This window comes from Sphingobacterium sp. NPDC055346, assembly GCF_053645235.1.
The window spans coordinates 403,700-461,370 of the sequence record NZ_JBSHMI010000003.1; the positions used below are offsets into that span (position 1 = coordinate 403,700).

Below are 57,671 nucleotides of genomic sequence, written 5' to 3' on the forward strand. Positions count from 1 at the left end.
GCCAAACGTATTTTTAAGACAGTAAGATTAAAGGACAAGAAGAAGGATTAATTGATAATTATCGCATTCGGGTCTCTGTGGATCTTTGCTAGGTTTTCCCGCCAACGCTGCAATTCTTCTGGACTGAGCCTGGGCCAATCGGTAACTTCAGCTATGATTTTCAATGCAGCTGTACTACGGTAAGATTGGGTAGGGTTACCGGGGAATTTCTTGTCGGTAACATTTGGGTCATCCTCAAAATCGCCAGTAAGTTCTACCATGTAAACACGAGGTTCCGCATCTCCAGGAGCTAGTTCAGCTGCCAATCCCGCACCATTCACCTGCTGGGTAAAATAGATGTGATTCATGATTACGTCTGGATGGTAGTTTGATTTTCTTCCAGCAGTCAGGAGGTCGCCAACTTTTAAATCGGCTTTTGTGCCATGATAAAACGGGCCGTAATTGCCTTTTTTCAAGTCTTTAGCATACATGAATAGTAAGTTTAATTTTTAGGATTTTATATTCTTTAGAACGCTTTATTTTTCATCATATTATTTCAAAAAATAATTATCTTTATCTTGCTTTAGAGGAAATCCTTTAATCCAATAATTTATTTCAAACCGACCTTTTTCCTTAAAATTGAAGGGTCCTAAACCTATGTCAAATAACATGTCTAAATCAATCCATTCGGTATTTTGCCGGCTTTCTATTCTTACTGTCCTGATTTGTATGTTGCTGCAAAGTGCTTCATCTGCAGTAGCAAAAACCATGTACATCCAACTTAAAGTCTATCATTTTCAGCAGGCCCATCAAGAACAACAATTAGATCAATATCTCAGTAATGCCTATTTGCCAGCTCTGCATAAGTTTGGATTTAAGAAAGTTGCGGTTTTTAAACCGTTGAAGAATAATGAAAATGCTGATAAACTGGTTTATGTCCTAACTTACTCCGATAGATTGGAAAACTTTGCCATGTTGGATGTTAATTTGGAAAAGGATAAACAATATCAGGAAGATGGAAAGTCATATTTAGATTTAGCACATAACAATCCGCCATTTCAAAGAATAGAAACTATTTTGATGCGTGCCTTTGATGGAATGCCATTTGTGGAATTACCTAAACTGAAATCTGATAAGAGTGAAAGGGTATATGAATTAAGAAGCTACGAAGGTCCAACTGAAAAGCTGGCTGCCAATAAGGTTTCCATGTTCAATAATGGAGAGATCGATATTTTTAAGAAATTGAACTTCAATGCTGTGTTCTATGGCCAGGTTATCGCTGGGAGTACAATGCCTAACCTGATGTATTTGACAACATTTGAGAATATGGCTGACCGTGATGAGCATTGGAAAGCTTTTGGACCGCTTTATAAGCCGATGAGTGAAATGCCGCAATATCAGAACAATGTTTCTAAAAACGTGACTATCTTATGTACACCTACTGCTTATTCTGATTATTAAGTTTAGAACATTGATATTTCCAAAAAAACCAGTGCTAATAAATCTATTGGGTTCACTTGTTTAAACAAAAGTCGTTTTATATTTTTATAAAACGACTTTTGTTTTTTACAGAGATTTTGAATCTGTAAAACTATAAATCCGGGTTTGAAAATTGACCTCTAATCCTTTTTCCCGACTTGGTATTTCACCTAATTATTCACTATTTATGAGAACAAAGATTCCTTTTATTCATTATTGGTATTTCACATTTTTCTTTATTACGGTTCTATCTTGCCAGAAAGATAAGATTTCACCTGAATTATCTACAGAAAATGAGTTGGTTAGTTTCGGTTTTGATACTGATAAACAGACAAGCTTATTGTTTGATATTGAAACAGAGATCATAGGCGATACCATTTTTGCCCATGCCCTAGTAGGTACAAATGTTCAGGCATTGGTTCCTGACTTTGAACATATAGGTGCTAAGGTTACGGTTGATAATGTTGAGCAGACCAGCGGAAAGAGTAAACAGGACTTTTCTAAATTGGTAAAATATACATTCGCCGCTGAAAATGGTGAAACAAAAAGCTATATAGTCAAATTTGTTGATACAGGGATTCCTGCTATTTATCTCTCTACCAATGGAAAGCCGATTGAAAGCAAAGATGATTATGTCAGCGGTAGCCTAAAAATAACAACTGGCTTTGAAGGAAAGGTCGTTTATGAAGGTGTTACGGAAGTTAAAGGCCGAGGTAATTCTACTTGGGGAATGCCTAAAAAGCCATATAGAATTAAGTTAGATAAAAAGGCTGCCCTATTGGGTATGCCAGCTGATAAAAGTTGGGCATTATTGGCCAATTATGGCGATCAATCGCTATTACGTAATGAAATAGCCTTTGAGGTCAGCAAGAGATTAGATATGGGCTATTCACCTCGACAACAATATGTAGAACTGTTTTTAAATGGGGAGTTTATGGGGAATTATACTTTAACAGAACATATCAAAGAGGGGAGCGATAGGGTAGCCATCGATGAGGACAATGGGGGTTTTATCCTTGAAGGTGATGGATATGCCTATTCTGAACCGGTACATTTTATTACCGATCAGAATATGCCGATAACAGTGAAATTTCCCGATGAAGATGAAATTACTCCTGCCCAATTGGATTATATCACCAAGTATGTGGGAACATTTGAGAACAGTCTGTACAAAATAGGAGATCAAGCAAATTCAAATTATCAAGATTATTTTGATTTAACAAGTTTTGTGAATTACTATCTGGCTAATGAGTTATGTGGTAATTCGGATATGCTTTGGAGTATGAGAATGTACAAGAAGAGCAGTTTGGATCCCAAGATTTATGTAGGTCCAGTGTGGGATTTTGATCTAGCCTTTAATAATGATAAGCGTCTCGGTAATAGCCAAGAGGTAATGATGCTCCAAAGGGCTCATGAGCCAAGAGCATGGATGAACAAGTTAATGATAGATCCTGATTTCAAGAAATTGGTGAGAACACGCTGGAAAGAAGTAAAATCGAAAATGGAGTCCATGCCTGAGTTTATAGATCAGCGGGCTAAAAAGATCAATTATAGTCAGAAATATAATTTTAAACGCTGGGATGTTTTGGGCAAAAACATCAATCAAAGTTGGTATGTAGGGGTAACCCATCAAGACTATGTGAATTTTGTTCGTAATTATGTGTCAAAAAGAATAACATGGCTGGATGGGGTAATCAATGGGCCTCAGTTTGACTAGCCTTAAAATAGGTAATGTATAATCAGTAACCCGATTAATAATAGTAGGATTCGGTTGTTCCGAAAAGGGATTTGATTTGAATGGAATAAAAGGCTTCAACCTCGTTGAAGCCTTTTGAAATTTAAGATTTTTATAATTCAGCTGATTGTTGCCAGATATTTATTCCGCCATCTTTTGCATACTGGTCGATTTGCCTTAATTCAGCATCGGTAAACTCAAGATTTTTTATTGCTCCGACACAATCTATTACCTGTTGGACTTTACTTGCGCCAATCAAGGCAGAAGTTACTTTGCCTTTTTTCAATACCCAGGAGATTGCCATCTGTGCTAGGGTCTGGTTTCTGTTTGCGGCGATTTCATTTAATGCCCAGATGTTTTTTAAGTTTTCTTCTGAAAGGAAATTCTTATTTAAGGATTTATCCTGATTCGCACGACTATCCTGAGGGACCTCATTTAGATATTTATTCGTCAACATTCCTTGAGCAAGAGGAGAGAAGACAATTGAACCCAGTCCTAAATCTTCCAAAGTGTCCAATAATCCGTCCTCCTCAACCCATCTGTTTAACATGGAATAGCTAGGTTGATGAATAATAAATGGAGTACCCAGGGACTTTAGGATATCATAAGCCTCGTTTGTCCTTTGCGCATTATAGGAAGAAATACCAACATATAAAGCTTTTCCAGAGCGCACTATTTGGTCCAGGGCCATCATTGTCTCTTCCAATGGTGTATGAGGGTCGAAACGATGGGAATAGAAAATGTCAACATAATCCAATCCCAATCTTTTCAAGGATTGATCGCAACTAGCTATCAGGTATTTTCTGCTTCCCCATTCACCATATGGACCTGGCCACATTTGATAGCCAGCTTTGGAAGAAATGATCAATTCATCCCGAAGGCCGGCAAACTCTTCTTTTAAAATCTTTCCGAAAGCCATTTCAGCACTTCCAGCTGGAGGGCCATAATTATTCGCAAGATCAAAGTGGTTTATCCCTAGGTCAAATGCTGTGGTACAGATCTCGACCTTTTTGCTGTGTGGCGTGTCATCTCCGAAATTATGCCATAATCCTAAGGAAATCGCCGGTAAATGTAAGCCGCTCTTACCACAGCGATTATAGATCATCTTATCATAACGATCACTTTTTGGTTTCCAGTCCATGGTTTTTATCAGTTTATTACGTTGAGTTTTCGTTCCAAGGGATGATATTTCGAGAAGAATCGCCTTTAGAACAATACTAATTTAGCATTTATTGCTGGTTTTGAGCCTATAAAATGCCATTATCATGTTAAGGTTATTCTATCTTCTCTTTCCCTAAACATACAGACCATGATTTTTAATTTAAAGCAATTTTTCTGACTTTTAGGAATCACTAATGGTTAATAACATGAAGAAAATATTCTCAAAAAGCATGTTTATGCTCCTTTTTCTGGCATTTACTATCCAATCTTGTACTCAAAATAATCAGCAAGGGAAGACTAATGAGGCATTGTCAGACAGTACCGATGCGGTAACAAAAGATACAATTGGAGGAACTACGGATAAAAATCCGGGAAATCTTCAATTGTCAGATAAGAAAGTTAAATTTCTCTGGCGAGAAAAGAAATATAATGAGGAAGTGAAGGCAGATGTTAGCAGTATTGTTCTGAATGAAGATTACATCAAGACCATTTCAGATCCTGAAAAAGCTGTTTTAGGATTGATAGCAACCTTTGTCGGCAATGAATGTGCTTGGGATGGTGAAGCCAAGGAAGATAGGAGCAATCTAAAATGTAAGGTCCTCTGGGCTCTAGATCTTGGGTATCAATGTTCATCCAAGCAAATGGACTTTCTGAGGCAATGGTTTCGGGGAGAACCTAAGATCCTGGGGGAATTAAAAAACTGTCCTACAACACCTGATGGAGCAACTATTCAAGATACGTTTGATGAAATTAATCTAGAGGTAAAGGGCAATCAAATATTGGTTTCTTTTAAAGCTAATGGAATAAATCTGAGGGATGCAACATCATGGAACTGGACTGAGGACCATACCTATGAATTAAGAGGAGATGAGTTGTTTTTAATCAACAAAAATGTGTCTGAGAAAAAACAGAGCAAGATTTCTGTTGGTGAAAACTAAAAGTAATAGAAAAGAGAAGCTCCCCGATGCATGGCGTATGGGGAGCTTAGCAAGTTCTCGGACCTTAAACCCAATGAGATCATAAAATTGGTTGAATTGGGAAAAGCTGCCGAATTAATCTTACTTAAAAAGTTTACGGTTTCCCAAATTGCCAACATGGTCGGCTTTTCTGAACAGTCCAATTTTTCCAGGGACTTTCATAAACATTTTGGTCTTCGTCCAAGTAATTTCACCAATAGAATGGGCAATAACTTTGTATCCTAAAAAAGGAAAAATACTTTGTGTATGTTTGTTATATCAACACAAAGCGTTATGAAAAACTTTCTGAATATTACCCTGTTACTCCTTTTTTCCATTTTAAGCAGTAATGCTTTTTCTCAGCAAATGGAAAAGAAGAGCAAGAAGTGGAAATTAGTCTGGCAAGACGAGTTCGATTATGAAGGGCTGCCGGACTCCACAAAATGGAGTTTTGATACCAAGGGGAATGCATATAACTGGGGTAACAATGAAGCACAGCATTATACTGATAAGGACTCGTCAAATGCGTATGTCAAGAATGGATTCTTGACCATTACAGCGAAGCGTGAGGAAATTGATAATAAGAAATATAGCTCAGCGAGATTGCGCTCCTTACATAAAGGGGATTGGAAGTATGGACGTTTTGTAATTAGAGCAAAGGTTCCTACCGGACGTGGTACTTGGCCTGCTATTTGGATGATGCCCTCAGCAGACACCTATGGAGGCTGGCCAAAGAGTGGTGAAATCGATATAATGGAATATGTAGGCTCACATCCTGATTCAGTCTTGGGTACCGTCCATACAGAAAGCTATAACCATGTCATTGGAACCCACAAAGGAAAATCCACCTTCCTGCCCGATGCTCATAAAAAGTTTCATACCTATGTTTTGGAATGGGATGCCAATGAAATTAAGGTCTTTGCTGATAAGAAACTCTATTTCACTTTTAAGAATGATGGAAAAACAGCAGCTGAATGGCCATTTGACCAAAAATTTCACTTGCTACTCAATTTAGCTATAGGCGGGGGACTTGGTGGGCAGAAAGGAATAGATGATAAGTTATTCCCACATCATTTTGTCATCGATTATGTCAGGGTTTATCAACGTTAGGTGAACCCAATAAAATAGGCCATGATAATTTTATATCATGGCTTTTTATTATATAAATAGTTCTAATTCAGCTTTGTGTACACCGTCAGGTGTAGTGTAGAAAGGTCTTCCTTCGACCACCACATTTTTTTGCGGATCAATTCCAAGAGCATGGTAAATGGATTGATGGATCCTTTCAATACGAATAGGTTTTTCAATCGTTTTGCAAGGCCTTTCATCTGCTGTTTTGCCATAAACAAAACCTTTCTTGACACCTCCGCCGAACATGAGGATGGAACTCCCATCCGTAAAATGCCTGTGCATTCCATAATTCTTAATGTCGTTGATGATATCCGGCTGGTCAACTTGATGCAAAACCTCTGCACCTGGTCTTCCTTCCATCACCATGTCGCGACTGAATTCACTGGCAATTATCACCAAGGTACGGTCTAAATGTCCCGAACGATCCAAATCTTTCAATAATTGAGCGATTGGAGCGTCAATCAGTTTCTTCATGTCCTTGGCTCTGGTATGACCATTTTCATGGGTATCCCAGCCCATAAAAGGTTCATATTCACTGGTCACCGAAATAAAACGGGCACCTTGTTCCACCAATCTGCGAGCCATCAGGCAGCCTAATCCAAATTTACCCGTGTTATAGATATCGTACGTTTCTTTAGGCTCCTCAGATAGGTCGAAGGCCTTTGCCTCCGGAGATTTAAGCAGCCTGTAGGCCTGCTCCATGGACCGCTTGAAGGATTCCTTTTGGTAATCACTGCCAAGGTCTCCGATAGCGTTTTTCCCTAAGAGTTCATTGTACAATTGGTTGCGGCGTTCGAACCTACTGAATGACATGCCCGCGGGTGGTTTTACAGAATCTAGACCAGATGAAGGATCCGGAATCATAAAAGGACCAAATTCACTGCCCAATATTCCGGCCGTATGAAAAGCTTTTAGCTCCTCGGCTTCTCCTACGGTCATACGTTGCCCTATATTGATAAAGGCGGGTATTACGGGGTTTTTCGGCCCCAATTCCTGGGCGATCCAAGAACCTATATGTGGTGCAGCAACCGTTTGGGGTGGTTCATAGCAGGTATGCCAATGATATTGATGCCTAGAATGCAGGATATGACCTAAATCTGCAGCCATGTATGAACGTATCAGGGTTCCTTTATCCATCATGGCAGCAATTGACTCCAAGCCTTCAGAAAATTCAATTCCATCCAATGCAGTGGGGATAGATTTAAACGTGCTCAATACCTTATTGGAGTCAAGGCCCTTTTCATATGGGGTATATCGTTTTGGGTCAAAAGTTTCGGTATGTGCCATTCCCCCTGCCATCCATAAAAGAACTACCGAATCAGCAGTTCCTGTCATATTGCCTGAACAGGAGGATAATAATGCAGAAAGGGGAGAGCCAGCAGCCAAAGCTGCCAAGGTCCCAACACCGGCAGTACGCAAAAAATCCCTTCTGTTATAATTCAGTTTCATGATCTATAGATTTATTATTCAATAAATTGAAATTCCGGAAGTAATACGATCGCCCAAAGTAGCTCCTGAACCGATCCCTCTTCCAGTTTTTCCTCAAATAGGGTATTGGCAATCTTGAGTTCATCGGTACTTGGCTTCCTACCTAAAGTTTGCCCGTAAATAGCTTGGATCAGTTCATTCGGATCTTTATACTGTGCCACCCATTTCTTGGCGCCATGGATCAAGGTTTCGTTTAATTTTGTGCCATTTGTTAGTTCCATGGCTTGTAATAAGGTCACATGGCCTTCACGCAAGCTGATTACGTTTTCCCTGCTTGGTCGTCCTAAAGCCGTTAAGAATGGGTCGTTTTGGACCAAGGCCGCTCTTACAAAGCTGGAGGCATGCATGTAGGCTTTGGGATCAGCAAGCGGATTATATTTCAATGCTTCCACGGTATATACAGGTGAAACCAATGTGCTCAGGGCATCTGAAAATTGTTCAGCGGTGAGTTTCTTTTTTAAAATCCCTTTAAAGACAAAATCTGGAGCATTGATAGTACTCTGGTCTTCCAGCCCTATGGAAGGTAATTGATAGGTTTTTGAAGTTGTGATGAGGTAGAGCAGCTTTTTGATGTCATAGCCTTCCTCGACAAAATTTACCGCCATCCAATCCAATAAATCGGCACTCCAAGGCTTCTTATCCATTTCATCCGTTGGCGAAACGATTCCTCTGCCCATTAATTGCGCCCAGATCCGATTCACTAAGGTCCGGTATAGTCTGCCATTTTCGGGTTGGGTCAAGTATTGGCTCAATTCCTTGGACCTTTCTGCCACACTGCCTGTTTTGTTGATCGTTCCCAATTCCGGCCAGAGCATCCTTGTATCGGCCATTTTTCCGGTGGGAATATCACAGCGATTGATTTCTAACTGTTCTTCCGAAAATATATTTGCAAAGGCGTAGGCATCGTCTAACTTCCAATCACTGACAAAGCTGTCATGGCATGAAGCACATTTCAGGTTTACACCCAATAAGGCTTGCGAAACATTCTGGGCAGCCTGCATAGCGGTAGTTTGACTGCTGTTTACTGCACCTCTCCAAGCAATACCCTTAATAAAGCCCTTGGATTCCTCCGTAGGATCCAATAATTCCATGGCAAATTGCTTATAGGGCTTATTGGATTGCAAGGATTTAAATAACCAATCTGATATATTGAATCTTCCTCCAGTGATATAGCCTGTACCGGAATAGTCATTTCGCAATAGATCATTCCAGAAGGTAGTCCAATGCGTTGCATATTCCCGATCCTTGGAAAGAAGACTAGTGACCAGTTTTTCTCTTTTATCGGTATTGTCATCGGTGATGAAATTCTTGATTTCTTGATCCGTAGGTGGCAAGCCAATCAGATCGAAATAAACCCGACGGATATAGGTTCGATCGTCCACAGGTTTCTGCCATTGAATTCCTTTTTTCTCAAAGTAGGAATTCACCAGACGATCAATAGGGTTTTCCATTCCGGCAACTACTGGAGGCAATGCTGGTTTTCGAGGTTCTAATGGCGCATTCGGGAAGATTCCTTTGATATTATCTGGCCAAGGGGCTCCTTTGTCAATCCATAATTTGATAATGGCGATGTCCTTTTCACCTAAGGGTTTTCCTTTTCCCGGCATAGCTTCTTTATGGCCGGGAGGCAGAGAGACCCTGCGTAGCAACTCGCTATGTTCAGAATCCCCAGGTTGAATGACTATTCCCGATTCACCACCTTTAAAGACCATTTCTTTTTGGTCAAGACGTAGTTCACCTTCGGTTTTATCACTGCCGTGACATTGAAAACAATGGTGGGCAAATATCGTTCGGACAGCCAGGTTAAGATTGACCTGCTGTTCTGTGGTTAAACTATCGGAATCCGTGGAAAAGGAGGCAAAATCAAAATCCGCAGATGATACGCCGCCAGCAATTTTACCCAGGTTTTCATCTTGGGGAGCCCATGGAGTGCTGCTCAATAGATAATCTTGGCCATGGGTCAATGATCCTCCAAAATGTCCCGCCATAAAAATGCTTAAGACCGTTAAAAGGAGTGAGGTGCGATAAATAGGAATCAGGCTATTTTTACCTTGCTTTATGATCTGCAGGAGAACAATGGCCGTAATGGTTCCAAAAACGGCGGTACTGATGCCCGACCATTGATGCCATTCAAAGGTCTCTCCAGAATAACTGCCTGTATTGGCGAGAAATAAACCTAAGCCTGCGGCTACTACTGCAGAAATTGCTCCAATAAATATCAGCCAATTGGTTCCTGTCCGTAGGTTTGAATGAAAGGTGCGGAGTTTGGCCAGCTCCATAAAGCCAGCAACCAATATCAAGGCTACCGGAAAGTGGACCAGCATAGGATGGAGTCTTCCTAAAAATACCCATCCCCACCATGGATCCGCTTCAACCTTGTTTTTTTCGATAGTTTCAACAGCAACTTCTTGGGCCGATAAAACAAAAAACAAGAGCATGAAACCCACAACAAGGAATGCGGATTTATAGGAATAAAAAATCTTTTGACAATTCGGTTTATACATGATTGGTCCTTTATTGATGACCAGTGTTTAACTAAAGTTAATAAATAATTGGCAAGGACCATCCTGCACCATCATGGCATGAAATCTATGGAAATCAGTAATTAGCAGCTTTGTCCAACAGTTTGCTGGTTTATTTGTTATTTCTATAATCTAATTGTTACGAAGGTTCTATCGTGACCTCATTTTTATAAATCATAACACTATTACTATGTCAGAAAAAAAAGCAGAAAAAGATCCACAAATCATAGTTCAAATCCGTGAATTTTTAGATGGCCTCAACAATAGCGGGGGCGAACCATTGGAGACCCTTTCTCCAGAGGATGCCCGTCAAGTTTTGGTAGACGCCCAAAAGTCAGTGAAAGTTGATTATTCAGGTATATCGGAGTCTGAAAGAGAAATTACCCAAGATGGTATCACCGTCAATATACATATCGTAAAACCTGAGCAAAGCAAAGATCAAAAGCTGCCAGTTTTTATTTTTATTCATGGTGGTGGCTGGATATTGGGTGATTACCCAACCCATAAGCGTCTGGTTCGTGATTTGGTGATCAATTCTGGGGCCGCGGCCGTATTTGTGGACTACACACCTTCACCTGAAGCGAAATATCCTGTCGCCATCAATGAAATTTACGCAGCTACAAAATGGGTTTCCGAGAATGGCGATGAAATAGGGGTTGATGGTTCGAATTTAGCTATTGCAGGAAATAGTGTTGGCGGGAATATGACCGCAGTTACCTGTTTGATGGCAAAGGACAAAGGAGGACCAAAGATCAAGTTTCAATTGCTCTTATGGCCAGTGACCGACGCAGACTTCAACCGCGACTCTTGGAAAAAATATGCAGAAGGAAGATTCCTTACTTCCAATATGATGAAATGGATGTGGGATAATTACCTGCCGGATGAAAGCAAAAGGAAGGAATATTACGCCACACCTTTCAATGCCAGCATCGATGAATTAAAAGGATTACCTCCTGCATTGGTTCAATTGGCTGAAAATGACATTCTATATGATGAAGGCTTGGCCTATGCCAGAAAACTGGATGAAGCGGGTGTGCCTACAACCATCCAGACCTACAATGGCTTTATCCATGATTATGGCTTGTTAAATCCTTTGGATCATATTGAAGCCGTTAAATTTTCAACAGAACAGGCTGCCTTAGGTCTTAAGAATGCTTTATTTGGTTAGTGGAATTTTTGGTAAAATTCAATATCTTGAATGAATCATTAACTGATTAATTATATGGATCTGAAAATTAGAAAAGAAGAGGAAAATGATTATTCATTCGTTTTTGATTTAATAGAGAAAGCATTCCATGAAGAAGCCATGAGCGATCATCAAGAACAGTATTTGGTAGATCGATTAAGGCAATCTGATTCGTTTAGGGAAGAACTCTCCATCGTTGCGGAAAAGGAAGGGAAGATTGTAGGTTATGTCCTATTATCAGAAATCAACATCATAAACAGCCAAAACCAAAGTTTTATTTCTTTGGCTTTGGCTCCTATTGCAGTATTGCCCGCTTATCAGGGACAAGGTATTGCTGGAGCATTGATGCATGCTTCCCATGAAAAAGCCAAAGAACTAGGATATGGTTCCATCGTTATTTTAGGGCATGCAGATTATTACCCTAGGTTTGGATATCGGCTGGCAAAAGAATTTGGAATTAGATTGCCTTTTGACGTACCTGATGAGAATTGCTTTGTAATTGAGCTAAGCGAGGGAACATTAAAGCATATAAATGGGACCGTGGTTTATCCTGCAGAATTTGGTTAAAAAAGGAGTTATTATTTTAACCTGGTTCGAGATTCATTCGAGACATATTCGAGAATAATTTTATCCAGTTCGAATTTTCCGAATGTGTCTCGAATGAGGTCAGAACGAAATTCAGATATTTCCATCAATTTTAAAAAATTCATATTATCAGTTTTGGATATACTAAAGCTCAGCCTAAATTATGGATAGAATCCCATAAAAGTTTATTAAATTGAATGGACTAAAAACCATTAGGTTTTATCATTCAACAATTAAAACTTTTAATAAACTAGTTTAAGATGGAGCATTGGGAACTCGTACTGATCTTTCTGATGATTGCTTTTGTGTATTCGTCAGTTGGCTTTGGTGGAGGCTCAAGTTATTTGGCGGTTTTGGCCATGTACAGTTTGCCGTATCAGGAAATCAGGCTTACTGCGCTGATATGCAATGTAATCGTGGTTGTAGGTGGAGTGATCATTTATATCAGAAATAATCAAGTTGATTGGCGAAAAATTTTGCCATTAACATTGATCAGTGTTCCGATGGCCTATTTAGGAGCTATCATGAAATTAAGCCAAGAAACATTTTTTATGATTTTGGGAATTACTTTAGTGATAGCAGCAATTTTATTATGGCTCCAGACAGGGAATAGATTTGAAGCAGAGCGGACAGACCAGGGCAAGACAGGTGTAGTTCAAAACAGTATATTAGGAGGCGGAATAGGGTTTTTGTCTGGTTTGGTCGGAATTGGTGGAGGAATATTTTTATCACCCCTCCTCAATTTGATTAAATGGGATACCGCCAAGAAAATTGCGGCAACCTCAAGTGTTTTTATTTTGATAAATTCCATATCTGGAATTGCCGGTCAGTTCTCAAAACTATCAGTCGAGATGAACTTTTCAAGGATCGGAATTTTATGTCTTTCGGTATTGCTAGGAGGACAGTTAGGATCGAGGATGTCCATCAAATGGAATCCTTTGATTGTAAAAAGAATGACAGCAGTTCTTGTATTAATTGCTGGAATAAATGTTTTGATAAAATATTGGTAGCAGAAATAAAAATGAAGATTACAGTGCTGGGTTTTGGGATAGCAAAAGAAATTTTTGGCTCATCGGAGATTCACTTGGAAGTGAATGATGTGCTATATGTCAGAGGGTTAAGGGTTTTGTTAGAGGAAAAATACCCTCCATTGGCGAAACTTAAATCTTATATGCTTGCTATTAATGAGGAGTATGCAGAGGATACGCAGATAATTAACAGTGGAGATGAAATCGCATTGATTCCACCAGTAAGTGGAGGCTAAGATGGTAGAAATTAAGATATCAGCTGACGTACTTGATATTGTTCATTGTTTGGCAATTTCCAAGGATCTGGAGAGTGGTGGGGCTGCTTCATTTATTGGTTCTGTGCGAAACAATACCAAGGGGAAACCAGTCATTCGACTAGAATTTGAATGTTATGAAGCCATGGCGCTAAAAGAAATGCGAAAGATAGCCGAGGAAGCCATTTCCAGATTTGCAGTAAGGAACGTAGTTATCCAACATCGGGTCGGGATTTTATATCCTGGAGATGTTGCAGTGATCATTGTAGTCAACGATGGGCATCGGGATTCAGTTTTTGATGCTTGCCGATTCATTATAGATACCTTAAAAAAAACGGTGCCCATTTGGAAAAAGGAAGTCTTTGAAAATGGGGAAGAATGGGTATCTGCGCATCCTTAGGTAGCGGATATATTTAGTATATTTAATAGATAAGATTGTATGCTGATGAAGGAAGAAGCCTTGAAAAACAATTCCATAGAGAAACTTGATATCATAAAGGTCAAGGAAAACAGCAGTCATGCCATGACGGATGAAGTTTCGGTGGAGGAACCATTAGAAATCAAGGTTCGGTATGGGAATGATTATGAAAAGAAAATCAAGAATCTTTCTGTTACCATGCGGACTCCAGGAAATGATATGGAACTTGCTGCAGGGTTCTTGTTTACCGAAGGGATTATTTCTGAGCTTGGCCAAATCAAACACATTGAACATGCTAAAACCGATTGTTCCAGAAACAATGAGAACAGTATTGTTGTTGAACTTGTATCAGGGTTTACGCCGGAATTAATGAATGTGGATAGAAACTTTTATACGACCTCAAGTTGCGGGGTATGTGGAAAGGGTTCCATTGAGTCAATCCGGACGGTTAGTTCTTTTCAAGAGATGGAAAAGGAAGAGCTGAAAATCGATCTGGAGGTATTATACCAATTATCTGAAAAGCTTAGGGTCTTTCAGGATAATTTCAGTTCAACGGGAGGTATACATGCTTCTGGTATTTTCGACTTAGAAGCTAATCTATTAGGGCTTAGAGAAGATGTAGGTAGGCATAATGCTTTGGATAAACTGATTGGTTATTTCCTTTTGGAAAATCAATTGCCATTAAGGAATAGGATTTTGGTCTTGAGTGGTCGGGCCAGTTTTGAATTGGTTCAAAAAGCTGCGATGGCGGGTATTTCCTTTATTGCAGCTATTGGTGCACCATCCAGTCTTGCGATCAAGCTCGCTAAAGAGTTTGAAGTTAGTTTGTTGGGTTTCCTAGGTAAAAATAGGTTTAATATCTATCATCAGGGAGCAAATTTGACTATTAATAATTTATCATGAAAATTAGGATAAAAGATAATTCTGTACGGATTCGTTTGACACAATCGGAAGTAAATGCACTATACCAAGATGGGAATATTTCAAGTAGGACGGAATTCTTGGAACAAGCATTTGTTTATGCTGTGGAAAGAGCGGATGTGCCGGAATTATCCGTAGAGTTTGTAGAAAATAAAATCACCTTGAAAATCCCTGCTAATCTGCTTGAACAAATGTATTCGACGGATGTCGTAGGATTTGAGGGCCTTACGGGAAAAGTAAAGTTGTTATTAGAAAAAGATTTTGTGTGTTTGGACAATACTATGGAAGACCAAAGCGATAATTATCCAAACCCTAACATGAAGTGTTAACCCACTTGAAAATCACATGGCTATGGAAGAACGAGATAAAAAATTGATTGAGCAAGAAATTAAATCAGAACCAAGTGCGGAAAATCCCTTTAGGTTATTGGATTTAAAATTGACTCCAGTTGAGAAAAAAGCGGCTGGTATTCCGGCGGTTTTGGCAGTATTCAGTGATTTATTTGAGGAGAAAGCCGTAGTCCGTGCTGGTCGAGCCTTATTCAAGGTAAATCAGATGGAAGGTTTTGACTGTCCGAGCTGTGCCTGGCCTGATCCAGATGATGAACGTTCGGTGCTTGGTGAATACTGTGAGAATGGAGCAAAAGCAGTGGCAGAAGAAGCCACGAGTAAGCGTGTTACGCCACAGTTTTTTAAGGAAAATTCAGTTGCTGATCTAGCCAAATTGGATGATTACCAAATAGGGAAGATGGGCAGGTTAACCGATCCGATGTATTTACCAGAAGGGGCAACTCATTATCAACCCATCAGCTGGAATGATGCTTTTAAAAAGATTGCATCCCATTTAAATGCACTGGAATCACCCGATCAAGCAGCATTTTATACTTCTGGAAGAACGAGTAACGAGGCTTCCTTTGTCTACCAATTATTTGCCAAGGAATTCGGGACCAATAATATGCCTGACTGTTCCAATATGTGCCATGAAACTTCGGGTTCGGCCTTAAGACCTACTATCGGAATTGGAAAAGGGACAGTGACCTTAGAGGATTTTTATGATACAGATGTTATAGTCATCATCGGTCAAAACCCTGGGACGAATGCACCTCGAATGATGAGTGCCCTTGCCAAAGGGAAAAAGAATGGAGCAAAGATCATTGCCATCAATCCTTTACCTGAAGCCGGTCTGATGGGTTTTGTTGATCCGCAAAGTGTGCTTGGCGTTTTGGAAGGTGGAGTTAAGCTTGCTGATCTTTATTTACCTGTTAAGATCAATGGTGATATGGCTCTCCTAAAGGCCATCGAAATGCTCTTGATAGATTTTGAAAAGAAGAATCCAGGTTCGGTGTTTGATGAACAATTTATTGAAAATAAGACGGTTGGATTTAATGAGTTCCTGCAACAGTTCAATGATCTTGATCTGGATGAGCTAGCTAAAGAAGCTGCTGTCGACAAGGACCTGATCTATGAGGCCGCAGCAATGATTGCCTTCAAGAAACGCATTATTATCAGCTGGGGAATGGGGCTGACCCAACAACCTAATGGGGTAGATATGATTCGTGAGATCCTAAATATCCTGTTGTTGAAAGGAAGCATCGGTATTCCAGGAGCTGGTGTTTGTCCCGTACGCGGACACAGTAATGTGCAAGGAAATAGGACCATGTTGATTGATGAAAAACCATCAAATGAACAGTTGGATAGAATTGAGAATTTCTATGGGTTTCAGGTACCTAGAAAACATGGCTATGATGTGGTGCGGGCCATTAAGGCTATGCATGAAGAAAAAATAAAATTTATGTTCTGCATGGGCGGGAATTTTCTATCCGCTACACCTGATACGACATATACGGCCAATGCCCTGCGCAAGCTTAATCTTTTGGTCAGTGTGTCCACCAAGCTCAATAGAGGGCATTTGGTGCATGGAAAAGAAGCCATTATATTGCCAACATATGGTCGAAGCGACAAAGATATAGTGAATGGAGAGCTTCAGATTATTTCTACTGAAAACTCTATGGGTGTCGTTCAACAGTCGAAAGGAATGTTGGATGCGGTCTCGGATAATCTGATCAATGAGACCCAGATCGTATGTAGAATGGCAATGGAGACTTTAGGAGATCGTTCCGTGGTAAATTGGAAAAGATATCATGACAGTTATGATGCGGTCAGGGATGATATAGAACAATGTATTCCGGGTTTTGATAATTACAATGTTCGCGTTCGTGAAAAAGGAGGTTTTTATTTACCTAATGAGGCACGCGATAAACAATACTTCTCTAAGAAATTAGAGGGTAAGGCGCCATTTACTTTAACCGAGGTTCCGGATAATACCTTGGCTGATGATGAGTATATGATGGCAACGACCAGGACCCATGATCAATTCAATACGACAATTTATGGATTAGATGATCGTTATCGTGGCATCAAAAATGAGCGAAGGGTTATTTTTATGAACCAGAAGGATATTGATAAAGCTGGCTTCAAAGCTGGAGATAAAGTGGATCTATATAATTTTGATGATGGAATAGAGCGAGTTGCACCATTATTCATTATTGTTTCCTATCAGATTCCTGAAAAGAATACGGTAACCTATTTTCCGGAGACCAATGTGCTTGTTTCGGTAAATAACGTGGTTAAAGAGAGTAACATGCCAGCATCGAAATATGTGAAAATCAAAATTAAGCCACACGATCCAGCAGTTTACAAAAAAGTTGATCAAATGTTGTATCAAGGTGCTATTCAAAGGCCATAATTGGGGATTATATTAAAAGGAAATTTATTGTATAGTAGCTCAGATTAAGCCTACCTTTGGCAAATGAGATTCCAGCAAAATTCAGGTGCAAGAATGATTCCCTGTATTTGGAACGCTGATTTAATTCTGCTAAGATTTAAAATAATATGATTATTAGAAAGAAGGAGCATTGGTTCAAGATGCTTTTTGTTTGGCATGGTTCGGTATTACCTGCATTGGTGCCCAGACTATTGTTACTTTTGGTCTTTTCTGTTTTGGTTGCCTATTTCCATGGAACCGTTCTGGATTTTAAAGTTCCCTTAAATCCAGCCCCATTGACTTTATTTGGTTTTGTTTTGGCTCTATTTCTGGGTTTCCGAAATAATGCTAGCTATGAACGTTTTTGGGAAGGCCGAAAATTATGGGGAGCCTTGTTAAATACTTCACGTTCTTTGGCTAGGCAGATTTTGACCTTAAATAATGGCGAGAAAAACAAGACTTTCGTGGTTGGATTTATCCGTTTGATCAGTGCTTTTGTTTTTGCTTTGAAGCATCAACTTCGAGGGACCGATCCAAGAGATGATATGGAGAAAAGGTTAGATCCAAAAAGCTTGGAGCTTGTCATGTCCAGTATGTATAAGCCAGTCAGCATAATGCGGATCATGGCTGAGCAACTGCAACAAGCAAAGTTGGAAGGGAGGATGGATTCCATTCAACAGGCAAGAATGGATGAGAACCTCGATAAGCTTTCTGATATTCTAGGGGGCTGTGAGCGGATTATCTCGACACCTTTGCCCTATAGTTACAGCGTCTTACTTCACCGGACGGTTTATATTTATTGCGCCATGTTACCATTTGGCTTAGTGGACTCATTGGGATGGTTTATGCCATTAATCGTGGTATTTATTGCCTATACTTTTGTGGCATTTGAGGCCATAGCCGATGAAATTGAAGAACCATTTGGTGCGGAAGCGAATGATTTGGCACTCAATAACATGAGTGAAATGATCGAAGAGACCATTGAGGAGCTTGTTGGGCTACCGAATACAAGGAAACCAAAACCGTATCAAGAAATTATTGACTAACTACAAGTCTAATAGACCGTTTTTTAGGGAGTAGACTTTTAAGTCTGGAAAAGCTTTCTTGATTATACGGGCAGCTATTTTACTTCTTTTTCCGGACATACAATACAGAATCACCTCAGCATCGATAGCTGCAAATTCCTTTAGGTGTTGATGCAAATCATTCAATGGAAGGTTTATGCCACCAATATTAAATTCTTCGTGCTCATCTGGTTCTCTTACATCGTACAGGACGAATTTATCGGGATGGAGGTTATATTCCTCTAAAGCAATAGTTGGATTGCTTTCCGGTAAACCCTTGATCTGAATATTTGATTTTTTTAGTTTAATGATCCTAGATCTGCCTGTTGAGGTATCCATGATCCATAATTTTCCAGCCAGAATATCTGGCATTCCAGTGAGGTACTTTATAGCTTCATTGGCTTGCATACAACCAACAATTCCAGCTAAGCTGGGGATGACACCGCCTTCTCTACAATTTGGCACCACTGTGTTTTCAATATCATGGTAAACATCCCTGTAATTCGTGGAATAGGTTCCATCCTGAAGTTTAACATTCCATATACTTACTTGACCTTCATATTGGTAAATTGCAGCATAAACCAATGGTTTGCCAGCTAATACACAAGCGTCATTGATGAGGCATTTGCTTTCTAGGTTATCGGTTCCTTCCAAGATCAGGTCGTATTCTTTGATGAGGTCCATGATATTATTGGAGGTCAAGCGGATTGGGTAGGAGATAATATTGATCTCAGGGTTCTGCAATTTAAGTCGCTCTGATGCAACTTCTACTTTCCAATTATCGATATCTTGTGGTCCATATAAGACTTGCCGGTGTAGATTGGATAGTGAAATGATATCATCATCAACCAATCCTAAGGTTCCAATACCGGAGGCAGCAAGATATTGGGCTGCAGGGCAACCCAAACCACCCATTCCGACAATAAGGACTTTGGCATTTTGGAGCAATTGCTGCCCTGTATTACCAAATCCTGGTAAAGCTATTTGACATTGATATCTTTCGAAATTAGGTTCCATCTATAGTTTTTTTGTTCTTGAAGCGCTTTGTCAGCTATTTCTGCATCCTCAGGACTGTTCACATTCATTAAAGCATCAGGATTGATAGGGTCTAAGATCAAGCAATCCGAATGGATCAGGACTTTCCTAGGGCAGGTAATGCCATTTGCTAGAAAGCTCAACAGTAAGGGATAGCTTTTTGGCTCCCAGATACTTATCAAAGGTTCTGGAAGACCGTCAAATGGGCTTTTATAGGTTGTCGCTAATTTATTAGAGTCGCGTGATTGCATTAGCTTGGTTAGGGAGTCTTTGTCCAACAAAGGCAGGTCACAAGCTACAACCAGCCAAGCTTTGTCGCGATGGGCATGAAATGCTGAAAGGATACCGCCAAAGGGGCCCATATTGAGGAAAGTATCTGTCAATGCCTGGTAATTTGGGTCAAAGTCTTGGGTTTGATCTTGACGGCAGGAAATAAAGACCTGATCACAGAATCCTGCTAGCAGATCGGCAGCATAGTATCTTTGTTCCTTGCCATGCCAATGGATTAGATCTTTGGGTTTTCCCATTCTACGGCTTTTCCCTCCTGCGAGGACCAGACCATAGATTTCTGCTACCTTATTCTGACCTTTTGAAGTCATTTTTTCCTCCTGTTTTTTCAATCAGTTTAATTTCTCGAATGATAATATCATGGCTGAGGGCTTTGCACATATCATAAATGGTCAATGCAGCAATGGAAACCGCAGTCATTGCCTCCATTTCAACCCCAGTTTTTGCTTCTACCTCTGCTATGGCATATATGTCAAGACTGTTACCGTTGAATTTTATTTCAACTTCACAATTCTCCAGACCAATGGGATGACATAATGGAATAAGTTCTCCAGTCTTTTTAGCAGCCATAATTCCCGCAATAATAGCGGTGTGGATAATGGAACCTTTAGCGGTATTGAAGTTCTCTTCGGTCAGTTTCTGCATAACTAATGGAGGAAGTTCAATGCTTGCTTTGGCCGTCGCACGTCTTTGAGATATCTTTTTATCCATGACATTGACGATGCTGGGTTGTTGGTTTTTATTGATATGCGAAAAATCGGTCATTCTATACTATTTATAGGTCCATACTTGATAAACTTCACCCTTATTAAAACTGTTTTTTTCTAAGGGAAGTTCTATAAAGGCATTAGTTTCGGCGAGATGTGAAAAGTCTCCAGAACCATTGCTGTCCACGGATTCTGCCGTTAACTGTCCCAAATTATTCACTTTCAGTTTTACCTGAGCAAAATATTGTAATGCAATTGAAAACTGAATGTCATTTTGTAAGATAGCAAACTGTGGAGTAGATTCTTCTATATTCAATGAAGCCTCCAACCAGGGAATCAAATAGCGATTAAGGCACATAAATACAGAAACTGGATTGCCTGGGAATGCAAATAGCAGTTTATCGTTTTTATCCTTTCCGAACCAAAAAGGTTTACCAGGTCGCTGTTTGATTTTGTGGAAGAGTTGTGTTACGCCTAATGCGGAGCAAACTTTTGGTAGAAAATCATATTTTCCCATCGAAACGCCACCAGTCATGACCAGTACATCGTAATGAACGAGGTACTCAGCAAGTTTTGCTTTGATTTCATCGAAATGATCGTCGAGATGGTAGGCATCCGCCGAAATCTGATATTTTTTCAATGCAGATTGTATACTGATGCCATTGGACCGTCTCAATTGATATGGCTTTGGAATTGAATCAATGGGTACCATTTCGTCACCAGTAGAAATAATGGCGATTCTGGGTAGTTTTTTTACCAAGACTTCAGTTTTTCCGATAGATGCAGCAATTCCCATGATAGCTGCGCCAATAATTTTTCCGGCTTGCACAAGGACTTCACCTTGTGCTTTATCCTTAGCCTTTACATGAATATTTTGTCCTTTTTTAACTTCAATATTGATGACTGCATAGCCATTCTCAATGCTTACATCTTCATAACGGATAATACTGTCCATTGAAGGGTCTAGGGCTGCTCCCGTCATGATCTCAATACAGGAGTCTATGGATGCAATCGAAATAGGATGTTCTCCAGCAGCTTGAACAGCTTGGATTGTAAACTTCAGAACTCCAGCAGAGAAAGCTTTAGTATTGATTGCTATTCCATCAACCGTTGCTCGGTCAAATGGAGGTAAATCGCGATCCGCTATCAGTTCTTCAGCGAGTACCCTTCCTAAAGCATCCAGCAGAAGGATCGATTCTACTCCAAAATCCCTTTTTTCAGAAAGGATAATCTGTTCAGCTTGCGCAACGGTAATCATTTCCATTTTATCCTCCAATTGTTGCCATTGATTGATGAATAGTATTGGGATCTAAACTAATTTTTTCAGCTTCCCAACCATCTTTAGGTTTATGCTGTACACTTTGTATGATTAATTCTTTTAGTTCCATATCTGTTTTTCCCAATCGCATTTCATCTTTTAAGTTTATTCCCCCACCTTCATATAGACAGGTTTTCAGAACCCCTAATGGGCTAATGCGTCCTCGGTTGCAATCCCCGCAGAAGCTACGGGAATAAGCTGCTATGATTCCAAATTCCCCTTTAAATCCAGGTATTTTATAATTGTAGGAGGTGGAACTTATTGGGTCTTGTAGTTTATTTATTTCTCCAAAGTGTTCTTGGATATGCTGGTATATATTATGCTGGTTCCATTTTAGGGAAATCTCTTTATTATCACCATTGAAAGGCATTTCTTCAATGAATCTGACAGCAATTGGGAGGGTCTTGCCCAAGTTGACCAATGGAATGATGTCTTCAATATTTTGACCGTCCATTACAACGCAATTGATCTTTACTTGAATATTGTTTGAGAGCAGGCTTTCCATGGTTTTCATGACTTGCCAAAATTCATTTCTACGGGTAATTTTGAAGAATCTATTCTCGTCTAAGGTATCTAAGCTAAGGTTGACAGATTTGATTCCAGCAGCTTTTAGCTGCGGGATAAAAGGTTCGGTCAAGATACCATTGGTTGTGATGCTTAATTCGTTGAGCTTGTTAATTTGGGAAATTCTAAGGATCAATTCCATGCAGTTTTTCCTTACAAAAGGTTCACCACCGGTAATACGGATCTTATCTACGCCAAGTTGAGTGAAGATGTTGCAAAGTCTGATTATTTCATCATCTGTCATCAATTCATTTTGCTTGATCCAAGGAAGGCCATTTTCGGGCATACAGTAGGTGCAACGTAGATTACATCGGTCAACAACAGCAAGCCGTAAATAATTAATAGTTCGCCCAAATTTATCCTTCAACATATCCTTCATAGATGTCCTCTACCAAATATACTTAATGTTTTAATAGGAATTAAGGCAATTTGGGGATAGATTGTGGGAATAAATATCCTATGGTTAATTTTATTTATTAAAAAGTGTGTACAATGGAATATCTACCAATACAGAAACATTGAATCTGGAGACAGAAATATGCTCTTCCGTGATAGCAGCTTCTCCATTGCCGATCTTGATGGTTCTTAGGCTTGGTATATAATTATAATGTACCCCAAAGGTTAGGGGAGAAGATTTATGATTAATATAGAACCCTACACCTGGAGCAAGGAAATGTTCAAATTTTAGGTTTGAATAAAAAGTAGTGTCATTGTTCAAACGAACATTTACTAACGTTCCTAGATCAATAATGCTCGCAAAGAAAGTGATATAATTTTTAAAACTGACCGATACGCCGATGGGAGCTGCAAGTCCAATATTGGTTTTTGTTTGATTTTCAGAACCATATGCAACCTCTTTTCCTGCTGTTAATCCGACATATCCATTCAAACTGATGTTAAAATTGCTATTTCTTTTGATGGAGCTGCCTCCAATAGGTAGGGCATAGGCTTCCAATAGTTTTTCCATGTCTTTATCTGCTTCGACTTCCGCAAGTTGAACCATAAAGATCAATGATCTTCTATAGGTATTTTCTTTATCGACAGGTAGGAAATCTCTCATTTGGCTTAAAATGCTCACCAGTGCTTTTTGATAATCTCGTCGCACCAAGGAGGAAGCGAAGTCCTGATAATTTGAGAAGAAGGCGAGATATTCTTTGTTTAAATTGAAAACACGTTCTGCAGTGCCTGATTTCAAGAATGTTGAAAATGAGGATTGGAGCATACCTAATAGTGTCAGACCCTGTTCGGTATTGAGGTAATAATTGTTTTTGGCAATAAACTGGCTTGCGGCATTTAGCTCATCAAAATAGAACAGTAATTGTTTTATTGAGTTCTCAAATTGGTTGATGTCATAATTGTTGGAATAGGGTTTAAATTGTTCATTTAGCAGGCCGATAAAATATCTTTTTGTTTTATTGTTGGGGTCAGAGAAATTAAGTCGATTGATGTTGATCCAAGTACTTGTTCCTCCAACTGTATCTCGCAAGGCTTCGGATAATAGGTGGTTTATGGCGACTGCTTTAGCAATTTCCTGATCATGGTAGATTTCACTGTTCAATTTTTGAAATATACCTGGGAGTGAAATTCCAGTACCTAAGTCAGCGTGAAGATTGGCAGCAATTTTTAGGATGTCCGCACCTTGAGGAGGGATTCTTGGAAAAACCCGATATGCTTCACTGGCCAGTCTTTTATGGATATTACCCAGGTCATTATCGACTACCTGTCTTAGGAATATCAAATCTGCACTGTAATAACTTTTTTGACCATATAACCTTTTGGTTTCTTGGTAAGTTTCAGGGAGTAAGGCATCGAATATTTCCTCTTCTTTATCTGTGATCCGTTCAAATAGTTTATTTAAACCATAATAAATGACTTCCTGTTTGAATCGATTCGCCATAAATGTAGAAAGACCATTGATTACCGCTGCTTCCCAACCAAATCCTGGAGCTGTACTTAACGCAATAGCTTTAAGATCTAAATCCTTAGCTTTCCCTGGCACATCAGTATCCTCATCAATATCGGTGAAAGCTTTAGAAGAATCCTGAGAAATCGCTTGGTCCACGGAAGGTATAATCTTTATGGCATTTAGTAAATCCTGCAGGAATGGGTTTTGTATTTGATCGGCGTTTCTTTCATTGATATTATACCTTTCTAAGACCGTCTTTATTTCCTCAGAAAAGGAGCGTAAGTTTTCAACTTGTTTAGTTTTGACCAGATTTTCCAATTTGGCGAGATATACTGCATCAGCATAAGTGGGTTGAATATTGGGTTTCACTGGATGCTGTCCTAATGAAAGTATTGGAATGATCAAGAAAAGATAGAGAAGGCTTTTCATAACAAAGAATAATTAGGTGTCGGCAATATTTGATTGCCATTAGTGTAATAGAAAGTAATAACTGATTGCAGGTTTGCTTTACGCAGAATGAATTTTAACCTATTCTAAATTACAGGAATAAATAATGGATGGAAATACCTATTGGTAGGTATTTTTAGGAAATGTCTATGGATTATCCAGCCATTAATGTATAGAGGAATCTACCTAATCCGCCAAAAATAAGAGCTAGACAAAATGATACTATTCCCAGTATGTTTTTATTTTTTTCGATAAGTTTAAGATCGGGCTCTTGGTATCCATTGAAGCGCTTGGCAATTTCTACCCCAACAGTACCATCATAAAAGCCAACCATGCCGGATAAAAAAAGTACGGTATTGGCAGAAGCAAACCTGGATAAAAAAAAGCCACTTAGAAAATAGATAGCAAATGAAAAGATGATGAAATAAGCGTAATTGAATTTGAATCTGAAAGCGATAATTGAACCTAAGGTATCAATGATGGATACAGCAAGCAGGGCAAGCACAAAGATGATTACGATTTGGGTACTCATTTTATCAGTTTTGATAATTATAAAACTAAGAAAATCTAAAATGTTATAAAAAGGTTATGAAGAATATTCTAGGCTATAATTGATTAGAGAATATATTTTTTTTATAAAATAAGAAAGCAAACAGACCATTTGGCCTGTTTGCTTCTTTGAAACTTTGTTTATTACTATGAGAAGCCTATCCTAGATAGGTTGAATCATACATTGTTTTATCTCCAGATCAGATTTGCACTGCAAGGCACGCCTGCATAATCGGCATCAGGTTGTTTCAGCCAAATTGCTCCACTATCCTTTTTCTCCAGATCATACATTTTTCCATCGGCAGGGATGATTACGATGTATCCATATTTTCCACCGACAGATGCAACCCATGAGCCATCAGCATAGTCATGGTCGCTCCAAGGAGTTCCTCCTTTACTCGCTCCTGTAAAGGCTATGTATTTTCCATCAGGGGAGAAGGTAGGCCGGTGTTCGCCATCGTAGCTGATCACCTCTGATAATTCACTGGTCGTGATCTGCTTCATGTCGCTTCCATCTATATCACACATCCATAGGTGTCTATCCTTACGGAATGCCAGTTTTGTAACTTGCGGATTGACAGTAACAGAACTAATTCCACTTTGGGTAAAGACATTCGGAGCGGTCTTAAAACCATCTGACGCAGAACTCTTATAAACCGAATTGCCAATCCTGAAAAAGACGGTATTGTCTGCAGTCCAGACAGGAATGCCATAATTCAAGAAACTTACCCCCTTCACATACCAGGAATTTATAAAATTGCCGTTTGCCGCGTCAATGATGGTTATTGGCATATCCGCAAAATGTTGAGCATCTAATACGAGGTATTTTTCATTTGGGGAAATATGGGCATCGGTAATTTCAATATCATCTGCTTCATAGGTGATATCAAAAACATTTTTTCCGTCCTGTAGGGAACTGTAATCCATTTTTGCACCTTTATCCCGAAGGACAAATCTTCTTTCCGTAAAATTAAAGGCACCTTCAACATCCATGGTCAGCAGGGTCTTTTTATTGTCCCAACTAATGTCATAACTATCATACCTGGAATTTCCTGGGCCGATCCCAATCCATTTGTCATTATATTTTCCTGAACCAAAATCCATGTAGCCCACTTCACCTGCAAAATACCAATATATGCTTCCCGGTAGGTTTTTTATTGCTTTGCTATCGCTTCCCATGATGTCATCTTTGCTACAAGCAGTTAAAGAAAGGATAATGGCAATGATGAAGGGGAAGATTGTTTTTATTGTTCTTATAAGCATGGGTCGTCCTTTATTTCGTGTAAACCGGATTAATTTTGCAATTTTCAAAGCTTAATACAAAGTTAAATCCAGACCATTTTTATAGCAATACTATAAACTGACTAAAACCTTCTACTAGTTTTCCAGTAGTTTTAATTATAAGCGTAACATTTTTGATAAAATCCATGTATCTTAATGCATACTTATGCCTTTCGTTCGCGTTCATATTGCCGTCTTATTTTTGATTCTGCTACATCTTATGGCGAGTGGACAGGAACTTCCTGCATTACAGTCGAATCTCGAGCAGGCCAAAACCAAGGAAGAGAAATTTACTGCTTTGGTAAAACTTTCCGATTACTGGTCTTATCGCGATACAGCAAAAGCATTTGAGACGCTTAGGCAAGCCCAGCCTTTGGTCGAAGGGAAAGATTTCTTGCGAGGAATCTATCTTTTTTATGAAGCTGGGATTTACTATGGCTATGACAATCCAAAAAGTCAGAAGCTCTACATGGAGGCTGAAAAATTCCTCAAGGATATAGATAAGCCTTCTGCTTACGGCTATCGGGCAAGATTGTGGCATAATTACGGTTCGCTTGAGCAGCAGGCAGATAACGATAAATCATTTTTGGACATCACTTTGACCTATTGTATCCCTTTTGCCATAAAATCGGGGGATAATGATCTGTTATTGAGTTATTTTACAGATGTAGGGATGGTATTCTATAACAATAAAGAATACCAGAAGGCTTTAGATTATTTTGAAAAGGCAGTCTCATTGGTCCGGACACCCGAACAGGAGTCAGGAAACCTATTATTTACCTATCTCAATATGTTTGATTTATTCTACGCGATGGGGGAAATAGAAAAGGGAGACCGTGTTTTGGGTAAAGCAGAGAAATTATTGAATAAGTTGGAGGACAAGAAACTAGCTGCTGCATATTACAAGAATAGGTCGAGGTCCCTGATTCAACAGAAAAATTATCAGGAGGCCTTGAAAAGTATCGAGAAAGGATTGGAATGGGCTCAGGAATATAATTCCTATTGGGATTTCTATTATTTAAAGTATGAAAAGGTTGTTGTATATAATTTGATTGAAAATTATCAAGCCGCGAAGGTTGAGCTTGAAGAATTATTGCGCGATCCAAGAGGATCAGCCATGACCAAGAACCGATTAGGTCTGATGAGTGACCTTGCGGAAATGGAGGCGAAATTAGGGAATATGGGAGCTGCATATCAAATTATCCGAAAGCATAAGCAAATGAGTGATAGCTTGAGTTCATTGGATTTTAAAAAGCAAATGGCGGAGCTGGAAACTCGTTATCGGACAAAGGAAAAGGAACAGGAGATCGTACTGCTCGAAAACCGCAATATCTTGAACAGGGCAATCTTACTGGGTGGGGTCCTGTTGACCAGTATTTTTGGCCTCTGGGTCTGGTATGCCTGGAATGCTCGGAAAAAACGGAATATGAAGGATACCCTCTTACTCAAACAACAGCGTGAAATCGATGTGGCAAAGGCATTGGTCGATGGGGAAGAGCAAGAACGAAAACGCTTGGCCAGAGAACTTCATGATGGGCTTTTAGGTAGGGTAACGGGATTGAAAATGAATGTGGAACGGATTGCTAGGGATTCGGAACAAAATGACCTACCCACTGTAGTCAATGAGTTGGAGACTGTCATCACCGATTTGCGGCATACGGCCCAAAATTTAGAGCCTTCGGTATTGAAAAGGAATGGATTGGATGAAGCGATTAGACATTTTTGTCAATCCATGCAATCCGGCAGTAGCCCAATTTCCTATTATGGACAGGGTTTGGAGGGAATAAAGGACAAGAATATTCAACTCTCTATTTATAGGATTGTACAGGAATTGGTCACCAATGCGGTCCGACATGCGCAGGCAACAAAAATATTGCTGCAATGTTCAGTAGAAAATGGTTTCCTGATGATTGAAGCGGAAGACAATGGAAAGGGTTTTAACCCTGAAAGTATACAGCGAAATATGGGTTTGGATAATCTGGAATCCCGATTGAAGAGCATAGGAGGGACATTGAAGATTGATTCCCAACCTGGAGAAGGAACACATATAATTATTGAATGTCAATTGTAAATTATGATTAGAACTGTTATTTGCGATGATCATCCCTTGATTACCCAAGGATTGACAAGTTATCTTGACGCACACGATACTATTGAAATAATAGGCTCCACATCTTCTGCTAAAGAACTTCGGGATATCATCTCGAAAGTGGAGGCTGATGTACTACTGTTAGACATTCAATTGCCGGATGGGAATGGCATTGATCTTTGTGTCAAATTGAAGCAGGAGCATCCCGATTTACAGATCTTGGCCCTGAGCAATCTGGATGATAGGAACATCATTTTGAGGATGTTAAATGGCGGTGCATCAGGCTATTTGCTTAAGAGTGCGGCAATGGACGAAATCGTTAAGGCGATAAACCATATTTATGAAGGTGGTGTCTACCTGGATTTGAATGCGCAAAAAAGTTTGGGGAGTTCGAAGGTAAACCTATCCGAGGAATTCCCACCCATTACCCGACGAGAAAAGGAGGTGATAAAATACCTTTCTGAAGGACTGAGTTCGGTGCAGATTGCTGAAATTATGTTTGTCAGTCCTTTTACGGTAGACACCCATCGCAGGAATCTGATGCAAAAATTCAATGTTAACAAGACCGTTAATCTCCTGCAGAAGATAAAGGATTTGGGATTGGATGAATGATTTTTATTGGAGAACTTGGCTTGGATTATGGAAAAAACCAGGTGGAATGTTTGTAGTAGGCTGAATCGTCATTCGGATAACCCCTAGGGGGGGAAATCTTTTTCAAATAATCCTCTTTACCGGCATACAAAAAAAGAAAAATAGTTCTCTCATCTTACGATTCGAGATGACAAGGATTCTTAAAAAAATAAAAAATAGATTCAGAGCGCAGCGAAGAATCTCTCTTTTACACATTTCTAATTCTGAACGAATCGTGAAAAAGAAATGAATTTGCAATAATTATTTTTCTGGAAAACATTTTTGGAAACCTAATGTTTTGATTATAAAATTTAATCACAGAATTATTAAAATTTCTTTTCGATTTAAATATTATGTCAATTCCATCTGTTCAAAGAAGCCAAATCGGCACTTACAAATCCGTAGAAATAGAATTAGTTACTTGGGATGCCTCCCTGGCTGAGGTTAATTTAAGTTGTGCCTGTTTATTTTCCCACGAAATAAACCAAAAGAAACCTGTAGGCGGGCTGTTGCATCTTAATGATGCCATGGACGGATTACTGTTTACTTTAAGGGATCAGAAGGCCTTTACCGGAAATTATCTGGATACCTTATTGATTGACCAGAGCCTTGGGAAGATCAAATCTGAAAGATTGCTCATAATTGGTTTGGGAAGACCGGAAGATTGGTCTGGACAGACGAGTGCCGATGCGGTGAGTGTTGCTACTAGGTTAGCTTATCAACTAAATCTGGAAAGTGTAGCGATTGCACCGAGTATATTGGATAGTGGTATTGAGCCGGATGGAGATTTTTCCTTGCAGATGCTTTCCGCCTTAAAGGAGCGTATCGATAGGCAAGAACAATTTTACCAACTCGGTTTGGTCAAAGCTCCTTCCATCAAGAAATGGTTTTTTGATGCAGGATATACGGATTTTGATGCTAAAGCGGATAAATTCAAGGGGAATTTTCAAAAGTTAATCAACAATAATTAGATCGTATATGTCCAAGAAAATACTCAAGGCCGAAGAATTGCACATCACAGATGCAGCAGGTGTTTCTAGATTGATCATCTCGGTTGAAAATGGTTTTCCTTCCATAAAACTCCAGAATCCTAATCCTGATTTCCCATCTGCAGTGCTAGAACTGGACAGCAAAGGAACCCATATCAAATTTAGCCATCCGAAAGGAAACAGCAGTTATTTCTTTTTGAATAATGAAGGGGGCTCTGGTTTGGTCATGATCAATGAAAAGGGCGAAAGAACCTATGAGAAGATTGTTGATGATAAAGGATAGGTATTTGGACAATTTGTTTTTGGTAACTAAAAACAGGGGTATTATTATACCGGTTTGCAGGTATTGAATTTTATTTCTTCGGGTGATAATTTTGATGTATTCAATCAAACTTTCTTCCGGACCAGAAGATTTAATTATTCAATATGAAAAGAGATAAAAATTTAAAAGCTATTTTTTCCATTTGCTTGATGTTTGTGGGCATGACTATGTTGTTTACTAGCTGTTCCAAGGATGAAAAGGAGCCAGAAACTGGTTCAGGCAGTATTGACGAAGTGATCGGAACCTTCAAAGGAACCATTGATATCGTAGGTGGAGAGAAAAAATTTAATGAACTGCTAGAAATTAGCAAAGTAAGTGACAATAAGGTCAAGGTTACTGTAAAAAACAGCAGCTTAAAACTTCCAGTAAAAGAAGTTCAGGTGTACAATAATTCCGGTAGAGGGATATTGACTGAAAGCTCAGAACCTCAGGGAATATTAGTCTATTCCAATTCTAACAAAGCGTTGTCTTTTGTATCAAAGGTAACTGCTGAAGGAGAGGAAATGTACAGTTTCGAGGGATCAAAACAATAAAGACTATTGACCTTAACCTTTCCATATTAAGGCAAAAAATGCGAAGTGAAAACTTCGCATTTTTATCAAATAATAGATATGGATATATAAATAAAGCTGCACTAAATCTCATGGATCTTTTTCATGACTCTCTCCGTAAAAGGATTGCAATAGCAGAGATTAAATTCAAATAGTTCTTCTGGCGAATAAGTTTTTTCGATTTCAGCCCTGAGCATAGCTTTTGCACGATTTAAACGCACTTTTACATTCGCTTCACTGATGTCAAGTAGGGAAGAGGTTTCTGCTACATTCAACCCATTGATTTCACGTAGGGAGAAAACCATCCTGTAGTCCTCAGGAATCCTCAATAGGGACGCTTCGATAATTTTCCCCAGTTCATGGCTAAAGATCTCCTTTTGCGCATCGTTGTTTGAGTTGAACATAGGCATTTCATTTTCGTTGATAATCTCATTGACAGTTTCTTTCTTGAAACTGAACTTATTTTTCTTCCTGTAGCAATTGTTGAGCATGATCCTGATGATCCAAGTCTTGAAGCTTGAACCTTGCTTAAATTGAGCCAAGCACTTAAAGGCATCAATATAAGTGTCCTGCATCAGGTCTTGGGTATCTTCATGGTTGTAGTTGTACGATCGTCCAATTTTATATAGGTAGGTATTAAACCGCCTTACAATAATTTCATAAAGCGGTTTGTCGCCATCTAAGACCCGATCGATGATTTCAACCTCTGTTAATTGCTCAAAATGTTCTTTTATCATTGTCCTACGATTTTTGCCAATCTAGCCATGGATAATGCCGCAATGGCCATCACCAAATCCCGAACTGCAACATCTACATAGATAAATCCGGCCAATAAGGAAAGGGCGATCAACGTAAGCCAAGCCGAAACGATAAATCCTCCTAATTCTGGTTTCTTGAATACGATTAAACCAGCTACTATTTCAATTAACCCCACAATCTTCATAAACAAGGCTGCAGAAAAGGGGAGGAGATCAGCAATCGATGGATTGACATACTGTTCCCAATTTGTAAGTAAGTTAGTGAATTTGTCAGCTCCCGCCACTATGGGGACCACGACAAAGGCATATTTCAATAAATTGTATGTTGAATTCAGTGTGTGATTTTTGATAGTATTTTCCATGTTTTTACCTTTTTAATTCGTTTGTATTTATTTAGGGTAAATGACATCGAGAAAGGTTACAAGGAATTTTGAAATATTTGAAAAAAGCCCCTTTAATAGGCTGTAAATCTTTCTTCTGAGCTAAGTTTTATTTTATAAATCCTTAATATCGTTTGATGGAATTCAGCTTCCTGTCTTGGAAATAATGACATCATTGCCGTAAAGAATGTAATGGCCTCCTGAAGCATAACTTCCAGAAATTGGTCCGCCTTCATATTGATCGATTTATCATCTATTACCATCCGAATCCTGTCCTTAACGATTTTAATGGAAACCGGCAGCGGCTGGCTCGGAAATGAAAAATTGCTTTCATCCTGTATGATCACTTCCTCAAGGGAATTGATAAAGTAATGCCAAAGATCTACAATATCGTCCCAGAAAGTGAAATCCATAATTGTCTCCCCATTGAATTTCATATACAGAACACCATCTATATAATCTCGGTCTAACTTGTCAGGGTCTAGCTGAGAAATATCTTTAATTGGGATAAATTGGGAGGTATCTATCTTGTTGATATCGCGGATGCTGTATTTCTTTTCTTTTAAGATGAAAGTGGTTAGTTCTAGATTTTCCATTATTCAGGTGTTCACCGTTAAGTTTATAGTAAAGTTAAATCTAAATATTAGTTGTTCTTCATTCGTGAATTATTTCATTATTTAATAGAGAGGGAATTCTTGCCATAGGACAAGTATTTCTCTTTCCGTAAGGGCTAACTTTGATATACACTAATAAATTAATTATCATGGATACAGCAAAATCAGCACAATTGAACATCATTATCCCCGCTTATAGAATGCATACCCAAACCTTTATCAATGTCCTGGACGGTATTTCGGAAGAGAACGCACTCAAGAGAATTGATAATCGGACAAACCATCTGGTTTGGATGGCCGGAAATTATGTGAATGTGCGCTATAGCATGGGAAACATCTTAGGATTAAAAGAAGAGGATCCTTATCAGGACCTATTTTATATGGGAAAGACCTTGGATACACAAAAGGAGTACCCAACATTAGAGCAATTGCTTGATAATTTCTATCAGATTTCACCAAAAGTTTATCAAGCCTTGTTGGAAGCTGATGATGCAACTTTGGCTGAAACGTTCGAGATGGGGATGCAGGTGCCCTTTATTAAGGAGGATAAATTAAACTTTGTAGGCATGTGCATTGGTCGAGAAGACTACTTATGCGGACAGATGGCTTTGATGCGTAGAATCTTGGATTATCCCGGAATGAAATATGATGTGGATAATAGTATTGCTTATTGATAAGAATTATCTTAATTCCGGTAAATAAACTAGCAATATTTTTCAATAGTTAATAAAAGGTTAAGGTTTTGGTAATATGCTCTTTAGGAGTTATATTTAATTAACTAATTATTATGCCATGAAGAATATTGCTATTTTCCTTTTTGTCCTATTCGCCCAGGTGGCTTTTGCGCAAAAATTTCCAATCCATTATAAGATTGTGGAGACGAATGTCAGTAATGACCAATCCACACAAACGACTTTTTATATTTCTGTTCGTGAATCCAGGAATACAGAAAAACAAAAACAACTGGAATTGAGCTTGGATGGCAAGGAAGAAATTGATCTAAAGGATCAATCTGTAAATTTCTCTACGCTAAAAACTGCTGAATTACTTGATGGGCTAGGGAGTTCACCCAATTTTTTAGGATTTGTCCAATCCTATATAAACTACCCTTTAACTTTTCAGAATAAAGTCCTTGTCCAGGATACTGCGGCATTCAACCAAAAATTGACAAATTTAAAGGAGGAATTTAATTTAACACTTTTAAAGGATGAGATTTTTTTAATCAGCAATAGCTATGAAAGCCTTTTTAACGATGTCTATTTCAATGACTTTGCCCATGTTAAACCAGAGCAATTAAAGCAATCTGAATTTCAATTAGGGGCATTTACCTATAAAATAAAAGAAAGAAATAAGAAGGCTTGGGTAGTTGAAAGAACGAATAGCAAGGACAGTCTGAAAACTTCCGAAATCAGGTTTGATCCTAAAACTAAATATGTAATAGCAAAAAACGCTAAAGCAGCTGGGACAGCAACTATTGATGGTAATACTTATAAATATAGTCAGCTATCAGTTGTTAATAGAGAGGAGAGGACAAGAGTGGAAAAACTGGATCCACAATTTAGTGCCATGATCTTAAAAGGTAGTTATAGAAGTAAGCATTTCAGACATAACCAAGAAGTTGATAGCGTCAAATTCGAACAATATATCAGTGATTATGGGCAACAGTTTGGTGCTGATCCCAATTATTTAAAAATAATATTACCTACCTATCAAACCAGGAAAGACTACGTTAATTATGAACGGGTGCTGATGAAAACACCTTCAAGAATCCTTGTCAATACTTACCATCTTATCAATAAGGTTAGAATAGATAGCTTGGCCATGGAAGACTTCCTGGAAACCACTGCTTTGCTAACCGATGATTACCTTTATGATTATTTACAATCGGGTTTATCTCAACACGTCAAATCAAATAACCAAAGTAGCATAGACCGTATGGATGCTATTTTTACGAAATTAACTGATCGAGAAAAGCGCTTCATTGGCCCAATGAAAGTCTGGTCTACATATAAGGGATCTTCAGATAATCAAGCAATTCAAAAGGGTATTGATGAAATGTTTGCATTGAATGATAATGAATGGAAGGATGGAAATGTTGGGCGATATATTATTTTGTTGATTCAAAAACAAATTGTCAATGGCAGAACCGATACTGAGGAGTATAAAAAACTCGAAAAAAGGCTGGCAGTCCTTGCTGAGGATAAAATCAAGGACAAAAGGCTGATCAATAAGGCCCATCTTGCTTTTGTGAATTTTTCGTTGTTTGAGGCAATAAAAGATAAGGATCCAGAATTGGGAGCATTATATTTGAAAAAGGCTTATGATTTATCTTCAAAAGGGAATAATGAATATGAATACCAAAGTTTCTACGACAACGTTTTTACTGGGGCAAAGAAGGACTATTCGGAGGTTTACTTAGCTGAATTGGGTAAGCGTTCTGGGAAGGATTCTGTTCTCAAAGAGTATATTTCAGAATTTGCAAAATCTCCGGCCAAGAGCTTCTCCATGTTGAAGCAATTTTATCATGGGAACTATGATAAAGCTAGCTTTTCAAGTTTTTTGAAATCTGATGTTTTTCCAAAACTTGAAAATGCACCCGCATTCTTGTTGAAAGATCTGTTAGGTCAAGAAGTTGCACCTTCTCATTTTGAAGGCAAATGGACCTTTATCGACTTCTGGGGAACATGGTGTGGGCCATGTGTCGCAGAGCTTCCTGAATTTAACTCGCTCTATGAAAAGAAATATGCCTTTATGGAGGATAAATTAAAGATCTTGACAATCTCTTGTTATGATCAGGAAGCTGATCTTAAAAACTTTATCAGTAAGAATAAATACAGCTTCCCCGTTTTGATCTCAGATGGAAAAGTACAGACTGATTACAAGATTACCGGCTATCCATCAAAGGTGCTGATCAGTCCTGAAGGAAAAATGATTCCAATTGAATTTGGACAAGATTGGAAAAGCTTGGTTGAGGAATTTGTAAGCTTATAAAAGAAATCAGATCATATTATTAATTGATTGTGAGATCACGGAAATTTAGATATAGGACGTAATTAATCCATACGCCTATATCTTTTCCTTTGTATTTTGCTGGAAACCATGATTCATGGGTTTTTAGTCTCTTTACGAGTTCAGGTCCTGTTCCGTAGCCCAGGTCATGAACTATTTTATAGTCCATGGCATTTCCATTTTCATCTATGTAAAATCTTACTTCCACATAGCCCTCAACTTTATGGTCTATCGCGTCGTTTGGAAATCGATAGCTTTTATTAATTTTTTGTACAAAATCATACGGCCCAATTGTAGGTACAGCGTTCTTATCCACAGGTTGAAATTTGTTGTTTAAAGATGAATCTTCAATATATTGCCTCATCATCACGCTCTCGATGGCTTGACTAAAAGATTTTTGAATCCAAGTTTTTCCGAATAGGGGACTGATAGAGCAAATGGACAATATAAGCAGGACAGTATATTTATTTAAAGGGTTCATATTGGTTAAGTTGTTTTTAGGTTATTAATTCCTTTGGTTGGTTAAAACCTTAAGTTATCAAAATAAGATTAAAATTTTATGTAAATTCCTTAAAAATTTTTCTTAATTAAATAATTATCACATGAGGATATAGTTCAAAATAATAACACAACCTATTATGAAGCTGACGTTTATCATTGGTATTCTTATGATATAAAAATAAAAATCTACTAGTAGATGTACCTCCTTAATTAATCTCAAGGGAATATTCTTAATTGATTATTATGGTAATACTTCGGAATATACTGTTTTAGTTTTATTTATACTTTCAGTCAGGATACCACTTGAATATGAAATGGAACAGCAATCATCAGTAAAGCTTAAATTAGGGATAGTATAATCTAATTGACACAGTATTGAATTTCTCAATATACCGTATTTAAAAGATCTTTTGACAAGTTTTTCATTAAAGCTCTTTTGCGTTGTATTTGGCTCCTTCCATTTAATCATGCCGATGATGGGATAATCCACAATTACTATGAGTATTGTGCTGTCAGGAGCCAAGAAGGTCTTTTTACCGATAAACAAATTCTTTTGGTAAGCCGCAATGGAATCGTAGTCTTGCAAATATTTTGGCTCTTTAATGGATTTGGCAAGTGAAGCCATATAATTTTCTACAGGACCACCTAATGTTAATCGCTGCGGAAACTTATTGTTTGGTTGCTCTTGTACTAATGTGGTATCCAGATTATTTATTTCCTTTTCTTTTTTAATATTTCCAGTACAAGAGGATGTAAAGAATAAAAATAGCATGAGTAATTTTTTCATAAAGTAGAATTAGTGTCCAGTTTCTAATTGATTCCAATTTTATGATGCTTCCATCTGTGTTTTTGCACATAGGAAAATTATGTTGTGTTTTCTAAGTTGATTTGGAAACCAAAATCTTTGATCTTTTCTGGATTTTCAAAGTTTATTCTTTTGTTTCTGGTTACTAGATATATTGTTGAGAAATATTTAATAAATTTACGCTATCCATGATATTAGTCTTGGTGAAATACAGATAACCAATCCTTCTTTAAGCCCGATATTATGAAAATATTACTATCCATATTTATCCTATTTTTATTCCCTTATATTAGTCAAGGCCAAATAAAATCATCCGAATTAACGTATCTAAGGATCGCTGAATTGGAGTATTCCAATGACTCACTTTTTCTATGGCAGCAAATTCGTCCTAATCTAGGTAGGATGGATAGTACAAGTGGTACCTATCATAAATTACCTTTATCAGATAAAGAGAAAACAAAGTTTCTCAGGTTAGTTGATAAGACCAAACTTCTAAGCATTCAATCAAATAACAAGCAAAAAACCGGTTATTTCCCTTTTGAAATCACGTATAGAACTGCTGGTCGAAGCCATAAGATCTCCAGTTACGAACCTGGGATGTCTGCGGCAGAATTAGAAAGCTTCCATAAGTATCTAGAAGAGATTGAAACCGTGATAGATCGAAGGAGTGCTCAAGAACGATTACTCATGACCTTAGCAGATGCTGAATACCAATTGAAGACGCGCCTTAGATACCAACTGAGGATAGGTCCTAGCGGTTGGGATGCTTGGGAGAAAAAGAACGGAGAAATAAAGCGGATAGGTGTTCCATTGCTATTCGTAAATGGAAAAGAAGAGGATTACACCCGTTTTGAAAGAAGCAATCCGAAAAGGATTAAATCTTTCGAAATCCTAAATCAGCAAAAGGCAGACTCACTTTATGGCGTAAGAGCTAAAAATGGAGTAGCAATCATTACTACGAAATAAATAGGTTCTTAATTCATATTTATCAGCTCAAGGGCTTTATCTAAAACTTCATCTTTACCTTCTTTGATTCCTTTAATGGTAGGTTTTACGATTATATCTGGAATAATGCCCACCCTTTGGGTTTCAGTTCCATCAGGGTAATAAACCCCAATCCCAGAAATCGAGGTCCTCAATCCACCAGGCAATAAGATTACTGAAACATTTCCATCAGCTCCAGCTGTGGTACTCCCAACAATCTTTGAATTGCTCACCGCTCTGAAGGCCATTGCCGTAAATTCAGCTTGGCTTTGGGATATTTCATTGACCAAAATGATCAATTTCCCTTTGTAATATAACGGATCGTGATTGATGGTCACAGGATTGGTGAAAGTAAATTCTCCAGGGTTTTTCGGGTTTGCAAAGGTAAATTTTGTAAATGCTGTAGGTTTTGACAGAAAAAACGGTCCCAATGCATATGGAGCAAAACTGGAAGGATAGTTCCTGATATCAATGATAATACCCTTTGTATCCTTAAAAGTTTTTTTGATCATATGGAAGTCTTCATTTTTGATATTTGCTAAGGTGATATAACCAATATTTCCATCTAAGATCTTATATGCTTTTTCATCCTGATTGATCCTGTACATGCCATACATCTTTAGTTTTGCTCTATCAAATAATGGGAGTTCATGCTGAAGGCTTTTGCCATCTGTCACATACTTAATATGCAAGGAACTGTTTGTTGATCTTAGCAGGTCTGCAGAAATATCTCTTAGCATAACGGAATGATTGGAAGAAGGATAATACCGTGCTAAACTGTCCACTATAGACCCGATATCCTTTCCGTTGATATGGGTTATGATATCGCCGACCTTTAACTTAGCTTGATCTACGTATTCAGGATTATAATAATCCGTCACAACATATTTGTCCTCGATGAATTCCGCTTTGAAAGGAGCAAAGTTCTTGCCCCTTAATTCCTGTATCTTATCTCCGCCTTCCCTTAAATTGGCATGTGTATCTTTGACGTCAGCAATGATTTGCAAGGCCAGCAGCTCATATTCCAACTCATTTTTAGCATTTAGGAATCCTGGGATATATTCCTTCAATACCGTGTTCCAATCTTTATCAGTCAGGTGTTTGTAGGGATTAAAATAGTTTATCATATTCCAATACTTGTAAAGAGCCAATAATCTAAATCCAGCATCAGGATAGGGCATATTGCTGTATGGTTTCTCGTTAGTGAAATCAGGATTGTTAACGAATTGATGGAGTTTAATATAATAGTTTTCACCTTGATTCCTGTTGTTGTAGATCTCATTCAGCAAGACTTTAATTTCATTTGATAGGTTTGATTTCTCAATCCAAGATAGGTTAGGCTTTAAAACAGCATTTTCTAGGCTAGGTTTACAGGTCGCGCAAGCTGCTATTTTCCCATATTTTTCAATCCATGTTGTAATAACCTTATCGCGTTCCTGGTTATTTTTTGCATTTACATATGGAGGTAAGATCCTGAACAATTCATAATCCCAATTATACTTTCCTTTTGCAACTTCTGGGTGATGGTATTTCATGAATCCCCAAATTCTACCAAGCAATTCCAGGTTGTTGATGGATTCATTGGTCAAAGTAGGGAAAGTAATATTTGAGCCCTTGTCAAATTCATTATCCTTATCAGCTGGAAGTAAATCACGTTTATATATTTCGATTTCATCTTTCCCAATTATTTTTCCATCGATTGAAACCTGTAAATTATCTAACCACATTTTTCCTTTCCCAGTAAGTAATCCTCCAATTAGGATTCTTTCCGTTTTCGCAGGATTTAATTTTAAAGTTATTTCATATTCTTTCCAATCTGAATTGCCTTTTACCCCTCGTTTGTCCATGTTGTCAAAAGCAAGCTGAGGATCTATTCGCATCCAGAGGCCTGCATATCCATCCGTAACGCCTTCGGTTTTGATACTGCCGGTCAGGCGAATGGTTTTGCCCTGATAGTTATAGGGAAGGGTAAAAGCCAGAGCTTTATACACATGTTTGCCTTCAGTACTCTCGATTACGGCAGCAAATTTTCCATTTTTAGCCTGATTGGAATCGATATAGATTTTATAATCACCTTCTCCGAAATCTATCCAATCGGTAGGATATCCTTTATTGAATTTTTCAAAGTCAAGGTTTAAATGCTGATCATTTGATCTGTTTAGATTTTGAGAACATCCATAGATTGGAATTAACAGGATAATTAGAAAATTGAGGAGGTGTTTTTTCATAATCAGCTTCTATAAATGATTGGTCAATAGTTAGTAAATTAATCTATGTGCTAATAAATTAAAAATAACTAAATAATATGTGAAGTAATAATATCCGAGATAACTATTCACTAATTAATACAGAAATAATTTTCAACAACCATTATAAGCTCCCCGTAGATGTTGTTTGATGTGGATTCTTTAGATTATTACCTAAACTTTTCATTATAAATCGCTAAATTAAGGTAATTAAGCTTTTGTAAAACCACTAAATTTTCTTCTATGCGAACTACTTTCCTTGCTTTAATTATTTGTTTATTCGTCCTGCCATCAATTCAAGCTATTGCTCAAAAAAAGGATCAATCTGGTTACAGCAGCGTTCAATTTCAATTAAAGGGGAATTATCCGAAAGATTTCGACCTACAATCCTTTGGTAAAGGAGATGCCCTCACTGGGGAGCGTCTTTTGAAGCTTGAGAAACTCAATGATTCAACTTATTTTGCCAAATTCTTCAATCCCTACCTGACCAGTTATTATTTCATCTTAAACAATAAATATTATTCAACCTTTATTGAATCTAATAGAAACGATACCATAGAATTTGTCTTTGATAAGGAAGATAATTTCGTGATTAATTATTCAGGAGGCTATAAAACATTGTTTCAGAACTCCGATCAGTATGCGGATTTATTCAAGAACTATTTTTTTATTCAAAATGACGTTGATACCTGGACACGGAAAACGTTTGATGTAAGAAATGTGAATGAATTGATGGATTACGTAAAGGAAAGAACCATAAAGAAGAAGGCCCATTTAAATTCCTCGACGGAAAACACCAGCATTCGAGAAATAGGTTCTGATGTAATCGAAATTACCGAAATATTATATGCATTAAGTACAAAAAAGGAACTGTTGATAGACACTAATCTGGAGAGGAGATTTGAATTTTATCAAGCAGTTTTCCAAGATAAATCAGCATTATTGGACATGGATCTCCCAATGTCAAATTTCGTATATAAAGAGGTCTTGCGTGATTCTATCCTTGATCTCCCTGATTTATTGAAAGTAGGTCCAATTAAATATCAAGACTATCTAAAGCGCATATTTAAAAGTAACTTGGGTTCAGATGAAAGGGAATTCTATGAACATCTGATTGCAATTGCCTATTTAGAAAAGCTGGCCTCAGGCACTAGTTTAACAACTGCCCAGCAAGATGACATCCTAAATTATTTTAATAATAATATTTACAAGACCAGCCTGCTCCGCCAAAATGAACTCAATACATCCCAAGCTCTTGCTTCCAATATACACTACTTGCCATTCCCTGAAAAAGAAGATGTATTCCAAGATATCATCGCTAAATATAAGGGAAAGTTAGTATTAGTTGATTTTTGGGCTACATGGTGTGGTCCTTGCATATCAGCTTTTGAAACCATAAAACCACTCAAGGATAAATATAAAAACAATAAAGATGTTGTTTTCTTGTATCTCACCGATGAAACGTCTGACCTTAATCTATGGCATAACTTTACGGAAAAACTAACAGGTGAGCATTTCTATATTACAAAAGCCCAGCAAAAATTAATTAACGATAGAAATAACATCGATGCAATTCCTCATTATATGTTGATCGATAAGAACGGTGAAATAAAGCATTCTGAAACACTCCCTCAAGACCTTTACAAGAACATTGATAGTTGGATCAACTCAGCCTTATAAGCTGCAATTTGACCCAACTATCTCAATAATAAGGAGTTGGTCGATTGCTAATTATTTTATAAGGTTAGCGGTTTCAATTTTCCCTCTAATAGGCTGGGTTAGTATTTCAGTTGAAATATCTTTTGTTCTACTTGCACTCTTTCTTTTCACTTCGGTCATATTTTCCTCATCAGTTCTTCTATATTTATGCGGTTCATATAGTTGCTATCAATAAACTTATAAGTTATGCTCCCATTTTTGTCTATCACAAAAACCGCTGGCACAGGTAGTTCATTTGTATCGTTGTTATTGTATTCTGACAACTCTATCCCTAAGCTGCTATAAGTCGAGATGGCGTAATTTTGAAGTTCGAAGGCGATACCAAGTTGTTTAGCCAAAGCATTGTTTTTGTCGGTCAATAACTCAAAACCTAAATTATGATTGTTTTTGAGTTCTTCACTATGATTGGAAGATTGAGGTGAAATAGCAATGAGCGTAACATTTTTGTCTTCAATCTTTTTCAAATCATCCTGAAATGCTTTCAATTCAAGATTGCAGTAAGGGCACCAATTGCCACGGAAAAAAGCTATGATCACCTTTCCTTTTTGTAAAAGTTCTTTTAGCACCACAATCTTTTTATTTGTATTCGGTAGAGAAAAATCAGGAAACCGATCGCCTACTTTGATACTTCCATCTTCCAAATTTTTAGCTTTCAGGTCTTGGATAGATTTACCGAATACCTCTAAAACTTCGGAGGGGAGTTGTTTTGCTAAATTTTCATTTAATTCGCTAATCTGATGCTCTAAATTTTTCATATCTTGATATCTGTTTTAGCAAAGATTTAAAACTAATATTAGATCTGCAATACCGCATATTATTATCCCTATGGGATAAAAAAGTCAATTTTATGAAAACAAAGGGTCGGACGATCGAAGAAAAAGTGTGTCCATTGGAATTTGCTGTAAATGCAATCAGTGCTAAATGGAAAGTTCCAATCGTATGGCGTATAAACGAGGGCGAAAAGCGACCCAGTGAAATGCTACGGGGAATCGCAAAAGTGGATAGAAGGGTTCTAAACCAACATTTAAAAGAGCTGGAACAAGATGGGATCTTAACCAAGAAAATCTATAATGAACTACCACCCCGTGTCGAATATTCTCTTACAGAACTCGGAGAAAAATTAGTGGAGGTGTTGTGGAAATTGAATGATTGGGGAAAGGTCTTGGTAGAACAAACAAATAAGAACTAACTACTTGGTTTAGATAGTTTTGCCAACATTGTGGCTGCCGATTATCGCTAATTTCATGGCTAAGGTAATGGATATGTCGAGAGTTAAATGGATTTTATCTGCGATAAATATACCCAAAAGAAAATCTTTATAGGTCGCTTAGCAATGCGACAAGGTTTGAAAAGAAGTGTAATCCGGCTACTCCTAAAATAGCGTTAAATATCCCTTGAGGCCTTAATTTTAAATAATATAAGGCATAAATAATACCACTGATCGTAGTGGCAATCATATAAAAAATGTGGTAATGGTGAAATAGTCCAAAAAGGATTGCAGAAAAAGAGATGATTAGACCAGGGGGGATCTTTATCTTTCTTAATATTTCGATGACAAGAAACTGATTGATCAATGTTTCAAATATTGGAGCAAATATTAATAATAGAGATGCTCTAAATAATATTCCATAATCATCTGCTGGATTATGAAGTGATGATGGATCGATTAGATAAGCGATTCCACTTGTAATAGCTCCGATAATGAGTTTTAAAATTAAAAACCAGAAAAAGTATTTTAAGTTTTGCGGACTTGGGATTGGTTTTAAATTGAACATTGATTATTATTCTCCAAAGTATAAAAATATAAAAACAATACTTTTTTAGTAATTTTTTATTCTTTCAGTTTTATGGTTACCATTCCGAATAATCTCCCAAAAGAACCATGAAGTACGTCTGAGACCAATGATTTTTTATAGGAGAATTCCTCTAAATTTTCTACCGATAAACCTTTTAGATCAGATGTCATTGATCGTACAGTCTGTGTCGTATACCCCTTGTCGATTATTACATAATATTCTCCAGATTTAAGGCTAGGCAATGAATTGTTATACAAAAGGCTGGCATTAATATAAATCGATTCTACAAACTTTTGTAAGTCCATTCCCTTATTGCTATTTCCATCTTCCATCAATAAGGAAGGAGTAGACACTCTATCTATGCTTAGGCTGTTCTGTCCAAATGAAGCCTTGCCAAAAACTAGGAAAACCAATAAAGTTAAGAGTATTCTCATGTAATATAATTTCTATTCGTTTAGTAAATTCTCATCAAATAGACGCTCTGTTCAGTTTGAGTGATACGCTTACTTAATTTTAAAGATAATGAAAAACTTCAAAGGAACATGCTCAGATCCCGTGTTTCTTAAATGAAGAAATCCTAAAATAATGGAACCTGAAGGGCTCAGTATCCATTCAGAATTCGATGAGCATTTGCTAAGAATTCTGCTTTTAATTCTTTTGATTCTGCACGATTAGTTAAGAATCTGTACGGTTCTTTAATATTTTCCCGTGTCATCCGCAATCGAAGATTGCGGAACTGTACGCCAATACAAAAAATGAAGTTCTAAAATATTAAATTTTGGCTGTTCTCGTAGATGCTTCCATTGTTTTAATAATTCGGGCTTATTGTCTCGATGGGTTTAAGGCTTGCAATGGCGAACAGTTCCTTAACCTTCGGTTAAGGATGACAAGGGGGTAGGGCGAAAAAAACAACAAATTCTTGACGAATTGTTCAGGATCAAAAGGATACAAATTGCAGTTCTTGCTCCTTGGGGTAGTTCTACAATGTTCTTAAAAGTCCAATTGCTAGCTACTCATTGTCCGATAAATGGTTCCTTTAGGCATGTCTATTAAGACTATAGAATAAACTAGAACATCTTCTCTAGTTTTGCTGTTTAGCGTTCAATACTGGACAGAACCTTGTCCGATAGTGAACAATATTGAAATAAAGGAATTGTCTATTTAATTGATAATCAGTAATGTGTTGGAATGGCAGACTGATTGTTGGTAAAAATATTAATAGCTTTTAAATATTATTAATCCATAGAAAGAATCTTATAACCTGCTAATCTAAAAATTGTAGAAAGGATGTTTTAAGATTCGAAACACTCTTATGAGATAATAGAGCTAATGCTAGGCATAGATTGCCAAATGATATAAAAACTGAAATAAACGCAAAATATGAAAAAGCTTAATCAAATTATTCGACATCTGTGGCGAAACAAATTTTTTACTAGCCTAAATATAGTTGGGTTGGCAATTGGAATTTCCGTTTGCTGGGTTATTTTCAGATTTGTAAATTATGAATTCAGTTTTGATAGGAATCTATCGGAAAGGGAGGCTGTATATAAGGTAATTTTACAAGAAACTATTGATGGGAACGAATCATTTTCAAATTATGCACCTTTGGGTCTTGCCCCGTTTATTGAAGATTATGTTTCTAATAGCGAATTGTCCGTTCCAATCTATGGTAAATACGTTAAGGAAGTAATCATTGATCATGAAGAAGATGAGTTCTCCATTCATAACTCTCCTGATTATTTAGAAGCAGTTAACAGAAATTATTTTGATCTAGTAAACTATAAATGGCTTTCGGGCAGTAAACAAAAAATCTTCAGCAGTCCATTCGAAGTAATTTTAACCTCGTCAAGGTCAAAATTTTACTTTCCCGAATTGAATCCTGAAGAGGTCATAGGGAAAACTGTCGTTTATGATACTACACAATACACGGTCACCGGAATTGTAGAAGATCTCAATTCAGCGAGTAATTTTTCAGGAAAAGAATTTATTGCCATAGATAAAAATGATTGGAGTAGAACAGGTTTTTTGGGAGGTTCTTCCCAAAACCAATTGTTTATTAAAGTGAGCTCTGAAATAAACAAAACAAACCTTTTAAAGATTATCAACGATAGACTTGAATCAGAACTTTCAAATGGAAAGATATCTGGAAAAATGAAGTTTGTTTTTGTACCATTATCAGAGCTTCACTTCAGTTCTTTTATGGATAATTCGGTTGATAAAAAAACGCTCTATGGAATCATCGGAATTGCAGTTTTTCTATTGGGTTTATCTGTCATCAATTTTATTAATATTTCTACCTCCCAGATTCCGGAAAGAGCAAAGGATATTGGCATTCGTAAAACGATGGGCGAACGTCCAAAACATCTAGCATTGACTTTTGTTTTAGAGACCATTATTATATGTCTGATATCTTTCTTCTTAGCATTCTTTTTAAAGGATTTAATCTTTTCTCAAATTCAAGAATATGTACCGGAAAACTTTCATTTTGTAAATGATATTAAAGAAGTTGCTTTATTCCTAACAATTTTATTGATTGTACTGGTAGCTTGTACAAGCATCTATCCGATTTATTTAGCGAATAAAGTTCAGGTCGTGGAAGTCCTGAAACATAAATCCCTAACCCACATTAAATTTGGTAATCTATCTATTAAAAAAGTATTAATCGTTCTACAGTTTGTCGTGGCTCAATTTTTTGTTGTTACTTCTTTACTGATTGGGTTACAGTTAAAATTTATGATGAATAAAGATTTGGGGTTTGAGCACAATGCTATCGTAAACATTCAGCTTCCAAAAACAATTCGTTCTGGATTAAGTAAGGATCCAAATGTACTTGTGGATATCTTAAAATCAAATCCCAAAATACAAGATGTTGCTTTAGGTCGTTTACCATTAGAAAATGGAGTCAGTTCACTATTTATAGAAAGTTTTGAGGGCCAAAATATCCAGACTTCCAATAAAGGGGTAAATGAAAGATACGGAAGGCTTTTTAATCTTAAACTTCTTGCTGGAAGAGATCTAACAGTTAAGGATTCCATTAGCAATATAGCCATTACTAAAAGAACTGCAGAAATGCTAGGTTTTGAAAAACCGAGTTCAGCGATAGGTAAAAGGATTCAAACAAATGAAAGCAAAACAAGAGAAATTGTTGGAGTATATGACGATTTCAATAGTCAAACATTACATTCAGAAATTAGGCCAATTTCGTTTATTGCAACCAACTGGCCACTTTCACTTGGATATATGAACATTAAACTTTCTCAAAATACCAATGACTGGAATGAAGCTTTATCAACTATAGAAAAAGAATGGAAAGCATTTTATAAAGACGGCTCATTTAATCTTCAGTTCTATGATGATAAGATGAAAAACTTGTATGAAAACGAGAGGAAATTTTCAAAAATCATTAATTCATCAGCCGTAATCACCATATTTTTAAGCTGTTTAGGTTTAATTGGATTGATAACCATTTCGACTTTCCAAAGGACTAAAGAAATTGGGATAAGAAAAGTTTTGGGAAGTACGGTCAGTGGAATAGTCAAACTACTCTCAGTAGATTATGTAATATTAATTTTGATTTCCATCTTAATTGCAACACCCATAGCATGGTGGGCTATCAATCATTGGTTGTCGGATTTCAGTTATAAGGTCCCGTTAAAAATATGGATGTTTTTTATTCCGGCCTTAGCAACTTTGTTAATTGCTTTTCTAACAATGGCTTTTCTTTCAATTAAAGCGGCAAGAGCTAATCCAGTAGAAAGTCTAAGGGATGAATAGGTTTGGTTTTATAGTTGGGATTTATTTATGGAATGAAGTTAAGACTTTTTGTGTAATACTGAGGTTTATCTAAAGTAGCCAATAATGCAAAAGTTCAAGATCAAAAATGTCATATCTTGTACTGATTTATAGGTTCTTAATCTTTATTGTTGAAGAATCTGTACGCTTCTCTAATATTTTCCCGTGTCATCCGCAATCGCAGATTGCGGAACTGTACGCCAATAAAAAAAATGAAATTCTAAAATATTATATGTTCGCTGTTCTCGTAGATGCTTCCGTTGTTTTAATAATAAAAGCTTACAGTCGTGATTGGTTTAAGGCTTGCAATGGCGAACAGTTCCTTAACCTTCGGTTAAGGATGACAAGGGGTTAGGGCGATAAAACAAAAGATTCTTGACGATTTGAAAAATGAAGTTCTAAAATATTATATGTTCGCTGTTCTCGTAGATGCTTCCGATGTTTTAATAATAAAAGCTTACAGTCGTCATGGGTTTAAGGCTTGCAATGGCGAACAGTTCCTTAACCTTCGGTTAAGGATGACAAGGGGTTAGGGCGATAAAACAAAAGCTTCTTGGCGATTTGTTCAGGATCAGAAGGATACAAATTGCAGTTCTTGCTCCTTGGGATAGTTCTTATATGTTTTCCCTTAACTTAAAGACATTGCCCAATTGGGTTAGTACATCTTAAATTTTATAACCATTTTGTTTTTCTTTGGCAGAATGTAATGTTCATCTTCAGATAGATTTTATTCTTCCATTTACAATAAAGTGCTGACAATCAAAACAACACTGATCATCATCAGCCCCCAATAAACATATTTAAAGAATGTACCATCTTTTAATTTATGGTTTAGGTACCTACCTAAAAATATTGCCGGAATGGTTGTGATCAGCGAATAGAGAAAATAAATATTAACCTCTGTCGTGATCAATCCCTTTGCATAATAACCCACGACACTTAACAGACTGACCGGTAAAAAATACGCCTGTAAGGTGGCCCTAAAATGTTTTGCGCTCCATTGTCTCAAATTTCCGTAAACAACGAGTGGCGGACCATTTAAGCCATACGCTCCACCAAAAACTCCAGATAAAAAACCGCATACAAAAAGCCAGAACTTACTGTCCTCCTGCAAGGCCTTATTTTTTGTAAAATAGAGGGAATAAAGTGAATACACGATAATGAGTAAGCCAAGCCCTGTCTTAACGATTGTTTCATTTGCATAGGTCAATATAAGGATACCCAAAGGCAGGCCAAGAATAGCATAGAAAATCAACCATTTGGCACTGTGAAAATGGATCTTTTTATGGTCTTGTATCACGACCACAAGCGCAATGACAATGGACAACATTACTGCGAGCGGAACTGCAACATCTACGGGCAAGAATAAAAGGAAAAACGGAACTGCAATTAACGCTTCACCAAAGCCTAAAGTCGACCGTACCAAAGAAGCGAAAAAACTAATTATAAGGATTAAAATTATTGTCAAAACAGGATGTAGTTAGTTGTTTTTCAACACTCTAATTTACAAAAATAATATCGGATTGGCTAGGGATAATCGTCATAATTTGGGCGTTCTCCTTATAAATCGTGGAATTATTGAATATCAATTTAGGGGTTCATCAAAGGAGACTTGAATGGATTTCCAAGCAATGTATTATTGCCTCTATCAACAAAAAAATAAGAACCTTCAGAAGTCAATTCAGAGGGTAGGGGATATCATTTATCCTCTTTAGATCAACTAAATAAATTGCGAAGATTAGGGGCTTTGAAACTGATCTTAGCACATCAAAATAAAAAGGAAGATTTTTGAAATCATCAAAAAACTTCCTTTAATACGGAGACTTAGGACTTTGTCCATGGTTTATTGCTCCGTTATTAGATCAAATCTGTGCTTTATCCTTTAATTATCTGGACTGAATGTGCGTCCTGCAAGTCTAAAAACTCTATTTTTATTACTGTCATACCAACAAAAGAATAACTTTTTCTCTTGTCCGTTGTTAGCTTTCAATGTAATTGAATAATCTGTGTTCAGCGTGTATCTTCCAGATGTTTTGGATGTTTGATAGGCAGCATTTGTGCTACTTTCAGTGGAAGATACCTTTTCGGTCGTGTACCAGCCATCTTTTGTGAAACTCATATTGGTATATTTCATAATACCTATCTCTCCTCCAACAGCAATGGTACCTCCTCCAGAGATGGTTTCATATGAACCTGAAAGTGTCTGTCCAGCATTTGGCGGATAACCTACATAATTCGACCAATCATAGGTTTTTTTATTACCCGATTCAAAAGTAACATTAACCTTTCCTCCATTAACCGTCCAAGCACCAACGGCTTCACCTTGCCCAGCAATATATTTTTCCGCATTAATTTCATTTATTGGAATGTATGGAGACCGTATGAAGCGACCATTTTTGAAAAATACAAATGGTGTATGTACCTCATAATAGTAGCCACCATAACCTTCTTCCTGCTCCGGAACTAATAAAACTTTTTCAATATTGCTGTCAATGGGAATTTCATCGTTGTCAGATTTGCTGCAAGCCGAAAATAAAACGGCACTTAAGATAAAAATTAACCCAAAGGTCAATTTACCTGTTCTTGGAAGAGAAAATTTCATAATAAATATAGTAGTGTGTTGATTTTAAGGAACTAAAGTCATGCCAAATATTTATATTTAGCTTTATCACACAACACTTATTGGAAAATAGTACTTCATCAAACAAATCTTTTACTGTTTGAATGGTATCTGGAGAGGATTTTTTTTAAGGGTGTGTGAAATCGAGTCTAAAAATCGTTGTTAAATCGGAACTTCCATCGCTGTCCTCACACAATAGGAAAGAAATCATTTGGGGCTGCAATTCATAGTATGTAATCCCTTCGAATTTTTGATCATTCGAGATTTTTTGACAGTGATCAATTTTCATATTGATTAAATCTAATTTTCCGAATACTGTTCCTCCGATTTCTCCGTCTTCATAAGTAGATAGTCCCTCTTCTGCAGTTGCGATGAAATAAAGTGAATCACCCAGCACAGCAGCACCTGAAAACCCAAATAGCAGACCATCGATCTGTGGTAATTCGATGTCAAAGCAAGTTATCATGAAGTCATTTATTAAATCATCTCCATCGACTTTGAAAATTAAATTCCTTCCAGCTGGGCCATTTCCACGGTTCAGGAAGAGCCAACTATTTCCATGCATTGCTACCCCTTCGATATTAAAATCAGAAGAGGAAATGTTAGCTGACTTTTTCATGGCGCTGTACAGGTTACTCAGGTCTAGCTCAGTGCTATTCCAGTCGTTTCTGGAAATGGAAAATCCTCGTTCCCGGGCAGCAGTTGAACCAGATCCGAAAGTATATATCCTGTCCTCCCTAAGTACCATTGCTTCCAGATCAAGTTTTTGGGGTTTTGCAATCCTTTCCATCTGAGGGCTTGGTAAAAGGACGTGCCTGTTGAGCAGATTCTCAGTTATTCGGTAGTCATAAAGATTATTGCTATTGTCTGATACGATATAAATTTGCCCCTCCAAAAATTCAATTCCAGAGGCTGAACTGATTCCAGGGATATCTAAAAATTCCTTTAAATAAAACTCATGCATAATCTTAACCTATAACATTTTCTAGAGATCGCTTGTCTAATATATCCTATTTTCATGAAGGAGCAATAAATTTCATATCAATTCTTAATTGAATGTTCAATGGGAGGGGGAGGTCGGACAATTTGATATTTTTGAAATAATCCGTCAGCAATTATCAAGGAGAAAAAACTTATAATAGGATTTCTTTCCGAGAGGTTTGATTATTCGGATTTAAAGAAAAACATTTTAGGAGACATACCAAATGTCGTTCAGTGTTTATAGATCTTATCCAATCGAGTACAGGATTTGAGAAATGATAAAATGTTAGGTACTTTATTTGGTTTCCCTTTTCTGAATATCTATTACCCAATTATATGGCGAAATATATCGAGTTAAAATAATTCCAGACGAAATTAATGATAGGAAACCTGTAGAAACGAAGATTAATGCTAAAAAATTATTTGGTTTAGCTGGTGTAAAAATGGAATAAGAAATGGAACCGATAAAAATTAAGCATAATAGAATAGCAACAATTAGATAAAAGTAGTACATTAATTTATGGGTCTTTGTTATTTGAGTAATAAGAATCTTATTTGTGCTATCAATTAATAAGTAATTACGTTTATTTAATAATTTCAGCATTATTGGAGTTAGTTTATTTTGATTGTAATAATCAGTATAAAATTTGATTTTCCAATGGTTAATCCAAAAACCGAAACTACTTTGAAATAGGAGAGATTCAAGCATTTCAGTCAAATTCTTATTAATAGGCAAGTTGTCTTTTATTGCTATTTCAATTTGTTCATCTAGTTCCTTAATTCGATGTTTAGAATGGAAAATTGAAATTATGGAAACGAATTGACCAAAAAGTAAAAACGCATTCGTAAGAATACCAATAAAAATAGTTATACTTTCAATGTTAAAATTTTCCATTTCTAAATATGTTTATTTTTATTTGAATGTAAGAGAAATTAACTGGAAACTATTTAATCTAATCTTTATAAAATGGAAAAGGCACAATATTCCTTAAAATTTTATTTTTTGATTATTAAAGATTGGATTTCTCCGAGATGCTTCGGATGAACCTCAGCGTGACAAGTCTATTAGGACTGCAGTTCTACCCATTGATGCCCATATTTATTTAGCAGAAGAATATTTTTATCCGCCATAAATCCCCAGCGGGGATGAATTATTTTAGCATGAATGATTTTGAACTATAAAGGGTTAATGCAAAAACGATGTTCGATTAATCGAACATCGTTTTTGCGCAACTTACAGGCTAACGTGCCATGTCTGCTAAAATAATGGAACCCCAAAAGGGGTTCTATATTTAAAAATAAAAGAGCTAATTTATTTTCATTGCCAACTTGCTGCCATCTCTTTTCGATAAATTAAGTCCAAATTTTTACTTCTCAGCAGGACAAAATAATATTAGGATATCCCAGCGGGCACAATGCCTTGGAGATTCTCTTGGTCTGATCCCGTAGGGCAATGTCATTAAGTTAACGTTTTTTGTACTGAGGTTCACCCGAAGCATCTAAGAGAAATGCGAGCCTCCAAACTCAACGGTGGCAGTTGTTGAATTGACGAACAGTTCTTCAATCGAAGATTGAAGATGACAAAGCCCCTAGAAGGAGAACCGTACATATTCTTCACTAATCGTTCAGAATTGGAAATGAATTCAGTAGGGATTTTCAGAAAAATATTTCACTCACACAGTGGGTTATCCTTTTAACAATCCAATTTTCTACAAAGATGTCACCCCTTTCAGGGGTTCCCAATTTATACAAACAACCATTCTTCCGCAGGAAGTCCTTTAGCAACCGGCTCATTTCCAGTGGCGGAAAAATGGATAGAATGCCGTTGACTTGCGCGATGGGATTGGCCTTGGAATGCTTTCAATAGATCATCCCATTAAAAGGGATGATCTATTGAAAGATATTCCCGACAACTAGGCATTCTATCCATGTGTGGGAGCCCGTGCGAAAAGCCACCTTAAATGGGCCGCAGCCTTTTGGTTACTTTTGGGCTTCAAAAGTAACGAAGAATCTAAATTTTGTTTTTTTCTTAACTTAATGACATTGACCGCTGGGGGTTTTTAATAAGATATACAGAAAAAATAAAACAGGTAGAATACTCATTCTACCTGTTTTATTTTTTCTTCGCTACGAAATGGAACTAAAAAGGGTCTCCCATCTCATATCTCCCTTACTGCTTATCCACCCATCCAAATACCTTATCCAAGATACCAGAGTTTCTGGCCCCGCCAATGTTTTTACGGATTTTTAGCTCTTGGTCAGCAACCTTGACGAACAGGCCATCGATAGCTCTTTGGGTTACATAGGCAGTCAGGTCCGTTTCGATCTTGTTGCCTAATGGTAGGTTATTGTAAGCGCTGGTCAATTGATTCCAGTATGTTGAAACATTGTTTTTACCCATTGCAGATTGAATGATGGGGCTAAACTTGGTTGTCAATTCAGAGGAAGTTGTTTTTTTGAAATAATTGGTAGCAGCATCTTGTTGTCCGCTCAATAGGATATTGAAAGCATCGTTGACTGTCATTTTAGACAGAGAATTTATAAATACCGTTGAAGCTTCTTTCACAGCTGATTCTGCTGCATGGTTCATGCTGGCGATAAACTGATCACATAATTTATTCATCCCTACCGCGCGCAATGCAGATTCAACTTTCCTTGCTTCCTCCGGCATCAAGATCTTTACTGCGGCATCCCCTAGGAAACCATTTTTTACAGATAGTGTCTGTATACTTTGTTGCAGACCATTGTTCAAGGCTTGTTTGATACCTGTAGTGGCTTCTGCTTGGGTAATCGTTCCGGTTGATTGGCCACTTCCAGAACCGCCCGTGTTGGGGTTTGTAGAACCTGTTCCTTGTGGTGGAAGGGTAATTCCTGCTTGGTTCAAGGTTTCACAGCCACTGATAAAAAGGCTGGCACTAAATAGGCCAAGTAGGGTTATGCTTTTGAAATGTTTCATGATTCAAAAATAGCTAATTCATAAGTAGAATGTTATAACAATTATGAGATGAATATGTTGTATCGGCCCGAAATATTGTGTAAATGTATCCGGTAACGCCTGCCGTTTGGTCATATATCCTTTAAAAAGAGAAGAATTGAAAACAAAAAGGGCTCCTCAGTTTAGTGAAGAGCCCTTTTCTTGCTCAATATTTTTTATTTCCAGTTCAATTCTGCGATGACAGGGAAGTGATCTGAAGGGAATTTACCCATATAGGTATCGGTCAAGATACCATATTTACGCACTTTAAATGGTTTTGTGATAAAGATATGGTCAATTCTTGCTTTCTCTTGGATGTTCTTGCCCCAAGCATTGAAGGATGAATTTGGTTCGTATTTGATCTTAGCCAAATCGTACACATCTTGCACAACACCGCTTTTTGCAAGGGTAAAATACGCTTCATTGGTCTCATCGATATTGAAATCCCCAGTTAAGATCAATGGAAGGTCTTTTGCAAACTCCTTCGCTTTGGCAAGGATCAATTTAGCACTTTCTCTACGTGCTTCAATCCCAACGTGATCAAAATGCGTATTCATAAAGATGAATTTCTTGCCATTTGATTTGTCCTTGAAAATACCCCAAGTACAGATTCTAGGTAAGGCAGCATCCCATCCTTTGTTAGGTTTTTCCGTATCGGTAGGGGATAACCAGAATGTTCCACTTTTACTCACCTCGAAACGTTTTGTATCATAGAAAATGGAGGAATGTTCACCTTTATCAGCACCATCATCACGACCTACACCGATGTATTTGAAGTCAGGCAAATCAGCCGACATATCATTCAACTGTTCTTTAAATGCTTCCTGAACACCGAAGATTTCAAATTCATGGAATTTGATCAGGTCAGTCAGGTGCGAATAACGGTCTTTCCACAAGTTGCCTACATCACTGTCGGTTTTCATCCTGATATTGAAAGTAGCAACATTCATTTTCTGTGCATAGGAGAGTCCCATGCATAACACTAGGCTTAGGCTGATTAATAGTTTTTTCATCTTATTTGTTCAATAATGTTTTTAATAGTTCAGGTTCGTCTGTCGTGATAAAATCAATCTTTTGATCAATAAAGAACTTCATGTCTTCTTCTTTATTTACGGTCCAAGCATTGGTTTTCAATTTCAAAGCCTTGATTTCCTTGATCAAGTTCGGGTTCTTTTGAAAAATGCTGAAGTGGTAATCTACCCCTGTTAGTTTAGCTGCTTTTACCTCTGCTGGAGATTTGTCGCCATTTAAGTAGTGAACCTTGATCTTTTTGTCAAGTTCCCTGAATTTCAGACATGCGTCCCAATCAAATGCAATGAATTCCACCATTTTTTCGGCTTTAAGTTTTTTGACCAAGGCCAATGAAAGTTCCACGTTTTTCATGGTTCTTTCTTTACCAAGCTTACTGGTTTTCAATTCGTAGATCAACTTAGTTCCCTTTTGTTTCAATCCAGTTTTTAAATATTCTTCCACAGTTGGGATAGACTCTCCATTATCGTGTTTTTTTGCCAATAACTCTTGGTATGTAAGGTCTTCGATTTCTAGGCCATGAAAATCATGGTCATGGTTTACGACTAAAACATCATCTTTTGTCAGGTGTACATCAAACTCGCTTCCCCAAGCTCCTTGAGAAATTGCTTCATCTAGGGATGCGATTGAATTTTGGGGAACCTTGCTGTTTTTCCAAGCACCGCGGTGAGCGATAATGGAAGTCTGTGCAAATAGTCCTACATGGATGATCATGGTCATAGCTACTAAAAATACCTGTTTTTTCATTTTATTTGGTTCTATTTTATTTTAAATATATAATGTTCGCAACGGAACGCTGACCTTCATGGTCAAATTTCTTGTTGTCCGAAGGATAATTCACAATGGAATTATTACCAACTCCCTTGATGTAAAGGGTGCTACTGCCGCCACCATCTAGGTTCATTGCATCTTTTGCTCCAATCCATTTCAATACTTGGCTCAATTCCTTTAGGTTCATTCCATTGGCCATATTGCTTCTACCGTCAACAACCATTAAGATCAATTTATGTTTTGTGCTGATGCCAATAGCGGTTCTTGGATGTCGGTTGTCATTGAAAGCATTATTGGCGAGTTCCACATATTGCGCATCCTGTAGCAATAGAGGTCCTGCAACCATGATGGAAGCTGCTTTTGAGTTTTCTGTATTTTCTTGGTTGTTCGCTTGGATGCTCAGTTTCTTTTTGGCAATGCTAAAGACTGCATTTGCCCTAGCATTAGGTTTCTCCTTCGTTTCGCTAAGGATTTGGTTATTGACCTTGAGGTAATCGACAGAGCCTCCATTTTTCATATCAAAAAAGGATGCGTTGATGGCTACTAAGGCTTGATTTTGTTCGGCAAAGCTGGAGGTTGGAATTAATTTGGAGGGTTCTGCGGCAATATGAATGTTCTTGTGGTATTTGCGCAGATCGATTTCTACCCAATTGATCTCTTGTACGGCATTGAAAAGGTTTTCAAAATGTCCCTGGTACCAAGTGACACCCTTTTTTATTTCTGTCTTGTTCCAGTTTGCATGGGTAATCTGAACGGAGTCCTGTTGTTGTGCGAAGACTAGGTTAGGGAGTAAGAATAGGTAGAATACAGTAATATGGATTAGCTGTCTGAAAATCATTCGGGACATGTTTTTATGAAACATGTCCCGAATTTACCCAATTAATATTAAGATATTATTAATTTATCGATCTCCGTTCCATTCGCTATAAAATTGTTGCAGAAATGACTCCATGTGTTGGTGCCTGCCCAGAGCGATTTTCTTGGCAGTCGAAGTGTTCATTTTATCTTTTAGCAACAACAGTTTTTCATAGAAATGGTTGATGGTTGGAGCCGTTGTGTTTTTATAGGCTTCCTTGCTTTGGTTTTCCAGAGCGGGGATTTCCGGATTATAGATTTCCCTGTTTTTATAACCGCCATAGTTGAATGCGCGCGCGATGCCGATGGCACCGATGGCATCGAGACGGTCAGCATCTTGTACGATTTCCAGTTCTTTAGAGTGGAAGCTGACTTCCCCCAAGGAAGCTTTATAGGACATGTTCAAGATAATGTTCTGCACATGTTCAATCGTAGAATCGTCTACTTCAATGGATTTTAGGAATTCTCCAGCTACCCGAGGGCCAATGCTT

The 57,671-nt window shown here is 37.6% G+C and carries 56 protein-coding genes (2 of these 56 running past the window's edge); 26 read left to right on the top strand and 30 right to left on the bottom strand.

Features of this window, described 5'->3' with window-relative positions; all coding sequences use genetic code 11:
- Window positions 1-51: the end of a hypothetical protein gene (locus ACWICE_RS08665; RefSeq protein ID WP_454298107.1), read on the top strand. The gene continues 432 nt to the left of window position 1, outside the view; 51 of the gene's 483 nt are visible here — the last part of the coding sequence; its start codon lies beyond the left edge, outside the window; its stop codon occupies window positions 49-51.
- On the opposite strand, the gene arr is transcribed toward ACWICE_RS08665, so the two are convergent.
- A complete protein-coding gene (gene arr, locus ACWICE_RS08670; RefSeq protein WP_454291790.1) occupies window positions 48-470 on the bottom strand; it encodes an NAD(+)--rifampin ADP-ribosyltransferase in 423 nt (140 codons plus the stop codon). The two genes, ACWICE_RS08665 and arr, sit on opposite strands and share 4 nt — an antisense overlap.
- Before the next feature lie 178 nt (window positions 471-648).
- Here arr and ACWICE_RS08675 point away from each other — a divergent pair, with 178 nt between their 5' ends.
- Together ACWICE_RS08675 and ACWICE_RS08680 are read left to right on the top strand one after the other, a co-directional pair.
- Complete coding sequence (locus ACWICE_RS08675) at window positions 649-1,440, top strand: NIPSNAP family protein (RefSeq protein WP_454298108.1); 792 nt, start codon at window positions 649-651, stop codon at window positions 1,438-1,440.
- Between the two features lie 205 nt (window positions 1,441-1,645).
- Entirely contained in the window at window positions 1,646-3,175 is a 1,530-nt protein-coding gene (locus ACWICE_RS08680; protein ID WP_185217140.1) for a CotH kinase family protein, read from the top strand.
- 130 nt (window positions 3,176-3,305) lie between these two features.
- On the opposite strand, the gene mgrA is transcribed toward ACWICE_RS08680, so the two are convergent.
- Window positions 3,306-4,334, bottom strand: coding sequence for an L-glyceraldehyde 3-phosphate reductase (gene mgrA / locus ACWICE_RS08685; RefSeq protein ID WP_185217139.1), 1,029 nt, complete (start codon window positions 4,332-4,334; stop codon window positions 3,306-3,308).
- 226 nt (window positions 4,335-4,560) lie between these two features.
- Between mgrA and ACWICE_RS08690 the strand changes: the two genes are divergently transcribed.
- From ACWICE_RS08690 to ACWICE_RS08700, 3 genes are read left to right on the top strand one after another with little or no spacing between them, the layout of a single operon-like run.
- Entirely contained in the window at window positions 4,561-5,292 is a 732-nt protein-coding gene (locus ACWICE_RS08690) for a hypothetical protein (protein ID WP_454298109.1), read from the top strand.
- 30 nt (window positions 5,293-5,322) lie between these two features.
- Entirely contained in the window at window positions 5,323-5,556 is a 234-nt protein-coding gene (locus ACWICE_RS08695; RefSeq protein ID WP_313258658.1) for a helix-turn-helix domain-containing protein, read from the top strand.
- Between the two features lie 48 nt (window positions 5,557-5,604).
- Window positions 5,605-6,420 (top strand): glycoside hydrolase family 16 protein, encoded by an 816-nt coding sequence (locus tag ACWICE_RS08700; protein WP_454298110.1) that lies wholly within the window; start codon window positions 5,605-5,607, stop codon window positions 6,418-6,420.
- A 48-nt stretch (window positions 6,421-6,468) separates the two neighbouring features.
- Here ACWICE_RS08700 and ACWICE_RS08705 read toward each other — a convergent pair whose 3' ends face one another.
- Window positions 6,469-7,890, bottom strand: coding sequence for a DUF1501 domain-containing protein (locus ACWICE_RS08705; protein WP_454298111.1), 1,422 nt, complete (start codon window positions 7,888-7,890; stop codon window positions 6,469-6,471).
- 14 nt (window positions 7,891-7,904) lie between these two features.
- Complete coding sequence (locus tag ACWICE_RS08710; RefSeq protein ID WP_454298112.1) at window positions 7,905-10,433, bottom strand: DUF1549 domain-containing protein; 2,529 nt, start codon at window positions 10,431-10,433, stop codon at window positions 7,905-7,907.
- 208 nt (window positions 10,434-10,641) lie between these two features.
- Between ACWICE_RS08710 and ACWICE_RS08715 the strand changes: the two genes are divergently transcribed.
- The 9 genes from ACWICE_RS08715 to ACWICE_RS08755 all read left to right on the top strand — a co-directional run bounded on the left by ACWICE_RS08715 (window position 10,642) and on the right by ACWICE_RS08755 (window position 18,652).
- Window positions 10,642-11,619: an alpha/beta hydrolase gene (locus ACWICE_RS08715; protein ID WP_454298113.1), complete on the top strand. Its 978-nt coding sequence runs from the start codon at window positions 10,642-10,644 to the stop codon at window positions 11,617-11,619.
- A 54-nt stretch (window positions 11,620-11,673) separates the two neighbouring features.
- Complete coding sequence (locus ACWICE_RS08720) at window positions 11,674-12,204, top strand: GNAT family N-acetyltransferase (protein ID WP_454298114.1); 531 nt, start codon at window positions 11,674-11,676, stop codon at window positions 12,202-12,204.
- Between the two features lie 278 nt (window positions 12,205-12,482).
- Window positions 12,483-13,232: a sulfite exporter TauE/SafE family protein gene (locus ACWICE_RS08725; RefSeq protein WP_454298115.1), complete on the top strand. Its 750-nt coding sequence runs from the start codon at window positions 12,483-12,485 to the stop codon at window positions 13,230-13,232.
- Window positions 13,233-13,243: 11 nt separating this feature from the next.
- Window positions 13,244-13,486 carry a MoaD/ThiS family protein gene (locus ACWICE_RS08730; RefSeq protein WP_454291783.1) on the top strand — a complete coding sequence of 81 codons (243 nt, stop codon included), beginning with the start codon at window positions 13,244-13,246 and terminating at the stop codon, window positions 13,484-13,486.
- 1 nt (window position 13,487) lies between these two features.
- Window positions 13,488-13,904 carry a molybdenum cofactor biosynthesis protein MoaE gene (locus ACWICE_RS08735; protein WP_254528547.1) on the top strand — a complete coding sequence of 139 codons (417 nt, stop codon included), beginning with the start codon at window positions 13,488-13,490 and terminating at the stop codon, window positions 13,902-13,904.
- Between the two features lie 39 nt (window positions 13,905-13,943).
- Window positions 13,944-14,825, top strand: coding sequence for a formate dehydrogenase accessory sulfurtransferase FdhD (fdhD, locus tag ACWICE_RS08740; protein ID WP_454298116.1), 882 nt, complete (start codon window positions 13,944-13,946; stop codon window positions 14,823-14,825).
- A complete protein-coding gene (locus ACWICE_RS08745) occupies window positions 14,822-15,172 on the top strand; it encodes a DUF7009 family protein (protein WP_313258641.1) in 351 nt (116 codons plus the stop codon). Before fdhD ends, ACWICE_RS08745 begins: the two co-directional genes overlap by 4 nt.
- Before the next feature lie 22 nt (window positions 15,173-15,194).
- Complete coding sequence (locus tag ACWICE_RS08750) at window positions 15,195-17,588, top strand: FdhF/YdeP family oxidoreductase (protein ID WP_454298117.1); 2,394 nt, start codon at window positions 15,195-15,197, stop codon at window positions 17,586-17,588.
- A gap of 146 nt (window positions 17,589-17,734) precedes the next feature.
- Entirely contained in the window at window positions 17,735-18,652 is a 918-nt protein-coding gene (locus tag ACWICE_RS08755) for a bestrophin family protein (RefSeq protein WP_454298118.1), read from the top strand.
- Here the strand turns inward: ACWICE_RS08755 and ACWICE_RS08760 are convergent, their stop codons facing one another.
- The 8 genes from ACWICE_RS08760 to ACWICE_RS08795 form a co-directional block, all read right to left on the bottom strand.
- A complete protein-coding gene (locus tag ACWICE_RS08760) occupies window positions 18,653-19,687 on the bottom strand; it encodes a ThiF family adenylyltransferase (protein ID WP_454298119.1) in 1,035 nt (344 codons plus the stop codon).
- A complete protein-coding gene (locus tag ACWICE_RS08765; RefSeq protein WP_454298120.1) occupies window positions 19,651-20,304 on the bottom strand; it encodes an NTP transferase domain-containing protein in 654 nt (217 codons plus the stop codon). Before ACWICE_RS08765 ends, ACWICE_RS08760 begins: the two co-directional genes overlap by 37 nt.
- Window positions 20,282-20,758, bottom strand: coding sequence for a cyclic pyranopterin monophosphate synthase MoaC (gene moaC, locus ACWICE_RS08770; protein ID WP_454298121.1), 477 nt, complete (start codon window positions 20,756-20,758; stop codon window positions 20,282-20,284). Before moaC ends, ACWICE_RS08765 begins: the two co-directional genes overlap by 23 nt.
- Window positions 20,759-20,764: 6 nt before the next feature.
- A complete protein-coding gene (locus ACWICE_RS08775) occupies window positions 20,765-21,964 on the bottom strand; it encodes a molybdopterin molybdotransferase MoeA (protein WP_454298122.1) in 1,200 nt (399 codons plus the stop codon).
- 1 nt (window position 21,965) lies between these two features.
- Complete coding sequence (gene moaA / locus ACWICE_RS08780) at window positions 21,966-22,961, bottom strand: GTP 3',8-cyclase MoaA (protein ID WP_454298123.1); 996 nt, start codon at window positions 22,959-22,961, stop codon at window positions 21,966-21,968.
- A gap of 90 nt (window positions 22,962-23,051) precedes the next feature.
- Entirely contained in the window at window positions 23,052-24,917 is a 1,866-nt protein-coding gene (locus ACWICE_RS08785; RefSeq protein ID WP_454298124.1) for a hypothetical protein, read from the bottom strand.
- A gap of 172 nt (window positions 24,918-25,089) precedes the next feature.
- Entirely contained in the window at window positions 25,090-25,467 is a 378-nt protein-coding gene (locus tag ACWICE_RS08790; protein ID WP_454298125.1) for a hypothetical protein, read from the bottom strand.
- 206 nt (window positions 25,468-25,673) lie between these two features.
- Window positions 25,674-26,747, bottom strand: coding sequence for a TolB family protein (locus ACWICE_RS08795; RefSeq protein WP_454298126.1), 1,074 nt, complete (start codon window positions 26,745-26,747; stop codon window positions 25,674-25,676).
- Window positions 26,748-26,985: 238 nt separating this feature from the next.
- Here ACWICE_RS08795 and ACWICE_RS08800 point away from each other — a divergent pair, with 238 nt between their 5' ends.
- From ACWICE_RS08800 to ACWICE_RS08820, 5 genes are all read left to right on the top strand, one after another.
- Window positions 26,986-28,836, top strand: coding sequence for a tetratricopeptide repeat-containing sensor histidine kinase (locus ACWICE_RS08800; RefSeq protein ID WP_454298127.1), 1,851 nt, complete (start codon window positions 26,986-26,988; stop codon window positions 28,834-28,836).
- Between the two features lie 3 nt (window positions 28,837-28,839).
- A complete protein-coding gene (locus ACWICE_RS08805; RefSeq protein WP_454298128.1) occupies window positions 28,840-29,466 on the top strand; it encodes a response regulator in 627 nt (208 codons plus the stop codon).
- A 371-nt stretch (window positions 29,467-29,837) separates the two neighbouring features.
- A complete protein-coding gene (locus ACWICE_RS08810) occupies window positions 29,838-30,455 on the top strand; it encodes a M17 family peptidase N-terminal domain-containing protein (protein WP_454298129.1) in 618 nt (205 codons plus the stop codon).
- Between the two features lie 7 nt (window positions 30,456-30,462).
- Entirely contained in the window at window positions 30,463-30,756 is a 294-nt protein-coding gene (locus ACWICE_RS08815; protein ID WP_185211594.1) for a hypothetical protein, read from the top strand.
- 143 nt (window positions 30,757-30,899) lie between these two features.
- Window positions 30,900-31,328 (top strand): hypothetical protein, encoded by a 429-nt coding sequence (locus ACWICE_RS08820; RefSeq protein ID WP_254528583.1) that lies wholly within the window; start codon window positions 30,900-30,902, stop codon window positions 31,326-31,328.
- A 101-nt stretch (window positions 31,329-31,429) separates the two neighbouring features.
- Here ACWICE_RS08820 and ACWICE_RS08825 read toward each other — a convergent pair whose 3' ends face one another.
- The 3 genes from ACWICE_RS08825 to ACWICE_RS08835 form a co-directional block, all read right to left on the bottom strand.
- On the bottom strand, window positions 31,430-32,083 hold the full coding sequence (locus ACWICE_RS08825; protein ID WP_454298130.1) for a sigma-70 family RNA polymerase sigma factor: 654 nt from the start codon (window positions 32,081-32,083) through the stop codon (window positions 31,430-31,432).
- Window positions 32,080-32,466 carry a hypothetical protein gene (locus tag ACWICE_RS08830; protein WP_454298131.1) on the bottom strand — a complete coding sequence of 129 codons (387 nt, stop codon included), beginning with the start codon at window positions 32,464-32,466 and terminating at the stop codon, window positions 32,080-32,082. Before ACWICE_RS08830 ends, ACWICE_RS08825 begins: the two co-directional genes overlap by 4 nt.
- Before the next feature lie 92 nt (window positions 32,467-32,558).
- Window positions 32,559-33,080, bottom strand: coding sequence for a hypothetical protein (locus tag ACWICE_RS08835; RefSeq protein ID WP_454298132.1), 522 nt, complete (start codon window positions 33,078-33,080; stop codon window positions 32,559-32,561).
- A 167-nt stretch (window positions 33,081-33,247) separates the two neighbouring features.
- On the opposite strand from ACWICE_RS08835, the gene ACWICE_RS08840 reads away from it, so the two are divergent.
- Both ACWICE_RS08840 and ACWICE_RS08845 read left to right on the top strand, forming a co-directional pair.
- Window positions 33,248-33,772, top strand: coding sequence for a DinB family protein (locus tag ACWICE_RS08840; RefSeq protein ID WP_313258596.1), 525 nt, complete (start codon window positions 33,248-33,250; stop codon window positions 33,770-33,772).
- A 118-nt stretch (window positions 33,773-33,890) separates the two neighbouring features.
- Entirely contained in the window at window positions 33,891-36,089 is a 2,199-nt protein-coding gene (locus ACWICE_RS08845) for a TlpA family protein disulfide reductase (protein ID WP_454298133.1), read from the top strand.
- A gap of 19 nt (window positions 36,090-36,108) precedes the next feature.
- Here ACWICE_RS08845 and ACWICE_RS08850 read toward each other — a convergent pair whose 3' ends face one another.
- Together ACWICE_RS08850 and ACWICE_RS08855 are read right to left on the bottom strand one after the other, a co-directional pair.
- Window positions 36,109-36,423, bottom strand: coding sequence for an energy transducer TonB (locus ACWICE_RS08850; RefSeq protein WP_454298134.1), 315 nt, complete (start codon window positions 36,421-36,423; stop codon window positions 36,109-36,111).
- A gap of 426 nt (window positions 36,424-36,849) precedes the next feature.
- Complete coding sequence (locus ACWICE_RS08855) at window positions 36,850-37,395, bottom strand: hypothetical protein (protein ID WP_454298135.1); 546 nt, start codon at window positions 37,393-37,395, stop codon at window positions 36,850-36,852.
- A gap of 261 nt (window positions 37,396-37,656) precedes the next feature.
- Between ACWICE_RS08855 and ACWICE_RS08860 the strand changes: the two genes are divergently transcribed.
- Window positions 37,657-38,379, top strand: a complete 723-nt coding sequence (locus ACWICE_RS08860; RefSeq protein ID WP_454298136.1) for a hypothetical protein — start codon at window positions 37,657-37,659, stop codon at window positions 38,377-38,379.
- 8 nt (window positions 38,380-38,387) lie between these two features.
- Here ACWICE_RS08860 and ACWICE_RS08865 read toward each other — a convergent pair whose 3' ends face one another.
- Complete coding sequence (locus ACWICE_RS08865) at window positions 38,388-40,625, bottom strand: S41 family peptidase (RefSeq protein WP_454298137.1); 2,238 nt, start codon at window positions 40,623-40,625, stop codon at window positions 38,388-38,390.
- Window positions 40,626-40,886: 261 nt separating this feature from the next.
- Here ACWICE_RS08865 and ACWICE_RS08870 point away from each other — a divergent pair, with 261 nt between their 5' ends.
- Window positions 40,887-42,323 carry a TlpA family protein disulfide reductase gene (locus ACWICE_RS08870; RefSeq protein WP_454298138.1) on the top strand — a complete coding sequence of 479 codons (1,437 nt, stop codon included), beginning with the start codon at window positions 40,887-40,889 and terminating at the stop codon, window positions 42,321-42,323.
- Between the two features lie 155 nt (window positions 42,324-42,478).
- Here the strand turns inward: ACWICE_RS08870 and ACWICE_RS08875 are convergent, their stop codons facing one another.
- Window positions 42,479-43,117, bottom strand: coding sequence for a peroxiredoxin-like family protein (locus tag ACWICE_RS08875; RefSeq protein WP_454298139.1), 639 nt, complete (start codon window positions 43,115-43,117; stop codon window positions 42,479-42,481).
- 92 nt (window positions 43,118-43,209) lie between these two features.
- Between ACWICE_RS08875 and ACWICE_RS08880 the strand changes: the two genes are divergently transcribed.
- Window positions 43,210-43,551, top strand: a complete 342-nt coding sequence (locus tag ACWICE_RS08880; protein ID WP_185217107.1) for a winged helix-turn-helix transcriptional regulator — start codon at window positions 43,210-43,212, stop codon at window positions 43,549-43,551.
- Between the two features lie 127 nt (window positions 43,552-43,678).
- On the opposite strand, the gene ACWICE_RS08885 is transcribed toward ACWICE_RS08880, so the two are convergent.
- Together ACWICE_RS08885 and ACWICE_RS08890 are read right to left on the bottom strand one after the other, a co-directional pair.
- Entirely contained in the window at window positions 43,679-44,137 is a 459-nt protein-coding gene (locus tag ACWICE_RS08885; RefSeq protein ID WP_454298140.1) for a CPBP family glutamic-type intramembrane protease, read from the bottom strand.
- A gap of 56 nt (window positions 44,138-44,193) precedes the next feature.
- Window positions 44,194-44,592: a hypothetical protein gene (locus ACWICE_RS08890; RefSeq protein WP_454298141.1), complete on the bottom strand. Its 399-nt coding sequence runs from the start codon at window positions 44,590-44,592 to the stop codon at window positions 44,194-44,196.
- A gap of 946 nt (window positions 44,593-45,538) precedes the next feature.
- Here ACWICE_RS08890 and ACWICE_RS08895 point away from each other — a divergent pair.
- A complete protein-coding gene (locus tag ACWICE_RS08895; RefSeq protein WP_454298142.1) occupies window positions 45,539-47,932 on the top strand; it encodes an ABC transporter permease in 2,394 nt (797 codons plus the stop codon).
- 757 nt (window positions 47,933-48,689) lie between these two features.
- Here the strand turns inward: ACWICE_RS08895 and ACWICE_RS08900 are convergent.
- The 9 genes from ACWICE_RS08900 to ACWICE_RS08940 all read right to left on the bottom strand — a co-directional run.
- A complete protein-coding gene (locus ACWICE_RS08900) occupies window positions 48,690-49,418 on the bottom strand; it encodes a sulfite exporter TauE/SafE family protein (RefSeq protein WP_454298143.1) in 729 nt (242 codons plus the stop codon).
- A gap of 414 nt (window positions 49,419-49,832) precedes the next feature.
- Window positions 49,833-50,552 carry a hypothetical protein gene (locus tag ACWICE_RS08905; protein ID WP_454291760.1) on the bottom strand — a complete coding sequence of 240 codons (720 nt, stop codon included), beginning with the start codon at window positions 50,550-50,552 and terminating at the stop codon, window positions 49,833-49,835.
- 145 nt (window positions 50,553-50,697) lie between these two features.
- Entirely contained in the window at window positions 50,698-51,534 is an 837-nt protein-coding gene (locus ACWICE_RS08910; protein ID WP_454298144.1) for a DUF6929 family protein, read from the bottom strand.
- A gap of 312 nt (window positions 51,535-51,846) precedes the next feature.
- On the bottom strand, window positions 51,847-52,446 hold the full coding sequence (locus ACWICE_RS08915; RefSeq protein ID WP_454298145.1) for a hypothetical protein: 600 nt from the start codon (window positions 52,444-52,446) through the stop codon (window positions 51,847-51,849).
- 1,275 nt (window positions 52,447-53,721) lie between these two features.
- Window positions 53,722-54,507 carry a DUF4197 domain-containing protein gene (locus tag ACWICE_RS08920; protein WP_185213971.1) on the bottom strand — a complete coding sequence of 262 codons (786 nt, stop codon included), beginning with the start codon at window positions 54,505-54,507 and terminating at the stop codon, window positions 53,722-53,724.
- Between the two features lie 194 nt (window positions 54,508-54,701).
- Window positions 54,702-55,538 carry an endonuclease/exonuclease/phosphatase family protein gene (locus ACWICE_RS08925; RefSeq protein ID WP_185217317.1) on the bottom strand — a complete coding sequence of 279 codons (837 nt, stop codon included), beginning with the start codon at window positions 55,536-55,538 and terminating at the stop codon, window positions 54,702-54,704.
- Window position 55,539: 1 nt separating this feature from the next.
- Window positions 55,540-56,301, bottom strand: a complete 762-nt coding sequence (locus ACWICE_RS08930) for a glycerophosphodiester phosphodiesterase (protein ID WP_454298146.1) — start codon at window positions 56,299-56,301, stop codon at window positions 55,540-55,542.
- A 16-nt stretch (window positions 56,302-56,317) separates the two neighbouring features.
- Complete coding sequence (locus ACWICE_RS08935) at window positions 56,318-57,163, bottom strand: phosphodiester glycosidase family protein (RefSeq protein WP_313260363.1); 846 nt, start codon at window positions 57,161-57,163, stop codon at window positions 56,318-56,320.
- Window positions 57,164-57,226: 63 nt separating this feature from the next.
- A protein-coding gene (locus tag ACWICE_RS08940) for an HD domain-containing protein (protein WP_185217314.1) crosses the window boundary here: on the bottom strand, window positions 57,227-57,671 show its 3' portion. Its footprint extends 224 nt past the window's final position; the window shows 445 of its 669 coding nt (coding positions 225-669); its start codon lies beyond the right edge, outside the window — the gene reads right to left on this strand; the stop codon is at window positions 57,227-57,229.

Coding starts and splice junctions, on each gene's coding strand:
- ACWICE_RS08870 (WP_454298138.1), top strand. CDS start 40,887: ATGCGAACTACTTTCCTTGCTTTAATTATTTGTTTATTCGTCCTGCCA.
- ACWICE_RS08810 (WP_454298129.1), top strand. CDS start 29,838: ATGTCAATTCCATCTGTTCAAAGAAGCCAAATCGGCACTTACAAATCC.
- ACWICE_RS08825 (WP_454298130.1), bottom strand. CDS start 32,083: ATGATAAAAGAACATTTTGAGCAATTAACAGAGGTTGAAATCATCGAT.
- ACWICE_RS08735 (WP_254528547.1), top strand. CDS start 13,488: ATGGTAGAAATTAAGATATCAGCTGACGTACTTGATATTGTTCATTGT.
- ACWICE_RS08800 (WP_454298127.1), top strand. CDS start 26,986: ATGGCGAGTGGACAGGAACTTCCTGCATTACAGTCGAATCTCGAGCAG.
- moaA (WP_454298123.1), bottom strand. CDS start 22,961: ATGAAGGATATGTTGAAGGATAAATTTGGGCGAACTATTAATTATTTA.
- ACWICE_RS08765 (WP_454298120.1), bottom strand. CDS start 20,304: ATGACTTCAAAAGGTCAGAATAAGGTAGCAGAAATCTATGGTCTGGTC.
- ACWICE_RS08700 (WP_454298110.1), top strand. CDS start 5,605: ATGAAAAACTTTCTGAATATTACCCTGTTACTCCTTTTTTCCATTTTA.
- ACWICE_RS08750 (WP_454298117.1), top strand. CDS start 15,195: ATGGAAGAACGAGATAAAAAATTGATTGAGCAAGAAATTAAATCAGAA.
- ACWICE_RS08675 (WP_454298108.1), top strand. CDS start 649: ATGTCTAAATCAATCCATTCGGTATTTTGCCGGCTTTCTATTCTTACT.
- ACWICE_RS08925 (WP_185217317.1), bottom strand. CDS start 55,538: ATGAAAAAACTATTAATCAGCCTAAGCCTAGTGTTATGCATGGGACTC.
- ACWICE_RS08745 (WP_313258641.1), top strand. CDS start 14,822: ATGAAAATTAGGATAAAAGATAATTCTGTACGGATTCGTTTGACACAA.
- ACWICE_RS08805 (WP_454298128.1), top strand. CDS start 28,840: ATGATTAGAACTGTTATTTGCGATGATCATCCCTTGATTACCCAAGGA.
- ACWICE_RS08840 (WP_313258596.1), top strand. CDS start 33,248: ATGGATACAGCAAAATCAGCACAATTGAACATCATTATCCCCGCTTAT.
- ACWICE_RS08935 (WP_313260363.1), bottom strand. CDS start 57,163: ATGATTTTCAGACAGCTAATCCATATTACTGTATTCTACCTATTCTTA.
- ACWICE_RS08705 (WP_454298111.1), bottom strand. CDS start 7,890: ATGAAACTGAATTATAACAGAAGGGATTTTTTGCGTACTGCCGGTGTT.
- ACWICE_RS08875 (WP_454298139.1), bottom strand. CDS start 43,117: ATGAAAAATTTAGAGCATCAGATTAGCGAATTAAATGAAAATTTAGCA.
- ACWICE_RS08905 (WP_454291760.1), bottom strand. CDS start 50,552: ATGAAATTTTCTCTTCCAAGAACAGGTAAATTGACCTTTGGGTTAATT.
- ACWICE_RS08795 (WP_454298126.1), bottom strand. CDS start 26,747: ATGCTTATAAGAACAATAAAAACAATCTTCCCCTTCATCATTGCCATT.
- ACWICE_RS08715 (WP_454298113.1), top strand. CDS start 10,642: ATGTCAGAAAAAAAAGCAGAAAAAGATCCACAAATCATAGTTCAAATC.
- ACWICE_RS08835 (WP_454298132.1), bottom strand. CDS start 33,080: ATGGAAAATCTAGAACTAACCACTTTCATCTTAAAAGAAAAGAAATAC.
- ACWICE_RS08930 (WP_454298146.1), bottom strand. CDS start 56,301: ATGAAAAAACAGGTATTTTTAGTAGCTATGACCATGATCATCCATGTA.
- ACWICE_RS08920 (WP_185213971.1), bottom strand. CDS start 54,507: ATGAAACATTTCAAAAGCATAACCCTACTTGGCCTATTTAGTGCCAGC.
- ACWICE_RS08725 (WP_454298115.1), top strand. CDS start 12,483: ATGGAGCATTGGGAACTCGTACTGATCTTTCTGATGATTGCTTTTGTG.
- ACWICE_RS08830 (WP_454298131.1), bottom strand. CDS start 32,466: ATGGAAAATACTATCAAAAATCACACACTGAATTCAACATACAATTTA.
- ACWICE_RS08690 (WP_454298109.1), top strand. CDS start 4,561: ATGAAGAAAATATTCTCAAAAAGCATGTTTATGCTCCTTTTTCTGGCA.
- ACWICE_RS08790 (WP_454298125.1), bottom strand. CDS start 25,467: ATGAGTACCCAAATCGTAATCATCTTTGTGCTTGCCCTGCTTGCTGTA.
- ACWICE_RS08755 (WP_454298118.1), top strand. CDS start 17,735: ATGATTATTAGAAAGAAGGAGCATTGGTTCAAGATGCTTTTTGTTTGG.
- ACWICE_RS08760 (WP_454298119.1), bottom strand. CDS start 19,687: ATGGAACCTAATTTCGAAAGATATCAATGTCAAATAGCTTTACCAGGA.
- ACWICE_RS08915 (WP_454298145.1), bottom strand. CDS start 52,446: ATGGAAAATTTTAACATTGAAAGTATAACTATTTTTATTGGTATTCTT.
- ACWICE_RS08855 (WP_454298135.1), bottom strand. CDS start 37,395: ATGAAAAAATTACTCATGCTATTTTTATTCTTTACATCCTCTTGTACT.
- ACWICE_RS08910 (WP_454298144.1), bottom strand. CDS start 51,534: ATGCATGAGTTTTATTTAAAGGAATTTTTAGATATCCCTGGAATCAGT.
- mgrA (WP_185217139.1), bottom strand. CDS start 4,334: ATGGACTGGAAACCAAAAAGTGATCGTTATGATAAGATGATCTATAAT.
- ACWICE_RS08865 (WP_454298137.1), bottom strand. CDS start 40,625: ATGAAAAAACACCTCCTCAATTTTCTAATTATCCTGTTAATTCCAATC.
- ACWICE_RS08710 (WP_454298112.1), bottom strand. CDS start 10,433: ATGTATAAACCGAATTGTCAAAAGATTTTTTATTCCTATAAATCCGCA.
- ACWICE_RS08695 (WP_313258658.1), top strand. CDS start 5,323: ATGGCGTATGGGGAGCTTAGCAAGTTCTCGGACCTTAAACCCAATGAG.
- ACWICE_RS08885 (WP_454298140.1), bottom strand. CDS start 44,137: ATGTTCAATTTAAAACCAATCCCAAGTCCGCAAAACTTAAAATACTTT.
- fdhD (WP_454298116.1), top strand. CDS start 13,944: ATGCTGATGAAGGAAGAAGCCTTGAAAAACAATTCCATAGAGAAACTT.
- ACWICE_RS08845 (WP_454298133.1), top strand. CDS start 33,891: ATGAAGAATATTGCTATTTTCCTTTTTGTCCTATTCGCCCAGGTGGCT.
- ACWICE_RS08720 (WP_454298114.1), top strand. CDS start 11,674: ATGGATCTGAAAATTAGAAAAGAAGAGGAAAATGATTATTCATTCGTT.
- ACWICE_RS08880 (WP_185217107.1), top strand. CDS start 43,210: ATGAAAACAAAGGGTCGGACGATCGAAGAAAAAGTGTGTCCATTGGAA.
- ACWICE_RS08895 (WP_454298142.1), top strand. CDS start 45,539: ATGAAAAAGCTTAATCAAATTATTCGACATCTGTGGCGAAACAAATTT.
- ACWICE_RS08680 (WP_185217140.1), top strand. CDS start 1,646: ATGAGAACAAAGATTCCTTTTATTCATTATTGGTATTTCACATTTTTC.
- ACWICE_RS08860 (WP_454298136.1), top strand. CDS start 37,657: ATGAAAATATTACTATCCATATTTATCCTATTTTTATTCCCTTATATT.
- ACWICE_RS08890 (WP_454298141.1), bottom strand. CDS start 44,592: ATGAGAATACTCTTAACTTTATTGGTTTTCCTAGTTTTTGGCAAGGCT.
- arr (WP_454291790.1), bottom strand. CDS start 470: ATGTATGCTAAAGACTTGAAAAAAGGCAATTACGGCCCGTTTTATCAT.
- moaC (WP_454298121.1), bottom strand. CDS start 20,758: ATGACCGATTTTTCGCATATCAATAAAAACCAACAACCCAGCATCGTC.
- ACWICE_RS08775 (WP_454298122.1), bottom strand. CDS start 21,964: ATGGAAATGATTACCGTTGCGCAAGCTGAACAGATTATCCTTTCTGAA.
- ACWICE_RS08730 (WP_454291783.1), top strand. CDS start 13,244: ATGAAGATTACAGTGCTGGGTTTTGGGATAGCAAAAGAAATTTTTGGC.
- ACWICE_RS08785 (WP_454298124.1), bottom strand. CDS start 24,917: ATGAAAAGCCTTCTCTATCTTTTCTTGATCATTCCAATACTTTCATTA.
- ACWICE_RS08820 (WP_254528583.1), top strand. CDS start 30,900: ATGAAAAGAGATAAAAATTTAAAAGCTATTTTTTCCATTTGCTTGATG.
- ACWICE_RS08815 (WP_185211594.1), top strand. CDS start 30,463: ATGTCCAAGAAAATACTCAAGGCCGAAGAATTGCACATCACAGATGCA.